The organism is Streptomyces sp. DSM 116795, from assembly GCF_055792905.1.
Genome location: NZ_CM147707.1, coordinates 342113 through 399783, shown reverse-complemented (window position 1 = coordinate 399783; position 57671 = coordinate 342113). Strand labels below are relative to the sequence as shown.

General features: G+C 67.4%; 42 protein-coding genes, 1 tRNA gene and 10 pseudogenes (2 of these 53 running past the window's edge). 25 read left to right on the top strand and 28 right to left on the bottom strand.

Going from position 1 to position 57671, the window contains the following annotated elements:
- The 4 genes from ACSMXX_RS01725 to ACSMXX_RS01710 form a co-directional block, all read right to left on the bottom strand.
- A protein-coding gene (locus tag ACSMXX_RS01725) for an SGNH/GDSL hydrolase family protein (protein WP_473182232.1) crosses the window boundary here: on the bottom strand, positions 1-747 show its 5' portion. The gene continues 75 nt to the left of window position 1, outside the view; the window shows 747 of its 822 coding nt (coding positions 1-747); the start codon lies at positions 745-747; the stop codon falls past the left edge of the window.
- Between the two features lie 1180 nt (positions 748-1927).
- On the bottom strand, positions 1928-3442 hold the full coding sequence (locus ACSMXX_RS01720; protein WP_473182231.1) for a beta-propeller fold lactonase family protein: 1515 nt from the start codon (positions 3440-3442) through the stop codon (positions 1928-1930).
- Positions 3443-4777: 1335 nt separating this feature from the next.
- Entirely contained in the window at positions 4778-5566 is a 789-nt protein-coding gene (locus tag ACSMXX_RS01715; RefSeq protein ID WP_473182230.1) for a hypothetical protein, read from the bottom strand.
- Between the two features lie 5 nt (positions 5567-5571).
- A complete protein-coding gene (locus ACSMXX_RS01710) occupies positions 5572-6495 on the bottom strand; it encodes an ABC transporter ATP-binding protein (RefSeq protein WP_473182229.1) in 924 nt (307 codons plus the stop codon).
- A 973-nt stretch (positions 6496-7468) separates the two neighbouring features.
- On the opposite strand from ACSMXX_RS01710, the gene ACSMXX_RS01705 reads away from it, so the two are divergent.
- Positions 7469-8728, top strand: coding sequence for a sensor histidine kinase (locus ACSMXX_RS01705; protein ID WP_473182228.1), 1260 nt, complete (start codon positions 7469-7471; stop codon positions 8726-8728).
- Between the two features lie 491 nt (positions 8729-9219).
- Positions 9220-9600, top strand: a complete 381-nt coding sequence (locus ACSMXX_RS01700; RefSeq protein ID WP_473182227.1) for a DUF2637 domain-containing protein — start codon at positions 9220-9222, stop codon at positions 9598-9600.
- A gap of 310 nt (positions 9601-9910) precedes the next feature.
- Here ACSMXX_RS01700 and ACSMXX_RS01695 read toward each other — a convergent pair whose 3' ends face one another.
- Positions 9911-12622 carry a helix-turn-helix transcriptional regulator gene (locus tag ACSMXX_RS01695; protein WP_473182226.1) on the bottom strand — a complete coding sequence of 904 codons (2712 nt, stop codon included), beginning with the start codon at positions 12620-12622 and terminating at the stop codon, positions 9911-9913.
- Positions 12623-12950: 328 nt separating this feature from the next.
- On the opposite strand from ACSMXX_RS01695, the gene ACSMXX_RS01690 reads away from it, so the two are divergent.
- The 5 genes from ACSMXX_RS01690 to ACSMXX_RS01670 all read left to right on the top strand — a co-directional run bounded on the left by ACSMXX_RS01690 (position 12951) and on the right by ACSMXX_RS01670 (position 16168).
- A complete protein-coding gene (locus ACSMXX_RS01690) occupies positions 12951-13631 on the top strand; it encodes a hypothetical protein (protein ID WP_473182225.1) in 681 nt (226 codons plus the stop codon).
- A 35-nt stretch (positions 13632-13666) separates the two neighbouring features.
- The gene (locus ACSMXX_RS01685; protein WP_473182224.1) at positions 13667-14179 is read left to right on the top strand and encodes a hypothetical protein; all 513 of its coding nucleotides are present in this window, start codon (positions 13667-13669) and stop codon (positions 14177-14179) included.
- A 121-nt stretch (positions 14180-14300) separates the two neighbouring features.
- Positions 14301-14720, top strand: coding sequence for a hypothetical protein (locus tag ACSMXX_RS01680; protein ID WP_473182223.1), 420 nt, complete (start codon positions 14301-14303; stop codon positions 14718-14720).
- A gap of 236 nt (positions 14721-14956) precedes the next feature.
- Positions 14957-15472, top strand: a complete 516-nt coding sequence (locus ACSMXX_RS01675; protein ID WP_473182222.1) for a hypothetical protein — start codon at positions 14957-14959, stop codon at positions 15470-15472.
- 15 nt (positions 15473-15487) lie between these two features.
- On the top strand, positions 15488-16168 hold the full coding sequence (locus tag ACSMXX_RS01670) for a MauE/DoxX family redox-associated membrane protein (protein ID WP_473182221.1): 681 nt from the start codon (positions 15488-15490) through the stop codon (positions 16166-16168).
- Here ACSMXX_RS01670 and selD read toward each other — a convergent pair.
- Entirely contained in the window at positions 16076-17071 is a 996-nt protein-coding gene (gene selD / locus ACSMXX_RS01665) for a selenide, water dikinase SelD (RefSeq protein WP_473182220.1), read from the bottom strand. The genes ACSMXX_RS01670 and selD overlap by 93 nt on opposite strands.
- 54 nt (positions 17072-17125) lie before the next feature.
- Here selD and ACSMXX_RS01660 point away from each other — a divergent pair.
- The 5 genes from ACSMXX_RS01660 (at position 17126) to ACSMXX_RS01640 (ending at position 22115) form a co-directional block, all read left to right on the top strand.
- Positions 17126-17220: transfer RNA gene (locus ACSMXX_RS01660), tRNA-Sec, on the top strand.
- Between the two features lie 23 nt (positions 17221-17243).
- Positions 17244-18527: an L-seryl-tRNA(Sec) selenium transferase gene (selA, locus tag ACSMXX_RS01655; protein ID WP_473182219.1), complete on the top strand. Its 1284-nt coding sequence runs from the start codon at positions 17244-17246 to the stop codon at positions 18525-18527.
- Positions 18524-20314, top strand: coding sequence for a SelB domain-containing protein (locus tag ACSMXX_RS01650; RefSeq protein WP_473182218.1), 1791 nt, complete (start codon positions 18524-18526; stop codon positions 20312-20314). The genes selA and ACSMXX_RS01650 overlap by 4 nt, the downstream gene beginning before the upstream one ends.
- A gap of 266 nt (positions 20315-20580) precedes the next feature.
- On the top strand, positions 20581-20817 hold the full coding sequence (locus tag ACSMXX_RS01645; protein WP_473182217.1) for a hypothetical protein: 237 nt from the start codon (positions 20581-20583) through the stop codon (positions 20815-20817).
- A complete protein-coding gene (locus ACSMXX_RS01640) occupies positions 20814-22115 on the top strand; it encodes a VanZ family protein (RefSeq protein WP_473182216.1) in 1302 nt (433 codons plus the stop codon). The genes ACSMXX_RS01645 and ACSMXX_RS01640 overlap by 4 nt, the downstream gene beginning before the upstream one ends.
- A gap of 266 nt (positions 22116-22381) precedes the next feature.
- Here the strand turns inward: ACSMXX_RS01640 and ACSMXX_RS01635 are convergent, their stop codons facing one another.
- The 3 genes from ACSMXX_RS01635 to ACSMXX_RS01625 all read right to left on the bottom strand — a co-directional run bounded on the left by ACSMXX_RS01635 (position 22382) and on the right by ACSMXX_RS01625 (position 26042).
- Positions 22382-22639 (bottom strand): acyl carrier protein, encoded by a 258-nt coding sequence (locus ACSMXX_RS01635; protein ID WP_473182215.1) that lies wholly within the window; start codon positions 22637-22639, stop codon positions 22382-22384.
- Entirely contained in the window at positions 22636-24078 is a 1443-nt protein-coding gene (locus tag ACSMXX_RS01630) for a condensation domain-containing protein (RefSeq protein WP_473182214.1), read from the bottom strand. Before ACSMXX_RS01630 ends, ACSMXX_RS01635 begins: the two co-directional genes overlap by 4 nt.
- A gap of 833 nt (positions 24079-24911) precedes the next feature.
- Complete coding sequence (locus ACSMXX_RS01625) at positions 24912-26042, bottom strand: agmatinase family protein (RefSeq protein ID WP_473182213.1); 1131 nt, start codon at positions 26040-26042, stop codon at positions 24912-24914.
- Between the two features lie 980 nt (positions 26043-27022).
- On the opposite strand from ACSMXX_RS01625, the gene ACSMXX_RS01620 reads away from it, so the two are divergent.
- From ACSMXX_RS01620 to ACSMXX_RS01610, 3 genes and pseudogenes are all read left to right on the top strand, one after another.
- Positions 27023-27292, top strand: a complete 270-nt coding sequence (locus tag ACSMXX_RS01620; RefSeq protein ID WP_473182212.1) for a hypothetical protein — start codon at positions 27023-27025, stop codon at positions 27290-27292.
- Positions 27293-28162: 870 nt separating this feature from the next.
- A pseudogene (locus ACSMXX_RS01615) lies at positions 28163-29019 on the top strand (IS5 family transposase).
- Between the two features lie 189 nt (positions 29020-29208).
- Complete coding sequence (locus ACSMXX_RS01610; protein ID WP_473182211.1) at positions 29209-29445, top strand: hypothetical protein; 237 nt, start codon at positions 29209-29211, stop codon at positions 29443-29445.
- 144 nt (positions 29446-29589) lie between these two features.
- Here ACSMXX_RS01610 and ACSMXX_RS01605 read toward each other — a convergent pair whose 3' ends face one another.
- The 3 genes from ACSMXX_RS01605 to ACSMXX_RS01595 all read right to left on the bottom strand — a co-directional run bounded on the left by ACSMXX_RS01605 (position 29590) and on the right by ACSMXX_RS01595 (position 33091).
- Positions 29590-30696 carry an LCP family protein gene (locus ACSMXX_RS01605; RefSeq protein WP_473182210.1) on the bottom strand — a complete coding sequence of 369 codons (1107 nt, stop codon included), beginning with the start codon at positions 30694-30696 and terminating at the stop codon, positions 29590-29592.
- 251 nt (positions 30697-30947) lie between these two features.
- Positions 30948-32369 carry a sensor histidine kinase gene (locus tag ACSMXX_RS01600; RefSeq protein WP_473182209.1) on the bottom strand — a complete coding sequence of 474 codons (1422 nt, stop codon included), beginning with the start codon at positions 32367-32369 and terminating at the stop codon, positions 30948-30950.
- Positions 32366-33091: a response regulator transcription factor gene (locus ACSMXX_RS01595; RefSeq protein WP_473182208.1), complete on the bottom strand. Its 726-nt coding sequence runs from the start codon at positions 33089-33091 to the stop codon at positions 32366-32368. Before ACSMXX_RS01595 ends, ACSMXX_RS01600 begins: the two co-directional genes overlap by 4 nt.
- A gap of 62 nt (positions 33092-33153) precedes the next feature.
- Here ACSMXX_RS01595 and ACSMXX_RS01590 point away from each other — a divergent pair.
- From ACSMXX_RS01590 to ACSMXX_RS01580, 3 genes and pseudogenes are all read left to right on the top strand, one after another.
- A pseudogene (locus ACSMXX_RS01590) lies at positions 33154-34361 on the top strand (UDP-N-acetylglucosamine--N-acetylmuramyl-(pentapeptide) pyrophosphoryl-undecaprenol N-acetylglucosamine transferase).
- Positions 34358-35376: pseudogene (locus ACSMXX_RS01585) on the top strand (GDP-mannose 4,6-dehydratase). Before ACSMXX_RS01590 ends, ACSMXX_RS01585 begins: the two co-directional pseudogenes overlap by 4 nt.
- 36 nt (positions 35377-35412) lie before the next feature.
- A complete protein-coding gene (locus tag ACSMXX_RS01580) occupies positions 35413-35571 on the top strand; it encodes a transposase (protein ID WP_473182207.1) in 159 nt (52 codons plus the stop codon).
- Between the two features lie 404 nt (positions 35572-35975).
- Here ACSMXX_RS01580 and ACSMXX_RS01575 read toward each other — a convergent pair.
- Positions 35976-36382, bottom strand: a pseudogene (locus ACSMXX_RS01575) (helix-turn-helix domain-containing protein); the annotation flags it as partial.
- A gap of 445 nt (positions 36383-36827) precedes the next feature.
- Positions 36828-37571, bottom strand: coding sequence for a polysaccharide deacetylase family protein (locus ACSMXX_RS01570; protein WP_473182206.1), 744 nt, complete (start codon positions 37569-37571; stop codon positions 36828-36830).
- A gap of 714 nt (positions 37572-38285) precedes the next feature.
- Between ACSMXX_RS01570 and ACSMXX_RS01565 the strand changes: the two genes are divergently transcribed.
- Positions 38286-38411 (top strand): helix-turn-helix domain-containing protein, encoded by a 126-nt coding sequence (locus ACSMXX_RS01565; protein ID WP_473184591.1) that lies wholly within the window; start codon positions 38286-38288, stop codon positions 38409-38411.
- A gap of 550 nt (positions 38412-38961) precedes the next feature.
- On the opposite strand, the pseudogene ACSMXX_RS01560 reads toward ACSMXX_RS01565, so the two are convergent.
- Positions 38962-39918 (bottom strand): annotated as a pseudogene (locus ACSMXX_RS01560) (transposase).
- A gap of 79 nt (positions 39919-39997) precedes the next feature.
- Complete coding sequence (aac(6'), locus tag ACSMXX_RS01555) at positions 39998-40471, bottom strand: aminoglycoside 6'-N-acetyltransferase (RefSeq protein WP_473182205.1); 474 nt, start codon at positions 40469-40471, stop codon at positions 39998-40000.
- Between the two features lie 282 nt (positions 40472-40753).
- Between aac(6') and ACSMXX_RS01550 the strand changes: the two genes are divergently transcribed.
- Both ACSMXX_RS01550 and ACSMXX_RS01545 read left to right on the top strand, forming a co-directional pair.
- Complete coding sequence (locus tag ACSMXX_RS01550) at positions 40754-41203, top strand: SRPBCC family protein (protein WP_473182204.1); 450 nt, start codon at positions 40754-40756, stop codon at positions 41201-41203.
- A 413-nt stretch (positions 41204-41616) separates the two neighbouring features.
- Positions 41617-42033 (top strand): annotated as a pseudogene (locus tag ACSMXX_RS01545) (transposase); the annotation flags it as partial.
- A 166-nt stretch (positions 42034-42199) separates the two neighbouring features.
- On the opposite strand, the gene ACSMXX_RS01540 reads toward ACSMXX_RS01545, so the two are convergent.
- Positions 42200-42844 carry a LysE family translocator gene (locus ACSMXX_RS01540; RefSeq protein WP_473182203.1) on the bottom strand — a complete coding sequence of 215 codons (645 nt, stop codon included), beginning with the start codon at positions 42842-42844 and terminating at the stop codon, positions 42200-42202.
- A gap of 686 nt (positions 42845-43530) precedes the next feature.
- Between ACSMXX_RS01540 and ACSMXX_RS01535 the strand changes: the two genes are divergently transcribed.
- Positions 43531-44085 carry a TetR/AcrR family transcriptional regulator gene (locus ACSMXX_RS01535; protein WP_473182202.1) on the top strand — a complete coding sequence of 185 codons (555 nt, stop codon included), beginning with the start codon at positions 43531-43533 and terminating at the stop codon, positions 44083-44085.
- Positions 44086-44184: 99 nt separating this feature from the next.
- Positions 44185-45675, top strand: coding sequence for an MFS transporter (locus ACSMXX_RS01530; protein WP_473184590.1), 1491 nt, complete (start codon positions 44185-44187; stop codon positions 45673-45675).
- A 477-nt stretch (positions 45676-46152) separates the two neighbouring features.
- On the opposite strand, the pseudogene ACSMXX_RS01525 reads toward ACSMXX_RS01530, so the two are convergent.
- Together ACSMXX_RS01525 and ACSMXX_RS01520 are read right to left on the bottom strand one after the other, a co-directional pair.
- Positions 46153-46518, bottom strand: a pseudogene (locus tag ACSMXX_RS01525) (helix-turn-helix domain-containing protein); the annotation flags it as partial.
- Positions 46515-46724 (bottom strand): YkoF family thiamine-binding protein, encoded by a 210-nt coding sequence (locus ACSMXX_RS01520; RefSeq protein WP_473184589.1) that lies wholly within the window; start codon positions 46722-46724, stop codon positions 46515-46517. The gene ACSMXX_RS01520 and the pseudogene ACSMXX_RS01525, both read right to left, overlap by 4 nt.
- Before the next feature lie 907 nt (positions 46725-47631).
- Here ACSMXX_RS01520 and ACSMXX_RS01515 point away from each other — a divergent pair.
- On the top strand, positions 47632-47922 hold the full coding sequence (locus ACSMXX_RS01515; protein ID WP_473182201.1) for a hypothetical protein: 291 nt from the start codon (positions 47632-47634) through the stop codon (positions 47920-47922).
- A gap of 1893 nt (positions 47923-49815) precedes the next feature.
- Here ACSMXX_RS01515 and ACSMXX_RS01510 read toward each other — a convergent pair.
- The 9 genes and pseudogenes from ACSMXX_RS01510 to ACSMXX_RS01470 all read right to left on the bottom strand — a co-directional run bounded on the left by ACSMXX_RS01510 (position 49816) and on the right by ACSMXX_RS01470 (position 56271).
- A complete protein-coding gene (locus ACSMXX_RS01510) occupies positions 49816-50919 on the bottom strand; it encodes a hypothetical protein (protein WP_473182200.1) in 1104 nt (367 codons plus the stop codon).
- Positions 50920-51211: 292 nt separating this feature from the next.
- Positions 51212-51394 (bottom strand): annotated as a pseudogene (locus ACSMXX_RS01505) (integrase core domain-containing protein); the annotation flags it as partial.
- Positions 51394-51771: a DDE-type integrase/transposase/recombinase gene (locus ACSMXX_RS01500; RefSeq protein WP_473182199.1), complete on the bottom strand. Its 378-nt coding sequence runs from the start codon at positions 51769-51771 to the stop codon at positions 51394-51396. The gene ACSMXX_RS01500 and the pseudogene ACSMXX_RS01505, both read right to left, overlap by 1 nt.
- Positions 51772-52096: 325 nt before the next feature.
- Positions 52097-52520 (bottom strand): annotated as a pseudogene (locus ACSMXX_RS01495) (cation efflux transmembrane domain-containing protein); the annotation flags it as partial.
- A 3-nt stretch (positions 52521-52523) separates the two neighbouring features.
- Positions 52524-52730: pseudogene (locus tag ACSMXX_RS01490) on the bottom strand (helix-turn-helix domain-containing protein); the annotation flags it as partial.
- Between the two features lie 24 nt (positions 52731-52754).
- Positions 52755-53717 carry a hypothetical protein gene (locus ACSMXX_RS01485; RefSeq protein WP_473182198.1) on the bottom strand — a complete coding sequence of 321 codons (963 nt, stop codon included), beginning with the start codon at positions 53715-53717 and terminating at the stop codon, positions 52755-52757.
- On the bottom strand, positions 53714-54967 hold the full coding sequence (locus ACSMXX_RS01480) for a glycosyltransferase family 4 protein (RefSeq protein WP_473182197.1): 1254 nt from the start codon (positions 54965-54967) through the stop codon (positions 53714-53716). Before ACSMXX_RS01480 ends, ACSMXX_RS01485 begins: the two co-directional genes overlap by 4 nt.
- A gap of 237 nt (positions 54968-55204) precedes the next feature.
- Positions 55205-55627, bottom strand: coding sequence for a transposase (locus ACSMXX_RS01475; protein WP_473182196.1), 423 nt, complete (start codon positions 55625-55627; stop codon positions 55205-55207).
- A gap of 35 nt (positions 55628-55662) precedes the next feature.
- Complete coding sequence (locus tag ACSMXX_RS01470) at positions 55663-56271, bottom strand: IS110 family transposase (protein ID WP_473184588.1); 609 nt, start codon at positions 56269-56271, stop codon at positions 55663-55665.
- A 595-nt stretch (positions 56272-56866) separates the two neighbouring features.
- Here ACSMXX_RS01470 and ACSMXX_RS01465 point away from each other — a divergent pair.
- Positions 56867-57671, top strand: the 5' portion of a protein-coding gene (locus ACSMXX_RS01465) for an IS110 family RNA-guided transposase (protein WP_473182195.1). It continues 386 nt past the right edge of the window; 805 of the gene's 1191 nt are visible here — the first part of the coding sequence; its start codon is at positions 56867-56869; its stop codon lies beyond the right edge, outside the window.

Below are 57671 nucleotides of genomic sequence, written 5' to 3'. Positions count from 1 at the left end.
CGGCGTGAACCTCTCCTCCTTGCCGAGCTGTCGGATGAACCACGTGGCGAAGGCGGCTGCCCCCTGCTGGCAGTTGTGGATCCCGTCTAGGGCGCGCTGCGCCTTCCCCGCCGAGGCATCGGTGCCCCACACCTGTGAGGCGTCGAAGAACGCCGCCGTGCCACCGCTCTTCCCGGCGACTTCCGCGGCTACCTTGGGAGCGGTGCGCATCTGCGCCTCGTGCTGCTTGTAGAACCCGTCGATCTTGATGGGCGGGGAGGAAACGAACACCACCTTGACCCCGACGCTCTTGGCCGCGTCGACGACCCTCTCGTAGGCAGTCCGCTGCTTATCCCGGCTTCCCCAGTCGTACGTCGTGACTTGGTAGGCGACCACGGTAGGACGGAACGACTCGATGTCCTTGGCCAGTTGCTGCCACGTGTCGCCGGAGATCGTCCGCGCAATCTTCTCGCCGCTATTGACGATCGTCCCCCCACCATTCGATGAGGAGTCCTTGAACGCCACACCACTGGCCTTCAGGGCGGCGCCCAGGGCGGGAGCCTCAGCACCCGCGATGGAGTCGCCCAGCCACAGCACCTTCGTACCGGTGCTCGTCGGATTGCCCTTCCCCTCGTCCCTGATGTCGGAGCCCTTCTCGCCGCATCCGACCACGGTGAGGCCGAGCGCAGCGACTGCGGCGACCACGCTCAAGGCATAGCGGGCCGAGCGGTGAAGAGAACGGGAACGGGAGTTGTGTTTGCTGTTCATGCCCCCAGCACAACAGCCCCCAAGCGCCCAACCGCCCGCCGTCATCGTTTGCTTATGGTCCGCGCAAGGAGCGCGCATGAAGGCCGCCGCCCAAGGTTTGGATACGGAGCGACCTCTCAGGCCCGCCGCGTGCGAGCGGGAGAGCTTGGATCCGATGCGGCCGCGCACGCCCATGTCACTGTGCACATACGGGAGTTGGGCTCCCAGCCGAGTCGTCGCGGCGCCAACGTCGTGGCGGCGGTAGGCATCAAACGCCCTCGACGCCCGTCCCAGACGTGCCACACCGGGACCAAGGCCCCGCCGCCTGCTTGCGCGGACCAAGTACCAGCCACTTCTCCTTCAGTTCGACCACTAGTACCGCTGAACCCGCAGTCCTGCGCCCTCGTACGGCCGTCAGCCTGGAAGTAATTCCACGCAACTTCTAGCTCGTCGTGGCTCAGCTCCCACCCGAGATGGAGCAGAAGATGAAAGCGGGGAGGCCGATGGCGGTGGAGCCGGCGACATACACATCACCGTCGGAGTGCTCCCGATGAAGGTGAGGTCAACGTCAGGCGGAGGCAGCTCCAGAGGGCGAAGTACGTGGGGGCGAGAGCAGGTTGCAGCGCCAGGGCGGTCAGAGCCGCATGGACCTGCGGGCGGGCGCTGAAGGTGCGGTGCGGGTGCATGCCCGTGCTCGGGTCTTGTGCGGTGCGGGGTGGCGCCCGCCTCCCGCTGCCCGGACGCCGGCGTGTGGGCAGCGTTCGGCGCCTGTGGGGGTGTCAGCGGCGGCGGTTGCGGGATGCCTGGATTGGTTCGGTGCCAGGCGGTACTTGGCGAGGCCCGGAGTGGGAGCTCGTTGCGAATCTGGGGGGGGGGGAGCAGAACCCTTATCGCCGGCTTTCAACTCGTCAGCCCACGCAGGGGGACAAGCCCGCCGCCCAGCCGGTGGGGGACCTTCTCATGCGGGGATGTTCCAACGCTCCGCATGCGATATGAGATGGGCGAGGCTCCGCGGTTGTTGGGCCGGTGGTTGGTCACCGGCGCAAACGACCGAGGAGCCTCGCCGCCTCCAGTAGGGAGTCCCATCGGGGCAGCCCACTGGATCACAGTGCAGGACGGTCACGTGTTGGTGTGGCGGGGCCAGGCCCGTGGCGGATGAGGTGTGCCTCGGCCATGTCGGCCTCTCCCGGAACCACCCTGGTCAGGCGCTGATCGCCACCTCCAATGGGTTGGTGCCGACGGCAGGGGTGGCGATGACCGTGTCATCGCTGGTCTGGATTACCGACACCGAAGCACTGCCGGAGTTGGCGACGTAGACCTTGCTGCCATCCAGCGTGACCGCCACACCCTGCGGGCCGGTGCCGACGGTGGGTGTGGCGATGACCGTGTTGTCGCTGGTGCGGATGACCGATACCGAAGCGCTGCCGGAGTTGGTGACGTAGACCTTGCTGCCGTCCGGCGTGACCGCCACAGCGACGGGGCTGCTGCCGACGGCAGGGGTGGCGATGACCGTGTCATCGCTGGTGCGGATTACCGACACCGAACCGCTGCCAAGGTTGGCGACGTAGACCTTGCTGCCGTCCGGCGTGACCGCCACACCGAACGGTACGCTGCCGACGGCAGGGGTGGCGATGACCGTGTTGTCGCTGGTGCGGATGACCGATACCGAAGCGCTGCCGGAGTTGGTGACGTAGACCTTGCTGCCGTCCGGCGTGACCGCCAACATCCGCGGGCTTCCGCCGACGGCAGGGGTGGCGATGACCGTGTTGTCGCTGGTGCGGATCACCGATACCGAACCGCTGGTCTGGTTGGTGACGTAGACCTTGCTGCCGTCCGGCGTGACCGCCACATTCTGCGGGTTGGTTCCGACGGTGGGTGTGGCGATGACCGTGTCATCGCTGGTGCGGATTACCGACACCGAATCGCTGTTGAAGTTGGCGACGTAGGCCTTGCTGCCGTCCGGCGTGACCGCCACAGCGACGGGGCCGGTTCCGACGGCGGGTGTGGCGATGACCGTGTTGTCGCTGGTGCGGATGACCGATACCGAACCGCTGCCGGAGTTGGTGACGTAGGCTTTGCTGCCGTCCGGCGTGACCGCCACACCGACGGGGCTGCTGCCGACGGCAGGGGTGGCGATGACCGTGTCATCGCTGATGCGGATGACCGATACCGAAGCGCTGCCGTTGTTGGTGACGTAGGCCGCCGTCCCCGGCCCCACGCCGGTGTAGTCGTAGGCTATGCCGCAGCCTGGGCCGCTGGCGGTCACCACGGTGACCAGTACCGTGCCGGCGGTTCCCGGAGGAGCCACAGCGTTGATCGCCCGGTCACCGGTCACGCGGAAGCTGAGGGCGTCGGCGGTGCCGAACTTCACGGCGGTCGCGCCCGTGAAACCCGTCCCGGCGATGTTGACGGGGTTGCCGCCCGCAGTCGGCCCGGAGCCGGGGTAGATGGCCTGGATTTTCGCGCCCGGTGTGCCGGTGTAGCAGAAGGCCTTGCCGTTGCTGGTGCCTTCAGGGGTGACCACCGTGACCAGGAGCGAACCGGACCCTGGGGGGACGGTGGCGTTGATCATTCCGCTGTTGGCCACGGTGAAGGTGGCGTTGGTGGTGCCGAACTTCACGGCGGTCGCGCCCGTGAAATTGGTGCCGAGGATCCGGATCGAGGTGCCGGCCGACCCTGAGGTGGGCTGGATGAGACTGATGGTTGGCGCTGGCATGATGCTGCCTCCTGCGAACGAGGACGATCCCTGGCAGGGGCTCCACACGCGTGGACGCAGCCTCGTCAACACCCTTTCCGTGTCGGGGCGCACGGCAGAAGAAGGTTGTCCAGGCCCTTGATAACGTGAAACCCGCTACCTCTTGCCTCCATGGAAACCAGCAGGAGACACGCCCCGAAAGGCGCGAATCAGAGCAGAAGATGCAAAAGTGGTGAATAGGACAATCCCACAAGGCGTCAACTACACCAGTCCACGCCGGAGCACGCCCCCCGGGTTACCGAGCCACGCCGGCACCTCAAGCCGCGGCACGCACCGCAGCCCGTGAAAGGGGACGGCGCGAAGTTCCGTATCTGGACGGACTGGGTCTACGCGGTCTTTCGGCTTGGACGGGTAATCGCGTTGATCGTCGGATGCAGCTCCTCGCCACCCATCTGCGCACCGACCCCCTGGACGCCCTGGAGATAGCCCTGTGGCGGGACCAAGAAGGCCATGGACTGATTCGCCACAGTGGCGGCGGGGCGCGATCTGTCTCCATCCGCTACAGGGAACGGCCGTGGACGTCGGCGCCACTGCCTCGGTCGCCGACAGCTACGACAACGCCATGGCCGAAGCCCCCTCTACGGCTTCCTATAAGTCGAACTGATGGTACGCGGCTCTGTATTCGTGCCTCGGACACCAGGGAGCAAGCAACGCATCGGTAGCTTCCGAGCGGCACATAGCTGTCGATTCCATGTGCCGGGGGCCTCGTTGGGCCGACGCGTGAACGCATGAAGGTTCGACGAAGGGGCAGGTGTCCTCACCGAGGGTGGCGCACGTGCGACACCCGCACACACCCGGCAAGGGGGCTCCCTGCTGCTGGCCAACATCGTCTGGAAGGGCTGGACGAGTACGTCGCCAACCGGCTGGACGAGCCGATCACCACAGAGGCATGACGAGTGGGACGACAGACGCAAGCACCGCCGGGCTCACTGGAGGGAACTCCGCCGGCGCTACTACGACGGCCGGTGATGGCGCGCTGTTCAGCGTGAAGTGGTCGACGACCTCGTCCAGGCCCGGATCCCGCGCCATCCCGGGTGCCTACCCCTTCACCGCCAGCCCAGCGAGGACTAACTGAACTGAACGACCTGCTCCGCGACGATGGTGCACAGGTCACGGGTACGACGGGAGTTACCGGTCGGCGGGAAGCGGTGGCCGTGTGCCGGGAGCCGAGCGTACGGGCTCGGACAGCGAGCGGCCCGGCCGCTGCCCAACGGGGGAAGGTGCGGCGGCCGGGGCCGATTTTTCTCTAGGCCCAGGAGGTAGCGTGTCCAGCGCCCACCGGACGGTGGGGCGTGATCACACGTCCCGCTGTTTGGCCAATGCGGCTGCGCCGGCGAAGCACGTGAGAGCCACGGCGACAAAGTACAGCAGCCCCGTGAGCGGGCTGAGTTCGTCCGGGACGCCGGTGAAGTCCAGGATGTTCTGCCCTGCCTCGGTCGGCCACCACTTGTTAAGCGTCTCGGAGATCTTGCGGGCGGGGAAGATCGCCGGGAGGACGAATACCACGGTGATAGCCGCGGTGATTCCTCCTGCGGAGGCGCGCAGCGCCAGGCCGAGGGCCAGTGCGAACACCCCGAGGACGCCGAGGTAGATGCCGCCGCCAAGGATCACCCGCAGCATCGATCCGTCGCTGAGGGAGGGGTAGGTGGCGCTGGCCGGCAACATGGCCGTACCCGCGAGGTACGTCGTGAAGGAGATGACGGTTCCGGCGGTCAGGCACAGGGCGAAGACAACCAGCGCCTTGGCGCTCAGCAGCCGGATGCGATCGGGGACGGCCCCGAAGGTGGTGCGTATCGTGCCAGTGCCGTACTCCGCGGTGGCGGCGAGCACGCCCAGGACACACATGGCCACCGAGCCGAGCGGGAAGGCACCATAGACGGTTTGCACTGTGCGTGCCAGCTCCTGTTTCCCTTCTGCCATGGACGCGTTGAGCATGCCGAGGCCGATGGTCAGGGCCGCGCAGGCGGCGAGTGTCCACCAGGTGGAGCGCAGCGACTTGATCTTTATCCATTCAAAGGCCATGGCGTGGGCGAAGCCGGGGCGGCGTGTGGCGGTGCGCACGGGCGCGGTCAGGGTGGTGCTCATCGGATTCACGCGGCCTTTCCGGACTGCTGTACTCGGTACTCGACCGCGTCGGCGGTCAGCTCCATATAGGCGTCTTCCAGGGAGACGCGCTGCGGTGCCAGTTCGTAGAGCCACAGCCCGTTCTCTCCTGCGAGCTCGCCGATCCGTTTCGGCTCAAGGCCTCGGACGGTCAGCGCACCGTCCGCCGCCTCGGCAGCGACAGTGCCACCCTCTTCCGCCAGGAGCGGAGCGAGCGCCTCGGCGTGGGGGCTGCGGACGCGTACAGCGTTGAGGGAACTGCGGGCGAGGAAGGTATCGATCGGACAGTCGCCGACCAGGCGCCCCCGGCCGATGACGATCAGGTGGTCGGCGGTGTCCTGCATTTCGCTCATCAGATGGGAGGAGAGGAAGACCGTACGGCCTTCGGCAGCCAGAGAGCGCAGCAACTCCCTTACCCAGTGGATGCCTTCGGGATCCAGACCGTTGACCGGCTCGTCGAGGATGATCACCTCCGGGTTGCCGAGCAGTGTGGCCGCGATCCCGAGCCGTTGGCCCATACCGAGCGAGAATCCCCCCGCACGGCGGTTGGCGACAGCCGTCAGGCCCACCATCTCCAGGACCTCATCAACGCGCTTGCGGGGCAGGCCGTTGGAGGCGGCCAGTCCGCGAAGGTGCTCGTAGGCGGAGCGGCCGTTGTGGATGCCTTTGGCGTCCAGCAGTGCGCCAACTGTACGCAGGGGCGCGTCCAGCTCCGCGTACGGGTGCCCGCACACGGTGACTGCTCCGGACGTCGGCCGGTCAAGGCCGAGGATCATCCGCATGGTGGTGGATTTCCCGGCACCGTTCGGTCCGAGGAAGCCGGTGACCTGCCCTGGCCGGGCCGTGAAGGTGAGACCGTCCACGGCGGTCTTGTCACCGTATTGTTTTGTAAGGCCCTTGGCCTCGATCATGATGCCTCAATTTCCGTATATGCGTTTCGGTACGACCTAACGCTACGAGGCGTTGATGACCGAAACCGTGGTCCTGGACGGCAGAAATGTGCGCTCGCCATGGGCCTGCGGGGGGAGCCGGGTATCCGTCTCGAGTGGTATCTGCGGAGGGGCATGTGATCCATGAGACGGACGCTCGTGAAGCTGGCGGCCCTGTTGGTGGCGGGCTGTCTGCACTTCGTTGTGGCCACTACTGCTTGCGTCTCCGCATGGGAGGAACGGGTTTGTGAGTCCTCGATGTCCCTTGCTACGCAAGGCCGCATGGACCAGCGGTTGCCCGGATTGATGTGCTCACAGCCGAGCCGTCTGGGGGGCAGCCACCCGGGTAGTGAGCCTCACTTCGTGCCGCACGACGCGCTCGCTTCGGTCGGTGAGCGTGTCGGAGACGGCGGCCATAGCAGAATTGTGCGCGTCCCGTCATCGCTTGGTGAAGTGGTGTCCGGCTTCGGTGCAGTACGATCGATTTTCTGGGGGGGGGGGATTCCATAGTCCCGGGTTGAAGGCTCGTCAGGATCAATCCAAGTTTCCTTTTCACGAGCATCCCGGGGAGGTTCACCTGCGGGCGAGGGGGATGCCCAAGGAAGGCCACATGATCAACAAGAAGAGTGGGCCAATGTGAAGATTCGCTCTGCAGGACGACCGTAGCGGAGGGCATCCCAGCCCTTCGAGAGGGAAAGACGTGCTCGACGCAGGCGCGTGGACAATGCTGGGAGCCCTTGCGGAGCCCTTACCAAGGCAGGGCGCTACGGTCAGTCGCAAGCAGTCATCAGAGAGTGGCTGGGTCGAATCCGTCAGCAGACCCTCCAGCAGCGTCGTTCCATGTCGTAAGGGTCTCCTCACTCCCTGCATTTCCATGGAATACGCCCAACGCCGCCCTCATTCCGTCCTTCGGCTCGCGAGTTCTCCCTCGACCGCTTTGTATCCGGGATTTTGAATGGAATACTTCTACAATTTTGGACGACGGCACAGGATGGCAGTTGATGCCTTCTTGGCGCTGCTCCTATTGCTGCTGTCATGGTGGACGACCGTGGGGAGTGGCCTGAGACCTGGCCAACTCGTCGCCGCGGGCGTGATCATAACAATTCTGACCCTTGGAGTGGCTCTTCGACGACGTTTCCCTCAGGGGGCGCTGCTCCTGGCTATTGCCGTCGGCGTGTTCCAAGTCATCGTTGACTTCAGATTCCTGGCTGCGAACATAGCGTTCTTGGTCATCGCGTATACGGTCGCTGCTATTGGGGAGGCTTGGGCCTCCCGGCTTGCACTGGTGATGGCACCTATCGCGGGAGTCCTGGCGACGCTTCGCTGGAGCAATGCCGATTGGGGCGACCCTAGAGACCTCGCAATCGAGTCGCTGCTTTCGACCATCCTCCTCGTGCTCCCTTGGGCTATAGGCAGCTTGGTGCGTACCCGCCGTGCCTACTGGCGACAGCTTGAGGAACGTGCCGCTCACTTGGAGAAGGAACAGGAGATACAGGCGAAGATTGCAGTCGCCGCAGAGCGTACACGCATAGCGCGCGAACTCCACGACCTGGTGGCCCACAACATGTCGGTGATGATCGTGCAGGCAGACGGTGCCACGTGTGCCATCGACACAGCGCCCCGTCAAGCCAGGCAGGCGCTCGAGGCCATCGCCCTCATGGGGCGTCGTGCGCTCGTTGAAATGCGCCAGGTTCTCGGCCTGCTTCAGAACGGGGCAGGGGCCGACGAAGGGTCCGTCCTCGAGGTGGGGATGGACGAGCTTGAAAGCGTGGTCCGACACTCTCGCAGCGTGGGATTGCTGGTCGACTTCCAGGTCGAGGGATCACAGCGGGCGCTTCCCGCGGAGGTGGGGCTGACCACCTACCGACTCGTGCAAGAGGCCCTCACCAACACCAGGAAGCACGCTGGCCCCGCCGCCCGGGCGACCGTCCGTCTGGCCTGCTTCGATCACGACATCGAGATCCTGGTCGAGGACGACGGGGGCGGAGAATCGCACTCGTGGAGAGAAAGGCGGGGAAGGGAGGGGCTGGGCCACGGCCTCCTCGGCATGCGAGAGCGCGTCGCCCTGGTCGGGGGCCGCATCGAGCAGGGGCCTCGGCCCGGTAGCGGTTTTCGAATCTGGGCGAGGCTGCCCCTTTCGGCGGTCGGCCACCAGACTCGGGCGGCTGGCTCGCGCGCTCTGACTGGTGACGTCACATCAGATTCAGGTCGCTGAACCGCAAGGATTGCGGCAAGCAGGCCGACAGTGCTTGGTCCAGGATGAGTTCTTTAGCCCTGACGAAGCGCGGAGACAGCCGCAGCCCCGAGACCTACGGCAGCAGCGAACCAGCTGGGCGGGCAGGCGCAGACCGCGACCCCGCAGTCCCCACAACTCCCGCAGCCTTTGCGGACTTTGCAGCCTCGCGGAATCCAGGGGCGGCACGGCCGGCCTGCAGCACCTGCAGCCGTACGCAGCCGTACGTGGGCTCCTGTTCCCACTGCCCCCGGGTAGCGCCTTTGGCCCCGACAGTCTTCCCGAACGCGCTATCGGTTCGACCTTCGCGACAGGACACGCTGCCCGAGCGCCGTGAGCACCCTGTGGTCGCGGCAGAGCGCCCCGCGCACCTCGAACAGCATCTACAGGAATCTCGCCCGTCGTGATCTGGTCGTTTCCGCGACGATGGAGGTGCCGAAGCGGCGCTGCCGTCGTCGGGGCGGTGGTGCGCGGTGAGTCGCACGGAGGTGGAGGGTGCCCGTCCTGACCAAGTTGATGGCGGGACGGCTCTTGAGGTGTGGGCGCGGCGGAGCTGTGCGCTCGTCGTTGCTGCGGTGGCTGCCTACGCCACCTACGAGCATCAACGGGACTTTGCCCTCCATGGAGGTGCCGACCCAACGGGGGCGGCACTGTGGCCGCTGTCAGTTGATGGCTTGCTGGTGCTTGCCACGGTCGGCCTGCTGAAACCCGGCGGGCCATCCAACAGCCGTATGCGTTACATGATCCGGCTGGTACACCAAGCGGGATTCCTCGAATTGCTAGTCACTCGCTCCCTGGAAGTTCCTAAGCTAATTATGGGTAACGGTCGGGCCGGACTTTCCCTGGGGTCATGAGGTTCTTGCAGAAAACCCCGCCAGCTCGCCTGGTGGGGTTTTCTTGTTTCATACCGCACACCTCTCTTCTGGCGGCCCCAAGCAGCACCGGACCGGCACTCGGGCCGATCGCCCAGACGCACCGCAGCTACCCGAGACAGGGAGACCCGCCAGCTCTCCGGGGAGTGCTGGAGGCGCAGCGGCTGGGTGTGGTGCATGTCCAGGCTTCCTTCGACAAGGGCCAGTCTGCGGCGTCCTGTGAAGTCACGTTCAGCGGAGCGAGCGAATCGTCGGATGGCCACTCCGACCCATGCTCCGCGGGCCGGGCGGGCTACGTCTGGTCGCCCGGCAAACTCGCAGGCAGGTCCACGCGTCCGCGGACCCCGAGCTTGCGGTAGATGCTGCTCAAGTGCAGCTCCACGGTGCGTCGTACGACGAAGAGGTGCTCAGAGATCTCCCGGTTGCTCAGCCCTCGCGCCGCCAGGTGAGCCACCCGGCGCTCGGTCGGGGTGAGGGACTCGAGCCCGCAGTGAGCCTTGCGGCGGGGCCGGGCACCGGCCGCGATGAGCTCAGCGCTAGCGAGGCGAACCAGCGCGATCGCGCCGCACTGTTGTGCGGCGGTCGCCGCCTGACGCAGGTGGAGGCGGGCATCGGCGAGCTGGTTGGTCGTACGCAGCGCCGTGCCGAGGTCGGCAAGGGCCCGCGCATGCTCCAGCGACGCCTGGGAGTGGCTCAGTGCGGCGACCGCTTCGCGCAACAAAGCGACGCCTGCGCTTCCTTTCGCCGCCCTGCCTGCTGCCCGCATGGCCATGCCGACCGCTCGCGAGCTTCCCCACTGGTGCGCCAGGGCCAGTTCCTCCTCGATGAGTTCGCGGGCTGCCGAGCCCTTCCCTAGCGCCGCGTATCCGACTCCGGCCAGCGAACGCCAGGGAATGACGGCCGGATTGGTCACCTGCCGGGAGTCCAGCCGCCGGCCCGTCTCGAGCAGGTCTTCCACGCCCTGCCGGATCTCTCCCTTGGCCAGGTGCAGACGGCCCCGACTGGTGAGCAGCCAGGTGCCCAGCAGGTTCGCGGGCACGGTCTGTCCCGCCAGGACGTCCGCGATCACGTGCTCGGCCGCATCCAGGTCGCCGTTGTCCACCAGGGCGTCCGCCAGCCGTGCGGTCGCGGCCATGGCCAGGCCGTCCGCCCTGCGTGAGCCGAACTGGAGGAGCATGTCCCGGCAGGCCCGCGCGTCGCTCTGGCAGTCCCCCAGCCGTCCCAGCCGGTAATTCACCTCGCTGCGCACGGCGAGTGCCCGGGCGCTACCCAGCGCAGAGCGGGCATGGTGTGCTTGGTCGACCGCCTGGCCGGCGTGGTGAACGGCGAGTTCGAGTTCACCAGCCACCGTGAGGGTTAGCACGCTCATCGGGTGGAGGAGGGACGCCTCGTTCACTTGTGGGAGGACGCGATCCAGTGCCCGCGATGCCAGCTGCACCGCCTGCTGCCGCTGCAGACCGGACATCATCAAGCGGACCGACCACAGAATGCCCAGCGCGTCGTCCTCCGGATCCTCGGGGAGGTCCATGCGGCCAGCGAGCCGGGCCAGCTCCGCATCCGGCGAAGGCAGATAACACAGGCCCAGCAGAGCCTCCTCGACCTCCAGGCTCAACGCGACCTCGGGGGAGCTGTCCCGTGCCGACCCGGCCACGTTCCGGAGTACCCGCATGCTCTCTCCGTAGCGCTCACTCAGGCACAACAGTCCGGTCAGCCGCCGGGCAGCATCGGCCTTGACCGTGACGTCGGAGGTGACGTCCAGGGCTCGGCGCAGGTAGCCGACGGCAGAGCCGACGTCGGCCGGTGGCTGGGCGGATCCCATGTGCACCATCAGCTGCGACCGCCTCCGGGAGCTCATCGGCTCGCGGAGTGCAGACCGCAGGTGGTCCAGGGCGCGGTCGGGGTCGCCCTCAGCCGTGGCCTGCGCGGCCGCTGCGCACAGCACGTCGGCTGCCCACGGTTCACCGAGCGGGCCGGACCGCAACAGCTGTGCGGCGACATCGGCCGTCGGCGCTCCCCTGGAATGCAGCAGGCGCGCGGCCCTGGCACGCAGTACCCGGCCGGCGCCGGGCGCGAGGCCGGCTAGCACGGCCGCCTGAACTACAGGCGGCCGCAGGGATACCCGGTCGCGGCACCAGTACAGCAGTCGCGCTGCCACCAGCGCGTCGACCAGCGGTGCCACCCGGGCGGTTGCGATTTCCGCTGCGGCGGCGGCCAGGTCCAGTTCGACCGGTTCGCCGAATGCCGCGATCACCTCTACCAGTTCGCCAGCGCCGGAACCGCAGGCCGCCAGGGTTCGTCGCAGCCAGGTCATGACGACCGGCGGAGGGTTCTCCAGCACCTCGCTCAGAAGCGCGGGGCTCACTGGCCGTTTCGCTTCCTCCACCGCGTGCAGCACCGCGTGTAGGAGCCGCGGGTTGCCATCGGTGGCCTGATGGCAGGAGGCGCCGAACTCCTTCTCGACCGGCGTGCCCAGAATGTCTCCCGCGAGGTCGACGACGGCCCTGGTGCGTAGCCCGTCGAGGGCGATCACATGTTCGAAACGGCTTACGAGGTCGGCCTCGATGACGTTCGTCGGCAGGCTCGTGGTCGCCATGACGAGAACACGCCGACGGTGGCTCCTGCGCAGCAGATACGCGAGCCACCGTGCTGAGGCGTCGTCGACCCACCGGAGATCGTCCACCGCGATGACCACCGGCCGGTCCGCCGCCAGCTCCATGGCCTTGTCGCAGAGCTCGTTCAGGCCAACCAGGCCGGGCACGGGCCGGGATCCGTCGACGTCCTCGAACAACTGCTGGACAACGCCGAACGGACAGTCGGCCTCCAGCCGGTCCGCCCCCGCTGCGAGGACGAGTGCTCCCGCGCGCCGCGCCCGCTCGCACGCAGCGTGGAGCAGCGCCGTCCTGCCCATGCCTTCTGCGCCCCGAATCAGCACTGCCGTGCCGCGTCCGCCCCAGACCTCAGCGCGCAGCTCGTCGATCGAGCACAATTCCTCCTCGCGTCCCACGAGGTGCACGGATTCCCCAACTTGACGATTCAACGGGCCCCACCCTGACGGAATTTATCGTGATCCTTATTCAGGAGAGATGCGCCGAGCAAATGTTCCGTTGCCCTACAAGCTGTGATCCATCTCATGACGAACCCGGCAGCGTCCAGAAATTCCCGCGGCGCAACGACCAGCGGCAGAAAATCCTTCGGTACCCGCCGAGAGGCACCGAAGGCACGTTACGGGCACGCTGATTGAGCGGTCGCATTCCGCGCTTCCGCACGATGAATGATTGCCCGCTGCTTATGTTCTGGAGGTGGTCTTGGTGGCGGACTCGACTCTGCGCATCATGGCTCCGAATGGAGACAGACTCGCGTTGCGCCTTACCGATGAAGCGCCCGCACGAGCGGTGGCGACCAACGTACGGTTCGTCGGCGGCGCCTACAGTCGCGGGTTCCAGATCGGTTCTCGTGGCTATCACGACTTCGTTCGCAAGCACGTGATCAAGGCCGCCCCCATGGAACGGTTCGTCGTCGGGGGGCGGGAGACCGTCGTGGCCGCCACTGCGGACGGGAATACCACGATCGTCACCCTGCTGGAGCGGTACCACGAGCTGATGACCGTGTTTACCGGTCCCGCACCGAGTCGGAGGACGCTGATCGGACTGTTCAGCACGCTGGAGATCCAGGACCACCCCCACGGCATGCGGGTGCGCCCGACAAAGGGGGACACCGCGCTGCAGCAGACGGCGGTGACCGTGGCTGAGAGGGGCACGATTGTTGTTCCCGGACCGCGGCAGGCCCGGACGCTGGTTCCGAAGCACCGTGGCAAATCCACCCCGCACGGGGAGCTGTGGCGCGTGCCGTTGCCCGGACGCTCCGCCGACTCCGCAAGCGAGCACGACTACCTGTATGTCGTCGCCGGAGCGAAGGGCGCCGCCGAGATACGGATCGACCCGGGGTCCCGGCTCGACTCCCCTGCCCTGCTGAAGTGGGTGGCCGGGATCGACGCCGCCTGGACCACAGCCTAGGGCGCCGGGCACCTATGTCTCCCACCCTCGCCATCGTGATCGTCAGTTGGATCGCGATCGTCATTCTCTATCTCGCGCTCGCGGCGGTGCTGCGAGAAGTGCGGATGCTGCGCCGGCGGCTGGACGAGCGGGCCGCCACTGCGGCGCCCCCCGCAGAGCTGGTGCTGCCCCCGTCGTTCGTCGAACACATCGCGGAACCGGGTCGGGAGCGAACCGTGCTGGTCGCCGACGCCGGCTGTCCCCTGTGCCGGCACGCCGCCGCCGTCCTTGCGAAGATGGCGACCCCGGACTTCCGGCCAGTCCTGCTCACTTATGAGTCGCCGAAGCGGTGGTCGTCGCTGCCCCATGCGCTGGAGCTCATCCAGGACCGTGACGCATGGGCGTCGCTGGCCCACCTGAGTCCGCCCGTACTCCTGACCGTCGGCAGCGACGGCACCATCGGCTCGCTGCACCTCCCGAGCAGCGAGCGCGACATCGCCGGTGCACTCGCGGCCACGCCCTCAACCCCACCTATGGAAGGTCGTCGTGATGACGTCACAACTGGCTGAAATACCCTTGGTCAACCGGGATGATGACGGTGACCTGCAGCCCACAGCGGCGCTCCGCGGGATGAAGAAGCCCGCCTCACGCAGAAGTGTGTTGCGCGGAATTACCGCATCTGCGCTCACTGTGGGGGTTCTCTCGCTCACATGGGGCAACAGTGGGCGGGCTTTCGCCGAGGAGAGTCAGGGCGGCCTGACGGGCTGGGACCGCAACGACTGCAAGGACGCCTACCCCAGCGGCTATGACGAGGACGCGGACGAGGGCGGTCAGTTCAAGGACGCCAGAGGGGCATGCTTCGGCGGCCCGGTCTCCAGTGACTACTGCGACGCCAACGGCTGGTATCGCGCCGACGAAGTGAGGGAGGGCGACAAGGTCATCAACTACGCGCCGGTCTCCACGATGTGCGGCGAGAATGCGCAGAAGAACGCGTGGAAGTGGACGACTCCGGACGGCAAGGCGTATCGGTGCTCCGACGGAGAGATGACGGTGACTGCTGGCGGTGAGACCAACACCGTGTTCACCATCTGCCGGGCTCTGGTGTCATGAGGCTGACTCAACGCCTGACCTGGCATCCCGCGACTGCGGTAGCACTGATCACCGCCGCCGCGGTCGTCGGGGTGGCCGTTGCACTCCCACTGTCCACAGCTGGGACGGACGGGCTGTGGCCCTGGTTGGTGACCGGCGCGGCAGCGGGGTTCGCGACTAGCGGCTCCACTTGAAGCCGCAACTCAGCCTCTGTGCTGAGCTCGTCGGTCTGGCGAGGTCTGCCCCCTTATGCTTTCGTGCTCGGCCTGGTGCTGGGCGGAGTGATCAGTGGGCTCGGTGTGATGCTTGTCGGCTCCGTGCTGCGCGCGGTGCTGCCTGTGACCGCCGTGGCTGTGGCCACCGTCGTCGTGCTGGCGGTGCTGGTCGCCCGGGAGTTCGGGTGGCCGCGGTTCCCGCTGCCGCAGAACGCACGGCTGGTCCCGGAAACCGTGTTCCGGCACGGCCGGTTCTTCGGTCCGCTGCAGTTCGGGATCGAGATGGGCACCGGCATGCGCACCTATGTGCCGTCCGGACTGCCCTACGCGGCCCTGGTGTTGGTAGCGGGTCTCGCCGGGCCCCTTGCGGCGCTTGTAGCCGGTGCGGCGTTCGGTCTTGGCCGGGCGGCGATGACCATCGGCTCGCTGTACTACGGCGCCGATGGTGAGTGGGACCTGGCTTGGAGCGCCTGGGAGAAGTGGCTGAAGTTCACGCTCGTGCTTGCCTTCGGCGCGGGCCAGACCGTGCTCGTACTGCCACTGCTGGGTCAACCGTAAAGGAGACAGAGGAAGATGGGCTGGACGCTGCTCGGCGCCGTCGGCGCCACCGGCAGCGGGTTCGTCCTGCTGAACGCCGGGTGGTGGAAACTGTGCCGCCGCCCGGCGTTCGCGCTGGTGTTGAGTGAGCAGGGGCGGGTCGTGGCGGCCAATGTCGGTTGGCTGGCGTGGGCGCTACCGGTCGCCGAGCTCGCGCTGGGCCTGGGGGCGATGACGGTCGTATTGCCGCCATCGACCCGCGCGGTCCTGGTGCTCCCACCGACGTGGCTGCCGATGCTCGGCATGGTCGTGCTGGGCGGGATCTTCGCCTGTTACGCCGGTGTCCAACTCAGGCGCGGGGTGCGCCCGCGCTGCGGCTGTCTGGACAGCCAGGACCGGTTTGGAGTGCACACCGTGCTGCGCGCGCTGGCGATCAGCCTTGGCGGACTCGCCGGCTGGCTCACCAGTGCCGGTGGCACCGGCCCGTTGCCACCGCACGCGTGGTCGCTGACCGTCGTCGCCGGGGGCCTGATGGTGGCGGTGGTCCTCTTGGTGGGGCTGCCGCTGATCGCGAATCCCGGGGGATCAGCAGTCGTGCATCCCAGGGGGCCAGCGGCTGGTATCTCAGCGGACGGTGATCGACGCCTGCCCCGCGGGCACCAACTCGCCGATCACTGGCGCACCCGGCACCTCACCGGCGACCAGCAACCCCCCTGAGGTCTGTGTGTCGGCAAGCAGCAGCCGTTCGATCTCACCGATAGTCCCGAAGTCGACATGGGGCTCCACCCACGCGAGGTTGCGCCGGGTACCGCCGCTGACGAAGCCGTCCTTCGCCGCTTCCCTCGCACTATCCAGATAACCGACCGCGTCGGCGTCCAGCATCGCCGAGACCCCACTCGCCCGGACCAGCTTGTAGAGATGACCCAGCAGACCAAATCCCGTGACATCAGTGGCACATCGCACCCCCGCCGAAACGGCGGCCGCGCTGGCGCGGCCGTTGAGCTCCGTCATCGCCGCTATCGCCTGCGGAAAGACCTCTCCCGTGGCCTTGTGCCGGGTGTTGAGCACCCCGATGCCGAGCGGTTTGGTCAGCGAGAGCGGCAGGCCGGGGTGGCCGGAGTCGTTGCGCAGCATGCGGTCGAGATCGACGACGCCGGTCACCGCCATGCCGTACTTGGGTTCCCCGTCGTCCACACTGTGACCGCCACCGACAGGACAGCCCGCAACTCGCGCGGTGTCCGCGCCGCCGCGCAGCACTTCGCCTGCCAGCTCCATGGGCAGAGTTTCCCGGGGCCAGCACAACAGGTTGACCGCCACGACCGGTCGGCCACCCATCGCGTACACATCGGACAGCGCGTTGGCCGCGGCGATACGGCCCCACGTGTAGGGATCGTCCACGACGGGCGTGAAGAAGTCGGTGGTCGCCACCACGCCGCGCGAGGAGTCGACGGCGACCACGGCAGCGTCGTCGCCGTGCTCCGCGCCGACCACCAGGTGCTCCGAAGGCTGGATGAGGCCGGCGAGCACCTCCTCCAGTTCCCCCGGTGGGATCTTGCACGCGCAGCCACCGCCCCGCGTGTACTGCGTGAGGCGGACCTGGGTGCCGTCGGTCGAGTCCATAACGCCAGCCAATCACACGTTCTTCACACTTCCCACTCGAGATGTCCTCAACCTGGAGGCGTCCGGCGCCTGGTGGCGCCCGCGGTCTTCAAAACCGACGTGGCCGGAACCCCCGGCCAGGCGGGTTCGATTCCCGTCCGCCTCCGCCAACTTCCACCACGGGACTCATGTGATGACTAAGCCGAGCCACGATGTCCCCCGCACCGACGTGCTGCTCGCTGCACCGGAACTGCACACCGCCATCGCCAGCTTGGGACGGACCGCGGTCAAGGGCGCAGTCCAGGCGGCCCAAGAGCGCGTCAGACGGGGCGAGATCGCCCCCGACGAGGTGCTCGCCGAGATCGGGCGGACCTTGCCGCACACAGCGAGCAGCCTGCGGGCAGTGATCAACGCGACCGGCATCGTCGTGCACACCAACCTCGGCCGCGCCCCGCTGTCGGCCGCGGCCGTCGAGGCCGTCGTCACGGCGGCCGGGTACACCAACGTGGAGTTCGACCTGAACTCCGGCAGCCGCGCACGCCGCGGCCACGGGCTGCGCGAGGCGCTGTTGTCGGCCGTGCCCGAGGCGGGTGACGTGCACGTGGTGAACAACAACGCCGCTGCACTGGCGCTTGCCGCCGTCGACTTGGCCGGGGGGCGCGAGATCGTGGTCAGCAGGGGCGAACTGGTCGCGATCGGCGATGGATTCCGGCTGCCCGAGCTGATAGAGAGCACCGGCGCCCGGCTGCGCGAGGTCGGGACGACGAACCGGACCACTCTGGATGACTACGGCTCAGCGATCCATCAGGACACCGCATTCGTGTTGAAGGTGCATCCGTCCAATTTCGTGGTGACCGGTTTCGTGCAGTCCGTCGGCATCGCCGCTCTGTCCGCACTGGACGTTCCGGTGGTGGCCGACGTCGGATCCGGACTGCTGCGACGCGACTTCGCGCTGCCCGAGGAACCCGATGTGCAGAGTGCTTTGCGGGCCGGCGCTGCGCTAGTGACCGCGAGTGGGGACAAACTGCTGGGCGGTCCACAAGCCGGCCTGATCTTCGGCGATGCCGATCTGGTCCGGCGGTTGGCCCGGCATCCACTGGCCCGTGCGCTGCGGACGGACAAACTGACGCTGGCCTCTCTGGAAGCGACCGTTCGCGGACCGCGCCCACCGGTCGTGCAGGCGCTGCACGCCGAACCGGCCGAACTACTGAAGCGCGCCCGGCGGATGGCGGCTCAGTTGTCCGGCGTGGACGCGCGCATCGTGGCCTCGACGGCCATGGTGGGTGGTGGTGGTGCGCCGGAGGTCGTGCTGCCCAGTGTGGCGCTCAGCCTGCCCGAGCGGCACGGCCCGGCGCTGCGCGCCGCGACGCCGCCGGTCGTGGGCCGGGTGAGGGACGGTCGTTGCCTGCTCGATCTGCGCACGATCGGTCCACGGCAGGACAGCCAGGTCGTCGAAGCCGTGCGTGCCATATCATGATCGTCGTAGCCACGGCCGGGCACGTCGACCACGGCAAGAGCGCCCTGGTCCGCGCACTCACTGGACGTGATCCGGACCGGCTCGCCGAGGAGCGCCGCCGTGGGCTCACGCTGGACCTCGGGTTCGCGTGGTGCGACCTGCCGAGCGGGCGGCGGGCCGCCTTCGTCGATGTGCCGGGCCACGAGCGGTACCTGCACACCATGCTGGCAGGACTCGGCCCGGTCCGGGCCGCACTGCTGGCCGTGGCCGCGGACGAAGGCTGGGCAGCACAGACCGCCGAGCACGCCGACGCGCTGGCTGCCTTCGCCGTACCGCAGTTGATTCTCGTGATCACCCGCTGCGACCTGGCCGATCCCGAACCCGCAGCGGCCGTGGCCCATCGTGAGCTGCTCGCGCGCGGCCTCCCGGCCCCGGCCCCGCTGGCGACGAGCGCGCACACGGGTCTGGGTCTCGATGCGCTGCGCACCGCACTCGACCAGCCCTCTCCGGTGTCCCCGGCCAGTCCGGGACCGGTACGGCTCTGGGTGGACCGGGCCTTCACCGTCTCCGGCGCGGGCACCGTGGTGACCGGCACCCTGCTCGGCGGAACGCTCCGCGTCGGAGACCGGGGCGAGCTGTGCCCATCCGGTGAGGAGGCCCCCATCGCGACCGTCCGGGGACTTCAGGTGTGCGAGCGATCCGTCGCGGAGGTTTCGGGGCCCACCCGCATTGCGGTCAACCTCCGGCGCGTTCCGCTCGACGCTGTGCCCCGAGGCAGCGCCCTGTTCACCCCGGACGCATGGGTCCTCAGCACGCTGGTCGACGTCCGGCTGCACGCCCCCGGCGCCTGTGCGAATCCACCGGCGCTGCCCGCCGAGGTGATGTGCCACCTCGGCACCGCCCGTCGGCCGGCCCGGCTGCGCCGGTTCGCTGACGACCTCGGCCGACTCCAGCTGACCGCTCCGCTGCCGCTGCACGTGGGGGACCGGCTGGCGGTACGCGACCCCGCCGCTCGTACGGTGCTGGGCGCGACCGTGCTCGATCCGATGCCCGCGCGCATCGCCGGTCAGGGTCCGGTGGGGCGGCGGAGGGCCGCACTGGAAACCGCGACCGGAAGACCGCTACTCGCCGACGAACTCAGCCACCGCGGCCTGGTCCGCAGCACCGACCTGCGCCGTCTCGGCATCCCGTTGCCCGCCCACCCACCTCAGCAGGGATGGCTGATCGATCCCGAACACCGCCGGCAGCTCGCAGACCGCCTGCTCACCCTGGTATCAACCCACCACGACGAGCGATCCGCCACCGCACCGGAACTGACCAGGGAACAGATACGGGACGCGCTGGGACTCCCCGACACCCGGATCATCGACCTCATCCTTTCACCCCAGCTCAGGGAAGACCACGGGCGCATCGGCCTGGCCAACACCGCCCTGCCGGCCACCTTGCGCAGAGTCGCCGAGACCGCCCGGCGGGAACTCACCACAGCGGGCCTGCGAGCGCCAACCGCGGGGCGATGGCGCGAACTCGGGGTCAGCGCAGCCGAACTCCGTGCTCTGACACGTCACGGCGTGCTCGTACGGCTGGCACCAGACGTCTACCTCACGCGGGACGCGATAGAACGAGCCATCGCCGTCCTCCAACGGCTGCCTGCGCCCTTCCGCGTGAGCAACGCACGCACCGCCCTGGACGCACCACGACGCGTCGTTGTCCCGCTGCTGGAACACCTCGATCGCCAGGGAATCACCGAAAAGGTCACCGACGACGGCCACCGACGACTGCGCCGACCGGCGCACCACGCGACGACCTGACCAGGGTGGTGCCGTGCTGACCAGGCGGGGAGCAGAGTCGGGTAAGTCCGCGGAGTAGGAGCCCGCTGCCCTGACATGCCCCTGGCGGTCGCTGGACGGACGGGTGTCCGCCCAGAGGATGACGCCGCGCCCGGTGACGGTACTTCCGGCGGGCCCGGGTTCGGTCCCTGTGGGTGAGGGCTCGGCTGACCTGCGCATTCGAGAATGGTGTCGAATCGTCCGCCGAGGCGACTACTAGGAGCTGCCGCCCTGAGGGGCGTGCCGCGTTGAAGGGGTTCACGGCCGTCTGGCTGCACTTCCTTGACGCCATCGACCACTTCCTCGCCAACTGGCCGGAGACTGCTGTGAAAACCACTACCGAGTACCCTCTGATGAAGAGCTATCTGTCCGTCGTGGCGCGTGAGACGGTGACCGCGTTCGGCGAGGGGCCTCCTGTCGCGCCGGTCGACCGCGGCCGCACGCTCGCCCCCGTAGGGTTGCCGATCGCGGCACGGTCGGCATGACGGACGCATACCTGCTGCCGATCCATACGGCCGCGCTGCTCTTTCCCGTGCTGGCTCTCCTGATGTTCGTGCCGACGGCGATCGTCCTCTACCGGCGGCACGGCGTGATGACCCGCTGGCGGGTGCTTTCGCTGTACGGCGGTGTGTACTACGCGCTGACCGCCTTCTGCATGACGATCGTGCCGCTGCCGAAGCCGTCAGTGGACGTCTGCAAGGCGTTTCCAACCTTCGCCGAACCGCAGCTGACACCCGGTGTCGCCTTCTCCGACATCTGGAAGGAGGCACACCACCGCGTCACCCTCGACGCGTTGATCCTGCACAACTCGGCCTTCTGGCAGACCGTGTTCAATCTGATCCTGCTGCTGCCGCTCGGGGTGCTTGTACGGATCCACTTCCGCCGCGGCGTCATCGCGGCCACGGCGGCAGGGTTTGCGGGATCGCTATTCTTCGAACTAACCCAGTACAGCGGGTTGTGGGGCCTCTACGAGTGCCCCTACCGCCTCTTCGCCGTCGACGATCTCATCGCCAATACGGCGGGTGCCGCCTTGGGGTGGGCGGTCGCCGGGCCTCTGGCACGGGTGCTGCCTGCCCTGGATGCCCTGGACGACCGCGCATTGGCCGTCGGCAGGGTGCCCATCGGCCGTGGCTTGGTCGCGCTGCTGGTGGATGTGACAGGCGTCGAGCTGCTGATCGCCGTTGTCGCCGGAATCGCAGCTGTTGTGCCCGGTGCGGGGTCGGCGCTATGGGTGCCGCCGGTCGTCTTCGCACTGTGGTTTGTCGTCATCCCGTGGTGGACCGGCGCGACGCCGGGCAAGCACCTGCTGCTGCTGCGGCTGGCCACGGCGGAGGGCGGACGCCCGAGCCTCGCCCAACTCGCACTTCGCGCCGCCGTGCTCAGTCCACTGGTAGTCGTCGGGGGAGCGGCCCTTCCTGCTGCGGTCAAGGGACTCACCGTCGGCCCGGCCCTTCTCGACCGCTCCGGCTCATCTGCCGACACCTCCGCGCTGCTCGAGATGACGGGCGTGATGGGCTATCGGGTGGTGTCTTACGTCCTGACGACCGGCACGGGGATCGTCCTGCTGCTCTTCCTGGCCGGCCGCCTGACCCTGATCGGTGCCTATGTGAGGGCCGTCCGCCGTCACCCTTCGGGGCTGGGGCCGCACGAGACTCTCTCCGGTGTTCAGAACCACGCCCGTGCCCACACGCGGGCACGGACCCGACCGGACACGCCTGGCCCGCCCGACGCACGCGACTCGGCCCCGCTGGCTGCAGCGGGGGACGCCCACACAAGCAGGTGACCCTCTCCCGCCTTTGCCCGTACGCCTCCGATGTGAGTGTCTCTTCGTGCTGCATCTACCGCGCCGCTGACGGGCGGCCTTCAGGCGCCCTAACCGTCGAGCAACTCAATGACGTATTCGAGCGCCATCGGAGGCAACGTTTCCGCAGGTCAACGCGAACTCAACATCCGATGGCGTCCGTTCGGTCACGCCCCGCCAGGTGTCCTGGGTGCCGACCCCGGCCGGCGTGACCGTGCCGATCCCCGTCACGGCGATCTCGGGGCGGGTCACCGGTCCTCTCCGGGGGACTGCTGCTCCAGCTTCCTCTCCAGCATGGCCACCAGTTCCTGGAGTGTCTGCCGCGGCGTCACCTCGTCCTCGGCGATTCTCACCCCCAGTTCCTGCTCCAGGGCGAAGAGAAGTTCGACCACGGCCAGGGAGTCCATGTCCAAGGACGCCAAGGCCGTCTCGGGTTGCAACTCCTGGGGATCCATCCTGAACTTGCCGGTCAGGACGGCCGCCACCGTCTCACGCACCGATGTCACGCCGCCCCTCCCGCCGTCGTCGGCCGCCCGGCGAGAAGGTAGTCACCGGTCTTCGCCACGCCTTCGAGCACGTCCCGGATGCGGTTGGCGTAGCGGGCGACGGCGGCGTCGGCGGTCTCCGTACCGGGATAGCGCGCAGTCGCCCACGCTCCCTCGTGGGTGCGGTGGATCCACGTGTTCACTCTGTTTCCGCGGGTCTTCATCCGGACCAGGGGGCGGGCGTTCCGTTCGCTCCACCGTTGCGTTCCGGGGATCACTCTCATGTCGGTGAAGGAGACGAAGGGGAACACCTCGGGCATCCGTCGCTCCAATTCGCCCTCGATTCCGAGCAGTTCGGCGATCCTCACGATCGGCGTGCGGCTCAGGTGCAGTGCCGTCGCCGCGGACCGGTGCGCGCCCCGCACCACGTCGCGGAAGCTCTCTGCCTCGCTGAGATCGATCTCGACCGGGCCGACTCCGACGTACCAGCCCATGGAGCGCAGCCACTCGGGCCGGGAACGGGTGTGCCACGGCATGACCGTCCGGTAGACCGGGTCGCCCGTGATCTGGTGGGTCACGATGGCGAAGGCCGCGAGCAGTCCGGCGAGGAAGCCGCCGCCCGCGCCGTGGCAGGCCTCCTCGACCGCCTCGGCATCGGATGCGTCCAGCAGGCGCACGTCGAGTTTGGTGTGCGGGAGGAGTTCCCCCTCCGCGACCCCGAGGTCGAGCGGAAACTTCAGGAGCCGTTCGCCGCCGGCCGCGAGGAACCGGGCCCAGCACCCGACGGCCGGATGGTCGGCGCCGATCCGCTCGGCGGCCGCGCGTTCCGCCACCCCGAAGTCCACGTAGCTGCCCACGTGTTGGTGCTCCACCGTCCGGCCGCCGGAGACTGCCGCGTACAGGTCCTGCCACTCCTGAACGGCTGTCATGACGGAGAAACCGTCGGTGTGTGCGTGATCCAGCGCCACGATGATCGTGGTGGAGTCCGCGCGCTCCACGGTCTCCACCACATGGCTGGGCCGACGGAACGCACCCGTCGCGTCGTCGATGCGCTCCTGAAGCCAGGCGGACATCTCGTCGCCGCTGACGAAGTCGGCCACGACCTCGTCGTTCACGCGCAGCCGCTCGGGGGCGACCGTGAAACGCTCCGTCTTCCCATCGCGCACGCGGAACGCGCTGCGCAGCGTCTCGTGGCGCTCGGCACACACCCGCAACGTCTCGCGGAACATCTCGGCCTTCAGCGGCCCGGGGATCTCGAACGCGAACCCCATCCACATCGGTATCCCGATGCCCTGCTCTGCGAGCCTGGCCACGTACTTGAGGTGCCATTCCTGGTTGTACGAGGGAGGCGTGACCGTGTCTTCCGCTTCCGCCGCCTCGTGGAAAGAGGCGGCGTCCAGCTTCCACTCCCTCAGCAGCCCCGGACGCACCTGGTACTCGGCCAGCGTCGTCATCAGCATGCACGGCCCCCGCTTTTTCCTGTGCGCATCCGGTCACGCTGGTGCTACCCACAGCGACGATCCGCCAAATTGGCAGCTCAGCTCGCAGCCATTTTCGACACTTACCTCCGCCGAGCCGCAGGCCTCCGAACTCAACCACGGAAAGGCAACCCAGAAAGCCCCCGGGATCCACCAACTGCCGCTTTGTCAAGGCGAGTTGTCGGACGCAGGCGTATCTGGCGGCTTCCCAGGTGACCTAGAGCTTGGTCGGTGCCGTGTCCGGCGCCTCCTTCAGCCGGGTCCCTTGACCACATCAAAGGAGCTAACGAGACGGTTGGCGACAGGCGTGGCACCTACGGCACACGGGCACGAAAAGGAGACCACGATGCCCATTCGCGGCAATTCGGCCTCGGCTGCGGACGGTTGGGCGGAATACGCGGCATACGTCGATTGGGTTCGGTTCGCTGGGGAGCTTGCTGCCCGGCGCGTACTCGCCGGTGGCGATGCTGTCGGCGATGCGGCCGGCAAGCCGGTGGTAGCATGGCGCCCCGGCGTTGCAGCTTCTGAGGCATCCGGGTCAACTGTCCGACCACCGCGTGCACATCGACTTGCTTCCTTGCCTCCCGCCTGTGCGTCCGTCTTAGCGGCTTTCGAGGCAGCGCAAACCCCTCTCCGGTTAGTCGCCCGAAGAGGGGCCAATTACTTGCGCAGCTTCGCGGGTCCGACAGTACGTGACCGCACTCGAGAACCGGCGCCTTAAGGGGGGTACTGCTGCGTGTCCCTGGCGGTCTGAGAACGGCAGCCGATCAGACTGTCTCGGCTTTCTATTAGTCCTCTGGCCTTTCCCGCACCTTCTAGGGTCCGTCTCCAAACGGATTACGCCCAGGCGGCGGGCCGGAGACTTCCGGGTCCACGTAAGCGGAACCAGGCAGGCCCTTGCGTCGCATCGCAATCCCGGTCAGCGCCTCGAAGATGGCCCAGCGTGCGTTCATCGTCGTGGTGTAGCCGGGATCGAGGTGAGGCGCGACCTCGACGATATCCATGCCCACGACCGGCGTCTCGTGACAGATCCGGCGGATGGCCGGCAGCAGTTCGCGGTTGGTCAGACCGGGCGGCTCCGGTGTGCCGGTGCCGGGCGCGAAGGCAGGGTCCAGCACGTCGATGTCCAGCGACAGGAACAGGTATTCCGGCCCGTCCAGCGCCTCTTCGATGGCGTGTTGAAGGACTACGTCGAATCCGCGGCGATCGATCTCGGCCATGAAGTGTGTGTGCAGCCCGTGGTCACGCATCCAGCCGAACAGTTCGGCGTCGGGTGCGATTGCACTGCGCAGGCCGATCTGGATGAAGTTACGTCCGGGAATGTGTTCGTCCTCGATCAACCGGCGGATCGGTGTCGCGTGCGAGGCGAGATGGCCTAGCAGGTCGTGGGAGCAATCCGGATGGGCATCGAAATGGATGACCCCGACCTTGCCTGCCCCATGGACGTCCGCCATGGCCGCAGCATCCGGCCACAGGATCGAGTGGTCCCCGCCGAGCACGATAGGGATTGCGCCGGTTCCGGCGATCTCGCGGACGAGAGCACGGATCGGTTCCATGGAATTGTCGATGCTGAAGGGGTCGACTGCGGCATCGCCGTAGTCGACCACCATCAATTCCTCGAACGGCTTAATCCGCGTGCTGGGATTGACCAGCATCTGTGGTGTGTGGGGCAGGATCCGCTCGTCACAGCGGATGGCGCGCGGCCCGTAAGACGCCCCCCGGTGTCCGGTGGACATGTCCACCGGCGCTCCCAGGACCGCCACATCGACGTGACCGGCACGCAGATCGTCCGGGTTGAGGCACAGCGGCAGCCCGAAGAGCGTGGCGATCCCGGCGTAGGCCGGTACGAATGCGTATCTCTGCAGATTGATCGGTCCGGGCTCGCGCCTCGGGTCGGACGTACGGTCGGCTTCCCACTTCCAGGCGTCCGGCGGTACACCTTCCACATTCAGCTCCTCTCGGCTCACCCGGATAGTCGCCCGGTGGAGCAGGCGCCCCGCTGGCGCTTGCAGCCATCGCTCAATCCGACCGACCGTCATGACGATGGGTATGCCGACGCAACAGGCGGCAGCAGTCAGCCATTCGGACCGGTGATCACGACACGCGAAGCCGGGGTGCAGGGGCTTGTGAAAACGATGGCCGAACTGAGCGCATAGAGCACCCCACCGACTCCTCGCGCCGGGGCCAGGGACCGCCTTCAGGCAGGTCTTGCTCAGAGCAGGCACGACACGAGCTTGACCGCCGCTTCGTACGAGGAGGCAGTCTTCTCGTACCTGGCGGCGATGCCGCGAAAGCCTTTGAGGCGGTTGAAAGAGCGTTCAACCGTGTTGCGCCGGCGGGGTGCGTGACACGGTTGAACTGGGGTGGTCTTCTGCCGCGTCGGCCGCGGTTCGGTGCCGTTGCTGATCGGCCTTCTCCGAGATGGTGTGGGTGATGCCACGCTTGCCGAAGTAGGCGCGGAATATGCCGGAGCTGTAGGCCCTGTCCGCGATGATCTGGTCGGGTCTGCACCGCGGCCGCGCGGACGATGGTGGAGTCGATCTGCACCAGCCAGTCAATGTCACCGGCCGCATCCCCGCGGGTCTGGATTTGCTGCAGAGAGCGGGTGAACACGCGGGGCCGCCTCGTTGCAGGGCGCGATATCAGCGGAGCAAGCAACTCCCACTCCGGGTCGGTGAGTTCATGGCGGCGGATCACCCCACCATGATCCATCCCCCTGTGATCTTTGAAGACGGACCCTAGCGCAACCCAGCACACGACGGCGTGTTGACGATCAAGAATGGAAATATAGTGCATACGCTTTCTCAGCGTCGTGAACGGTGATTGATCGTTGTCGGCAATCATGTACTGGGTCGTTCCTCATCGAAATGGAGATGAAATGCGCAAGCTTCGGGGAGCTGCTGTCGTAACCACCATGGTCGGCAGCGTGAGTATGCTCGGTGCCGGCGTCGCAGCCGCCTGTGGTGAGAAGGAGCCACCGCCTTCTGTGAGCATCGACTGCGAACAGAGCCTTGGGAGCGACTCCGAGACCACCCAGACGGGCACCACCGTCAACGTCGCTGACGCCCTGAACGGCGGCGACGCCGACGCCAGCGCCAACCAACAGCTCTGCAGCCTCGACAACGAGGACGCCGAGAACACCGCTGGCACCGCCACCGGAGGCGACGGAGGAGCTCTGGCCAGTCTCACCGCCTGATCACCGCCATCAGTCCGTAAGCGCCTTCAGGGACCGAGCAAACAAGCCCGGTCCCTGAAGCCGCGTCGGCGCAGGGGCCGGGGACATCCCTGACTGAGAAGCCGATCGTTCACGGCGGGTGGACGACGAAGGGCGCAGCCATTGCCCAGGATGCGGCCGTAAGGGACAGCCTGCATCCCTGGCACGACAGAGGGCCCCTGCCGGGTAGCGGGGGTCTTCTCGCTGTGCCGAGTGTCACCACAGGAGGGCACCCAGTATGTGCGAGCGGTCGGCTGTCCTCGCGAAGTGTCAGGCGCCCGCTCTCGGCGCCGACAGGCAGCGGTCCAGCATCATCAAGAGTGCCCTGGAGTCCTGACACTCTGGGAGCACTTTGCGTCAGTCCGCCTGTCCCTTCAGCGTCGCGACTTCCCGCGCCCGCTCGGTCAGTTCGCATACGGCTCGAACTCTGCGGAACTGGCGGACACCGCGCCGCATCGTGTCGAAGTACTCGTCTCCGCGGCCGTGCTCAACTGCACGTAATCGTCCAAGAATGCGTTCCACGCTGCGCAGGCGGCATCTACGTGACCAAGCTCGAACTGCCGTTGTGCGACAAGGGCGTTGGAGTGCACGCCCCCTGCCGTTCCTGGCGAGGCTGGACGCGCAAGCACTCCTGCACGGCCGCGATCGATCCCGCGAGATCCCTGACCTCGTATAGGACGTGGGAGACGTGGAACTGGTATGCGCTCGCGTCGCATCCGCCGATGGCCTCGCGCCTGCTGTCCGCCTTGAGTGGACGTTAAGTCCGGTCTTCCTTGGTTCGTGATCGCTCGATGGTGGTACTGATCGCCGTCCGGGGCCGCCTGATGGGCATGTCCATGTTGAGATGCGGGCATGGAGCGAGAGCCGTATCCGAGTGACTTAGCGGACGAGCAGTGGGCGTTGATCGAGCCGGTGATCACGGCCTGGAAGCAGGACAGAGTGGCACGGTCGGCGGCCGGGGACCCGGGTCCTGCGACCTGAGGGAGGTCGTGAACGCGATCTTCTATCAGAACCGGACGGGCTGTCAGTGGCGTTATCTGCCCCACGACTTACCCGCCTGGTCGGCGGTGCTCTACTACTTCGGCCTGTGGCACGAGGACGGGCTGGACCAGCGGATCCAGGAACTCCTTGCGTTGCCAGGTGCGGGAGAAGGCCCGGGCGATTAGAGGACCCGTCCCTCGTGATCATCGACACCCAGTCCGTCCGCGCGGCCGCGGGTGTCCCGAAGACCACGACGGGGCTGGACGCCAACAAGAAGGTGTCAGGCCGCAAGCGGGGACTGGCCGTCGACGTTCTGGGCGGCTGATTATCGGCGTTGTCGTGCTGGCCGCCTCCGCCCACGACAACGCCGCCGGCACCGCCTTGCTCGACCAGGCCGACGAGCGATGCGGCAACCGCCTGGAGAAGGCCCTGGTGGAGAGGGCTTCAAGGACCAGGTCCTCATCCACGGCGCGTTGATGGACTTCGACGTCGAGGTCGTCCGCCGCAACCCGGAAGACCAGGGCAAAGGCTTCGTTCCACGGCCGAAGCGGTGGATCGTGGAGCAGGTCAGCGGCACGTTGATGTTGCACCGCCGCCTGGCCCGCGAGTACGACCACCGGCCCGACACCTCCACCTCGCGCATCTACTGGGCCTCCATCGCGAACATGGCCCGCCGCCTGCCCACTCCCGCCCCCAGCTGGCGCGACACCCTCGGGCTGGCCGCATGAACATCATCGAGCTCCTGACAGACCTCCAAGCCCAGTACGACGAGACCACAGCCCGGGCCGGTGAACTACGCAACCAGATCGAGCACTTGACCGCTACCCAGGCCGCGACCGAAGCACGACTCGCGGACCTGGCCACCACCCGGAAAGTAATCGCCGAACTCGCACCGGCTGGAGGCCTACCAGGCAATCGTGAACACCTTCAACCGGCACCCCGACCAAGAGTTCCGAGCCCGTGAGCTACACGAACTCCTCGGCATGCCCACCGACGAGGCATCCGTCAACATCACCCGCAGCCGCCTCGGACGCCTCACTCGCCAAGGCTTCCTCACCCAACCCGGACGAGGCCGCTACCAGAAACAGACCTATCATTCATTCAAGACCTGGCCACTCCTGCGCAAGCTCCCGTTCGACCACGCGGATCACTGACCTCGTTCGGGCTGTCTCTGCCTGAACCTCACCTGCTCAAACTGAGGATGGAGAACACTCAGTGGCTGCGGCCACCACATCGCCAGTGATCGGAATGGAGAAGGCACGCGATGATGCCCGTGGGCAGAGATATCGTCAGTGGGTTCAGGGCGCCGAATCCGGGATGTGCGGGGAGCGTGCGTATGCCTCCGTGGGTGTCATGCCCCGGCCGTTCAACGCTACGGTGTCGAGGACGCTCACCTTCGCGCATCGGCCTGACGAGGACGGCGCGGGTGAGCGGTGTTTCTGAGCGCGCTGGGGCCGGGAGGTGTGTTTGACGCTGATTGGTGTGCGGTCGTCGGTTAGCGCGGCGAACAGCGACCGCGCGCCGGGGGCGGGGATGACGCGTTGGTTGTTGGCGGGGTCGGGACGGGTGGGCATGGTGGTGAAGGTGACCTTGCCGTTGGGAACCGAGCCGAATGCACGGGCGAGTGAGGTCAGGCGGCGCAGGCTACCAAGACCTGCATCGACGGTGAGTGCCCGAGTCGCCGTGTCGGCGAGCCGGTAGGCCGACGGCAGGTCGGTGAGGGTTCTGACGTTCTTCAGTTTGCGCACCATGGCGTCGAGGTACAGATGCTGGGCACGTGTGCGTCCTAGGTCACTGCCGTCTCCAAAGCCGTGCCGAGTGCGCAGCCACTTCAGCGCGGCGACGCCCTTGAGCGTGTGGCGGCCGGCCGAGAGCTTCAAGTGGGAGTCCGGGTCGTAGACGTCCTTGTCGACGCACACGCCGACCCCGCCGGTTGCGTCGGCCATGCGAACCGCCCCCGAGAAACCGATCCCCGCGACGTGGTCGATCGGTACTCCGGTGAGCTTGCGAACTGCGGCCACTTGGCAGGCGGCACCGTGCTGGAGGGCGCTGTCGATCGGGCCTTTGGCGGGAGCGCCCCGGCAGACCGGCATGCGGGTCACGGTGTCGCGGGGGATGCTCACCACGGTGGCGCGGGAGCGGTCAGCGGACAAGTGCACGAGCATCTCGACGTCCGCGTTGCGCCCCGGCCCGCAGTCGCCGCCGAGTCGGCAATCGGCGGCGGATTTCCGTCCGTCGGAACCGATCAGCAGAAGGTTGATCGGGGAGCGGCCCTTGGCGTCGGACCGTTCATTGCCGCCCAGCCCGGCGATGGACACTGAGCGGATGTTGCTGTTCAGGTAGTGATAGACGGCGGTGCCCAACCCCGCTGCCAGCAGCGAGAGGACACACACCCCGACAGCCACGGCTCTGTGTGTGGGACGCCTCCTGCGGCGGCGGCGCCGGCCTGTTCCGCCCATCGCCCGACGGAACCGGCCGACTGGCGGGGGCTCCTGTATGTGTCCTGGGCTTCTCATCTGCGCCTCCGTCCGCTCTGCCTGTGTCCGTGGGCCATCAGCGAGTTCCGGGCCAATCCGCAGGCACGCGCGGAGTTTACGGACGGCGGGATAAGAGAGTTCTAATACCGTCGGCGAGGGCTGGGTCGGTCCCGGTGCTCTCAGCGCGAACGATCGGGTTCCGGGTGAAGGGGGATCCGCAGACGGAAAAGGGCGCCGCCGCCGGGCGCTTGTTCGGCGCTGAGGTGCGCGCCGTGAGATTGGGCGACCTGGCGTGCCATGGCCAGCCCCAGCCCCGAACCGGGTAGGGCTCGAGCGTTGCTCGCCCGGTAGAAGCGGTCGAAGACGTGCGGGAGGTCCTCCGTGTCGATGCCTGGCCCGTGGTCGCGGATCGTAAGGTGCAACTCGTCGCCGTGGAGCTGTGCTTCGGCCTCCACCGGTCCGCCGGGCGGGGAGAACTTGGCCGCGTTGTCCAGAAGGTTGGTCAGCAGACGGACCAGGCGAGCGGGCACGCCGGGGACGTCGACGTCCGCCGCCCCCTTGTGTCCGTCGGTGTGCAGGGTGAAGCGGACCGCCGGCCAGTGGCCACGCGCGGCCTGAAGTGCGTACTCCATGAGCTCGACCGGCCGCACCTGTTCCATGAGCGGAAGCGGTTCCTCGGCTCGGGCGAGTTCGACGAGGTCGTTCACCATCGTCGTCACCTCGCGCAGTTGCCGACTCAGGGCGCTCGCGGCTCGGGCGCGCTGCTCCGGGGTCAACCGCTCCTGTTTGGCCAGCAGTTCGGCATTGGTACGCAGGGCCGTGAGCGGGGTGCGCAGTTCGTGCGAGGCATCGGCGACCAGGCGGCGCTGGGCCGTGACGGACTGTTCCAGCTCGCCCAGCATGGTGTTGAAGCTGCCCGCAAGGCGGGTGATCTCATCGGTACGCGACGCCGGCCCCGCGGGCAGGTCGATGCGGTGCCGGGCGTCCCGAGTGGCGGCGATCCGCTCGGCGGTGGCGGTGAGTCTGGACACCGGCGCCAGCCCGGTACGGGAGACCGCATACCCGAGCGCGCCCGCCAGCAGCACGCCCGTTGCGCTGACCCCGACGAGACTCCAGGCGGCCTGCCGCACACCCCGGTCAACGGCGTCACTGCGCAAAGCGACCTGAAGGGCGTACCCCTTGCGCAACTGCTGAGTGAGCACCCGCACCGGCTCACCCGCGACGCGGGTCGTGGTGAAATACGGGCCCCGTCTCCCGGCCGCCACCTGCCGCGTGGCCGCGCTGACAGGCAGCAGGTAAGGCGCCGCGGCGTCACGGGAGGCGGCGGCGGGCACGATCTGCTCGCACGCAGTACCCAGAAAGCGGCACTCGCCGTTCATCACCCCCGGGTCCCAGGTTCGCTTCTCCCGGATCGTTTGTGACGCCGACTGGGTCAGGCTCAGTTCCAGCTGGCGCACCAGCTGGTATCGGACGATGTAGAAGGCCGCAGCGCTGACGCCGAGGACCACCAGGGCGACCGCGGCAGCGGTTGTTGCCGCCAGACGCATGCGCAACCGCCGACGCCGTCGCCATGGGGGCCCGAGCCCGCGCCTGCCGGTCACCCGAGCCTCGGGCGGTCGAACCGATAGCCCACGCCGTGCACGGTGTGCACCAAACGCGGCTCGCCCCCGGATTCCAGCTTGCGGCGCAGGTAACCGACGTACACCGCGAGGGAGTTCGAGTCAGGACCGAAATCGTGTCCCCAGACCCGCTCCAGGATCAGCTCCCGCGGCAGTGCTTGACCGGGGTGGATCATGAACAGCTCCAGCAAGGCCCATTCGGTGCGAGTGAACTCCAATCGCCGATCGCCCCGGTGACCGCTGCGGGTGGCGCGATCCACCACGAGGTCGTCGAAGACGAAGGTGGAGTCGTCGGTGGGCGACGGCTGTACGCGGCGCAGCAGCGCCCGCAGCCGTGCCAGCAGCTCGTCCAGGGCGAACGGTTTGACGAGGTAGTCGTCGGCACCCGCGTCCAGACCGTCCACTCGCTCGCTCACGGAGTCCAGGGCAGTGAGCACCAGGACGGGGGTGCGGTCACCGACATCGCGCAGGCGACGGCAGACGGCCAGCCCATCCAGCGCCGGCATCATCACGTCCAGCACGATGGCCTCAGGTTCCCACTGCGCCACTGCGCTCAACGCGTCCAATCCATCGGCTGCCACGCGCACACGGTAGCCCTCCACCGCCAGCCCATCCTCCACTGCGGCCCGCACCTCCGGCTCGTCGTCGACGACCAGTACCTTCGGGCCGGCGCCCTGGGTCGGTGCAGGCGGGGTGGTGTGCATGTTCTCCCCCTGCCAAATGCGGTCTTAGAAGCTTCTTAAGCCGTCCCCCCAGGGTGGCTGCCATGCGTACGCGACCCTTCGTCCCGCCGCTATCCGTCGTGATCGGCGCGGGCGGTACAGGCGGCCACATCTACCCGGGTCTCGCCTTGGCTGACGCGCTGCGGCGAGCCGAACCCGAAGCGCTGGTCTCTTTCGTCGGCACCGAACTCGGCCTGGAGACGACCCTGATCCCGCGAGCCGGCTACCGGCTGCACACCGTTGACATGATCCCTTCGACCCGGCACTCGGCGCGAAGCGCTATCTGCTCCCGGCTGCGCTGCTCCGCTCCGGGCGGCAGTGCCGGGCAATCCTGCGTGAACAGCATGCGCAGGTGGCGGTCGGCATGGGCGGCTATCCCAGCGCTCCGGTCATCGTCGGGGCACGCATGGCCGGTCTGCCCAGCATTATCCACGAGTCCAACGCGGTACCCGGACGAGCCAACCGTTTCGCGGCACGCCTCACCCCGCACATCGCGCTCGCCTTCGATAACACCAGAGCGCACCTGGCCGGAGCCGAGAACGCCCGCACCGTCGGCATGCCGCTGACCGGGCCGCTGGCTACCCTGGACCGTGCCGCAATCCGGGCCACCGCACGCGCCGCCCTCCGTGTTCCCGAGAGTGCCTCCTTGGTACTGGTCAACGGCGGCAGTCTCGGTGCGGCCAGGCTCACAGAGGCTGCAGTCGATCTCGCCGCCCGCCAGCGCGACCGACGTAACCTGCGGCTGCTGATCAAGACCGGGCCAGCCGCGCTGATACAGGCTCGGGCCCGCCTTGCGCAGACAGGTGGCGAAGCCATTGCAGAGGCCGTGCCCTACCTGGATCGGATGGACCTGGCCTACGCCGCAGCCGACCTCGTGGTGTGCCGCGCCGGGTCGGCGACCATAGCGGAACTGGCCACCATCGGCCTGCCGGCGGTTCTGGTGCCGTACCCCCACGCCCCCGGCGACCACCAGACCCACAACGCCCGTGTCCTGGCCGACGCGGGCGCCGGCGTCCTGCTCCCGGACGCGCAAACGGACGCGGCGTCCCTTGAGGCGATCGTCCTGCCGCTACTAGCCGATCCCGGACGGCTGGCGGCGATGAGCGACGCCGCCGCCCCCGGCACGCACTCCGAGGCGGCCGACCTACTGGCAGCGCAGGTCATCGAGCTTGCCGGGGGCACCGCCCCCACCACCTCCCCCTGTCCGACGCACCCGCCCCACCCCGCACACCCCAACGAGGAGGCAGCATGAACAACAGCACCGAGGACACCCGCTGGCACGGCCGCAAGGTCCTGGTCACAGGAGCCGAGGGATTCATCGGCTCAACCCTCGTCGACATGCTGGTCGAGGCGGGAGCGGACGTAAGGGCCTTCGTCCACTACAAGCCGTACGCCGAAAAAGGCCACCTGGCACACCACCTTCGGGCCGCGCCCGGGGCCACCCGGTCGAGATGGTGGCCGGAGACGTCCGTGACCCCGGCCGGGTGATGAACGCCGTCGCCGGCTGCGACACCGTGTTCCACCTGGCCGCCCTGATCGGCATCCCCTACAGCTACGACTCGCCGGGCGCCTACGTGCAGACCAACGTCGTGGGGACCGAGAACGTCGCCGAGGCCTGCCGCCACCACGCAGTACGCAGACTGATCCACACCTCCACCAGCGAGGTATACGGGACAGCCCTGACCACACCGATCGGCGAGGACCACTCCCTGCAGCCACAGTCGCCGTACTCCGCCTCAAAAATCGGGGCGGACATGATGGCACTGTCACACCGGCACGCGTTCGACCTCCCGGTGACGGTGGTGCGCCCCTTCAACACCTACGGCCCACGACAGTCGGCCCGCGCGATCGTCCCCGCCATCCTCGCCCAACTACACTCCGGCGCAGAGGAGATCAAACTCGGCTCACTCACCCCGACCCGGGACTTCACCTACGTAACAGACACTGCTGCCGGCTTCCTCGCGATGGCCGACTGCGACCGCGCACTGGGCCACGTCATCAACCTCGGTACCGGCCAGGAGATCAGCATCGGCGACCTGGCCCACGAACTGATCGCTGCGTCGGGGCGCCAAGCCGAAATAGTCACCGACCCTGCCCGGCTGCGGCCCGCCGGAAGCGAGGTGCAGCGCCTTCTGTCGGACAACGCCAGAGCCCACACCTGGTCCGGCTGGGAGCCGAGGACGTCACTGCAGGAGGGACTACGGCAGACTTCCGAATGGGTCGCCGACAACCTCCACCTCCTCGCCTCCGACCGCTACCAGGTCTAGGCCCATTCGTTTGGATCATCCGATCGATGGTCGGTTGTGCCGTTAACTGATGTTCAACGGGCGCGGATTGACCCCTTGCTGCCAGACCGGACGCCGAAACGAGGCGGTCGATGGCGCGATCACCGTGAGGTGATCGATGCGATCGCCTACAAGTTCCAGACCGGATGTCAGTGGGTGCACCTGCCGGAGAGGTAAGGCAACTGGCGGGGCGTCTACAACAGGCTGCGGATGTGGGCCATTGACGGCACATGGGAGTGGGTGTTCACGGCGCTGATGGCTCAGGTCGACGCGGAGGAAGACCTGGGCTGGGCCGTCTCGGTGGACTCCACCATCGTGTGCGCTCATCAGGACGCGGCCGGGGCCCGCAAGAAGGGGCCCAGGCGGGCGAACCAACAGACCGTGCCGTCGGCCGGTCCCGCGGCGGATCGACCACGAAGGTCCATCTTGCTGCCGAGGACCGCTGGCAGCCGTTGACCTTCCACCTCACCGCCGGGCAGGCCGGTGACGCGCCTGCTTTCGTGGACGTGATGGCACGTGTGCGGGTCCCCGCCCGCGTGGACGGCCCCGCACCAGGCCGGATGTGGTCCTGGTCGACAAGGCGTATTCCTCACGGGCGATCCGTGAACACCTGCGCAAGCGGAGCAACGCACGCCGACCACCGGCCGACGCGCCTGGATCTCGGTGGCGTCCAGCCGCAGCTGGATACCTTCGGCCTGGGCGTAGGCGAACACAACCGTCAGCGTCCGCAGCCGCAGACCGGGTCGTTCGGGGACCGCGCATCCGCGCTCAGCCAGGAGTGTGGGTATCTCACGGATGGCGCGGGTGACGGTAGAGCGGTCCACTCCGAACAGCAGCCCCAGCACGGCGTGCGGGAGATCGTGCCGGAGATGAATCAACGTGGCCACCAGCCGATCGAGAAGACGAGTCGATGCCGGGCGCCGACTCCCGCGGCCGTCGCCTCAGCTTCCCGCAATCGGGCCATGGCACGCTGACGGCTGGCCGTCATCGACTCGGCATGCGCCTGTTGCCCGGCGAGGAACGCTTTCAGCCGCGGTCCCGCCTTCGGTGACACGTCGGCTGCCGAATCCGCAAGCGCCAGCGCCTTCGTGCCGTACCCGCAGCCCGCGGCACGCACCGCAGCACGTGAAAGGGGCCGGCGAGCAGTGCATGCGTCTGCCCATCACGGAGCATGCGCTGACACCGAGCAGTCGGCCTCCGGACAAGCCGAACCCAGGACTTGGGCATGAGCCCAGCGTCGGTTGACCCGCCGCCGAGCAGTGCGGATTCGGCAACCACCCGCACAGCCGTGGAAGCAACCTCGGACGAACTACCGCGCAACCAAGATCAGTACTTCGGAGGGGGACCTGCATTGCAGAGACAGATGACACTTCGCAGCGCTTGTTGGATAGCCCGAAGCCGTGTGAGACAGCCCCGGACGGGCAGTCAGGGTGCTACTTCCGGGGGAAGCTGAACTCGTATCCCTGCTTCTTGAGCCACGGCAGGGCCTGCTCCAGCGCCGCGATCGTCTCGCTGCGGTCGCCGCCCCCGTCGTGGAGGAGGATGGTCGGGCCGTTGACCAGCTCATTCTTGAGGTTGCCGAGGATTGCCGCCTTCCCCGGGAGTTCGAAGTCCTTGGTGTCGACGTTCCAGCCGAGCGGGCGCATGCCAAGCTCGGCGGCTATTCGCCGGCTGTCCGGGGTGAAGGCGCCGCCGGGAGCGCGGTAGTAGTCGACCTTCGCTCCGCCGGCCGCCTCCTCAATCCCCTGCTGGCCGCCGAGAATTTCCCTCTTCTGGTAGCGGACGGACTTGTGATCCATCGCTTTATCATGGCTTACGGAGTGGTCGCAAAGGCGGTGCCCCTCGGCGACGGCCTTTCGGACTAGGTCGGGGTGGGCGGTGGCCTGCGGGCCGATCATGCAGAAGGTCGCCTTAACGCCGTAGCGCTCAAGCACGTCTAGGACCTGCGGTGTCCATCTCGGATCCGGCCCGTCATCGATGGTGATGTTGATTGCCCTGCCCCCGCTCTCCGTGGCGTGGCTGATCTCCTCTGACACCCTCCCCGGTGCGTCCAGCTTCTTCCCCTGGGGGCTCAGCGTCGGAGACGGCGGAGCGGCCGGACCGCTCGTGCCGCCGGTCCGGGACACCAGCGCACACGCGCCCGTCGTGACGGCAACCAAGGCCATCGCAGAGACCATGGCCACTGCGAAACGGCGACCGCGTGCGGTCGGTTGAGCTAGGAGACGCACCATGGTCATCGCGGAGCGGCGTGCATGTGCGGTCGGTCGAGCCATGGAACATCCATTCTCAGCCCTTCGGGAGGCTGACGTGCTGCGTACTCGGACAAGGGGTGCAGATCAGCGCCCTATATAACAAAGACGGGACTAGGAGACGAAGGGTTCTCCTTGCCCGGAGTGGAATGGATCACTCCGAATCCACCAGAGTCATCAAGATCACGGACGTACACGACTTATCTGACAGGCCCTATTGCCGGTTCCCCTGTGATGATCACTCGGATCAGGGGTTACTCGTGCAGTGGCGTGACGGTCTCCGCCTGGACACGGGTCGCAGCTTCAAGCGCATGGTATTCACGCTTCATCGCTGCGGATCAGTCCCGCCAGACGCGAGTCCGCAAGCCCGTCCGCGGTCCCGAACACGCGGAGATGGCCGAACAACTCGCCGCCGAAGCCGAGCCAGCCTGCTTGCCGGCACCCTGCTGATCACGCTCGTGCGGCTGGCCAAACTCCGCGGGCGCAGCAGGCGACTTGAGTCGGAGATTCATCGCTGGTCGGGTGTAAGTCGTCCTGGACCGAAGCTTGCGCCGTTGTTCGTAACTGATGCCCAGCGGGCTGCACTTGAAGGATGGGTGCGTCGATGCTGCGACAGCGCAGGCGCCGGCTTTGTGATCAAGGATTGTCCTGGAGTGTCCCGAGGGGTATTCGGCTGCGGAGGCCTCTCGTCGTCTCGGGGTTGTTCCCGATACGGTCCGCACCTGGCGTCTGCGCTTCTTGGAGTGCAGGTCTGGACGGCCTGTGTGATGAGCCGCGGCCCGGTGTTCCGAGGAAGATCACTGACACCGATGTCGAGCATGATCGTCAAGACGCTGGTAGAGAAGTCGAAGAACGGGACGCACTGGTCGACGCGGCCGATGGCTGAGGCGACCGGGAGTCGCAGTCGGCGATCTCTCCGACGGCGGGCCTTCGCCCTAGCCCCGCACCGGCGCAGACGTTCAAGCTGTCGACCGATCCGCTGTTCACCGACCAGGTCCGCGACGTCGTCGGCCCCTACCTCGACCCGCCAAAGAAGCCCCTGATTCTCTGCGTGGACGAGAAGTCGCAGATCCAGGCGCTGAACCGGTCCCAGCCGGTGCTTCCCATGGTGCCCGGAGTGCCATAGCGCCGCAGCCACGACTACGTCCGCGCCGACGGAGCGGTGGATGCCGCACTTGAGCTTCTTCGCGGTCAGTTCGGCGAACCACCGCTCCACCAGGTTGATCCAGGACGACCGGGTCGGTGCGTGGTGATCGTAACGGCGTTGTCGGCTATTGATGACGGGGCGTGCTGGGCTGGGGTTCGGCTGATGGGTGATTCAGCAGGTCATGGAGCTGACGGGCACGAGTGCGGTGCTCGGTTTGCGGCGGGTGGTCCGCTGGGCGGCGCGGTCGGAGACCAGGCCGGCGACGGCTCGGTGCGTGGCCGCGTAGTGCTCGCGGCGTCCGAGGAACCGTTGCAGCGGGCGCCACTGCTTGTGCTCGGCGTTGGCGTGCTCGACGCAGATCCGCTCCGAGGACTAGCGGCGGCGCGTCTCGCGCCAGGCGTACCGCTCGCCGAGCGGGGCCTCCTCCTTCGGTTTCTTCGGCGGCGCGCTGATCTGGTCGGGGAACTCGTTGGCAGGCCGCGGTAGCCCTCGTCCACCTCGGCTTTCACGTCCGGGTGGAGCCGGAGCTGTTCGGCGATGCCCTCGGTGCGGACTGCGGTCTGGTCGTGCATGTGGCCGGGCCGGTCGGCTCCGGACCACAGAGTGCGGCCCTGGCTGTCGCTGATCGTGGTGGTCTTGCAGGTGTTCTGCTTTTTCTTTCCGGAGACGAACACGCAGCGTCCGGGCCGGTGGGCCTTCGGGCGGCGGACCTGGGTCTCGGTGCCGTCGATCCGCAGCTTCACGCCTTCGGCGGCAGCGTAGGCGAACACGTCCGCCAGGGTCCGCAGCCGCACGCCAGGGTGGTCGGGGACGGCGAAGCCGCGGTTCGCGAGCAGCGGACGAATCTCGCCGATGGCCTCGGTGACGGTGGAGCGGCCCGCGCCGTACAGCTCGGCGAGGGCCGCGTGCGGGAGCTGGGTGCGCAGGTGGACCAGGGTGACCAACACCCGGTCGGTGAACGCCAGCTCGTGCTTGCGTCCCCCCGGCCGCACGCAGACGCTCCCCGCCCCGGCGCTGGCGCGGCGCGGACTCGTGTCGCGCCTGCCATGGGGCAGCCAACTCCTCGATCAAACCGCCGAGATGTACACGGGAGCTGCCCGTGAAGGCAGGAATGGGACGAGGCTGCACGGGCCCACTTCGTCTTCACACCCGAAGAACCCGTGCGGCCCGCATCCCGTCACGCCCGATGCACTTGTCGGCCGACCGGTCAGGTCAGCTCCTCGGCGAGCAGATCCATGAGCAGCCCGTCCTGCCACAGGCCCGTCCGGTGGTCGCGCCCGTACGCCCGCATGATCCCCACGGGCTTGAATCCGACCTTGCAGTAACTGCGGATTGCCGAAGTGTTGGCTGCAGCGGGATCAATGGTCAGCCGGTGATGACCGCGTTCGTGCACCAGCCACCGGGCCAGCGTGCGCACCGCGTCGGTACCGAGTCCCTTCCCGTGATGCCGCGCCGTCAGGAAGATGTCGATGCTGGCACGATGGAACTCGGGGTCGGTCTCTTCCTCGAACTGGACCGCCCCGATGACCTCACCCTCGAAGACGATCGCGAGCATGCCCTCGAAGTCCTCCGGGGGCGACCACCACGCCGCGACTTCCGGCTCCCGCACGATTCTGCCGAGAACCTCCCCATCGCCGCCTGACGCTGGCCGCAGCACAACCTTGTCCCCGCGCATCTCCATGCCCTCCATTGTCCCTGGAAGTCGGAGGCACCCACGGCAACAGGACGCGCTCAATAGCCGACCACGCCGTAAGCGCGCTCCGGCTCCCCGCTTCGACCTCGGCCAGCACACCGCACATGTCAGGCTCCGCGCCTACCCGTCCCTCGCTAGAGCCCCAACAAGCCCCTGCTCGCCGCCAGTCCGCCACCTCGCGCGACCCTGGAGAAGCGCCGCCGAGCTGAAATGAGACCCGCATCCTGCCCGGGCCAAGGGCCCGGAATACCCTGCCTCTAGACTGAGCTTGTGCAGCACTTCGAGGTCGTGACAGCCATCGCCGCACCCCCGGACGAGGTGTTCGCGATATGCCTGGACGTGGAGGCCCATACCAGCTCGATGGCCGCTTCGTCGGAGCGAGCGGTTGATGGCAAAACCCAGGGCGAGTTGTCGCTCGGTGACACGGTGACCTTCCATGCACACCATCTCGGCCTCACCTGGCGACTCACCGCACGCATCACTTCCTACGAGCGCCCCCGATGCTTCGTGGACGAGCAGGAGTCCGGCCCCTTCAAGCGATGGCGTCACGCCCACCACTTCGAGCCGGACGGCGCCGAAGGCACCATCATGAGAGACGTCATCGACTTCGCTTCACCGCTGGGGCCTGTTGGGCGCATCGTCGACAGAATCCTCCTGAGCCGCTACATGCCTCGCCTCATCAGAATCCGCAACGCCTACCTGGCCAGCACTTTCGACTGAGTGGGTTGGGGCAGCCTTTCCTGCTCCACTTCAAACGGCCCGCACCGCCGGCGGGTCGGAACGGACGCGATGCGCCTTTGCCCAGCAAAGCAACCCTGACGGGACTATCCGCCAGCTGCCTCCCGATCCGATGGACAAGCGATGCTGGAAGTGGATGAAGCCACTTCCAGAACGGGGTGCGTACGGTTGCGAGGGAGAGCGAAGCGCTGCGCCTGCGCATCGCTGCATCCGCGTGGGGGGACGCGCCGTCCGGCGGAATCGCTCCGCGCCTGGAGCCACACGGCGAAGTCTGCTCAGCCGGTGCACGTGACCCCGAGGGCGCTCCCGCGGCGGCGAAGAAGGATTGGGAACGCGTCGAACTAGGCAGTGTCCGATAGGTCTCGTGACTAGGCCGCTGTGTCGTTGCGTCCCGCGTGGGGCGAGGCGATCTCTCAGACCTGGAGTGGGCTCGAATGGAGCCGCACCTACCGAGAATATGGGGCGGGGCGGGCGCTGGAAGTGTCACCGCAGGGTGATCAACGGCATTCTCTTCCGACAGCGGTCCGGTATACCGTGACGGGACGTGCCGACACGGTTCGGGAAGTGGAAACAGTGTATGACCGGCATCGTCGCTAGTCCGCGGATCACACGTGGGAGAGGATCCTGCGTGCCGTCGAGGCCGATGCCGAGGTGGAGGGCCGCATCGACTAGACCATGGTGGGCGTGAACTCGACGTCTTGCCGGGCCGATCAGCACGCTTCAGGGGCCCGTACCCGGGTGCCTCGCATTTCCGGGGCGACGTGGCCCGACCCATTGAACACCGCTGTTATGAGGCCCTGGGTCGCTCGCGAAGTCGACCGCGCGATGTACAGGCGCCGCAACGATGGCGAGTGAACGAGCAATGCCTTCAAGGGCTTCCAGGCCGTGGCCACACGCTTCGACAAGCGAGCATGGGTCTTCCATGGCACTGTGACCGTTGCCGCCGTACGCAGCCGCTCATAGCTCGCCGTACGGTCTCTAGTCGGCGCGGCCTGTCGCCGCCACAGTTACGCCCAGGCCGATCATCCCGAAGCCGCCCGCCCCGCCGACCATCGACAGGCGACGGTCCGAGCGGGCGAACCAGGAACGGGCCGCCGAGGCGCCAAGGCCCCACAGTGTGTCCGTGATCATGCCGATGGTGACCGGAACCAGGCCCAACACCATCATTTGGAGGGGGACATGGCGCGCCGAGTGGTCCACGAACTGCGGCAGCACCGCCGCGAAGAAGACGATGGCCTTCGGGTTGGTGACGCCCACGAAAATCCCGTCCAGGATCGTGCGTAGATCGCCACGGTGCTCACCCACCGGGGCCTCCATGTCCGCCGCGCGTATCTCTCTGCGGTGCCGGAACGCCTGCACGCCCAGGTAGACGAGATACGTTGCTCCGGCAAGCTTCACGCCCAGGAACACTGCCGCCGAGCTCTCCACCAGCGCGCCGAGGCCCCACGCCACAGAGATCACCACGACGTACGAGCCAAGCATGTTGCCGAGGACTGTCGCGAGCGCCGCGCGGCGGCCGTGTGCAAGGGATCTACCGATCACGAACAGCACACTTGGCCCCGGAATCACGATCACCAGTAGCGACATCGCCGCGAACGCGAGAATGCTCTCCCTGGACACCATGGTCCGTCACCTCCTGTACTGCGTTCCAGGGGCCAATAGAAGCAGATGGCGGACCTTCCACCCCAGGCTCATCCACATGCCGATATCACCGGCACCGATGTACGCTCCCCACACTCAGAAGAGCCTGCGCGCATGATCAGCCGCCCATCACGGCACCATCACACAGCCGCGATCCGACTCGGTCTCCACCAACGATCCGCCAGACAGGCTCAAGCGCGGCCGTCGGAGCCCCGGGAGGCGCTGTCGGGTCAGGCCCTGATCAGGCTCTCCGGGGAGTGCTTCCGCTGGTTTCTCCGCGACCAGTACTGCGTGCTGGACGCGTTCGGCCGCGCGCTGGTCACGCGTCGTGTCGCCGAGGTGTACACAGCGCGTACGGAGCTGGACGCAGTAGGACGCCAGGCTCGTAGTGCTGTCGCCCCTGGAGCTCGACTCCCAAGTGCCCGGTGGGGACCGCGACCTTGCGCTGGGCCGGTACGCCCGCCGGCCCGAGCGCTCTCGATGGAAGAGGTCGTAGACGAGGTCCCGAGGCGCGTCTGGTGCGAATCTCTGCCAGGGTGCCGCGGCGCCGGGGCAAAGGTGGCGGCTACGGGCTCACCGGCGATCGGCTGCAGGCGTAGAGTTCGCTCGCGAGACACGATCATGGCCCAGCTGAGACACTTCTGTCTCACGAGATGTACTCTTGCGTCATGAATGTTGATCGTGACGAGGTACTCAGAAGGGCAGCAGCCTTTCTCAGCCGCCAGGCCGGCGCCACCCAGGACGAGATCGCCGCTGCGGCCGGCATCTCTCGCGCCACCCTCAACCGGCATTTCCCCGGCCGCGCCACATTGGTGCGTGCCCTGGAACAGGTGGGCCTGCGCGATCTGAGGGACGCAGTGGAGGAGGCACGGCCAGAAGAGGGACCCGCCGGCGAAGCGTTGCGGCGCGTGATCACCTGCGCCTCCCCGCACGCCGGATTCCTGTCCTTCCTGACCGCCCAGGAACAGCTGCTGAACAGTCCCGCCCAGGCGGAGTGGGAGCGCATCGCCGACCGGATCGCGGCGTTGTTCCAGCGCGGCCAGGAAGTGGGGGAATTCCGTGTCGACATGCCCGCGAACTGGCTCGCCGAGGCTTGCATCGGACTGGTCGTCAGCGCTGGCTGGGCGGTTCACGACGGCCGTGCCGCGGCCCGGGACTTCCCACACATGATCATCGAGCTTCTGCTCGGCGGCGTCACCCGATCCCCGGCCGAGACGGTCTGAACGAAGAGAAACGCAGAGAAAGGCATCACCTTGTCGGAACAGACAGCCACTGCGACATGCCCCGGCGCGGCCGAGGCAGAGGGCGGGAGGGCACGCTGGATTGCCTTCAGCGTGCTGGTCCTGGCGGTGCTCCTACTCGCTGTCGACGGCACTGTGCTGGGCCTGGCCACTCCGTTCATCAGTGAGGACCTTGCTACCTCCGGCAGCCAGATGCTGTGGATCGGCGACGTGTACTCCTTCGCGCTTGCCGGACTCTTGGTCACCATGGGCGGTCTCGGAGATCGCATCGGCCGTAAGAGGCTCTTGATGAGCGGATCCGTCGGCTTCGGTGTCGCCTCCGCTCTCAGCGCCTATGCCACCAGCCCGGAAATGCTCATCTCGGCCCGTGCCTTGCTCGGCGTCGCAGGTGCCACCCTGATGCCCTCCACGCTCGCCTTGATTCGCACCCTCTTCCCCGAGCCGCGTGAGCGGAGCCTGGCTATCGGCATCTGGACCGGTGCCGCTTCGGCGGGTGCTGCGCTAGGCCCAGTAGTCGGCGGAATGCTGTTGGAGCACTTCTGGTGGGGCTCCGTCTTCCTGATCAACCTGCCTGTCATGGCCGTGCTCCTTGCCGTCGGCTTCAAGTGTCTGCCCGAGTCGAAGAACCCTGCCCCCGGACCCATGGATCTTCCCAGCGTGCTGCTGTGCACGGCCGGGCTGATCGGCGTCGTGTACGCCATCAAGGAAGGTGCATCTGGCGGCCTGAGCAACGGTGTCCTGGCTGCGACCCTCATCGGCATCACCGGACTCGCCGTGTTCGCCCAGCGCCAACTCGCTCTCGAAACCCCGCTGATCAACATCCGGCTGTTCCGAGCCAGAACCTTCACCACCGTCATCGTGGCCAGCCTGCTGTCTGTGCTGGGCATGTCCGGGACCATCTACTTCCTCTCCCAGTACTTCCAGCTCGTCCAGCACATGAGTCCCCTGCAGGCGGGCCTTGCCGACCTGCCCGCCATGGTTGGCTCCATGGCGCTGGGAACCGCAGCCGGCTGGGCCTCGCGCCGTTTCTCCGTCCGCACCGTCATCAGCGGGGGCATGGCCATGATCGGTATTGCGCTCGCTCTGTTGGCCACCGTCAAGCCAGACACCGCGTACCCGCTCATCGGCTTCGCGCTGTTCCTCCTCGGCGGGGGCCTCGGCTTCGGCTACGCGGTCGTCAATGACGTCATCCTCTCCAGCACACCGAAGGGAAACGCGGGCGCTGCTTCCGCGCTTTCCGAGACCGCGTACGAGCTCGGGGTCGCATTCGGCATCGCCGTACTCGGGTCCATCGTCACCGCCACCTACCAGCACTTCGCTATACCCGCCGGAATCCCGCCCGCCGTAGCTTCAGTGTCCCGGGAATCTCTCGGCGGAGCCGCCGATGCCGCCATCTCCCTGCCAGGCGATCAGGCCAAAGCACTCATGACCGCAGCAGGCGACGCCTTCGCCCAGGGCCTGACCAACGCCGCGCTTGTCGGCGCCCTTCTGCTTCTCTTCGGCGCCGTCGCCTCCTGGTTTCTACTCAAGGGAACCGTCCTCGCAGACCACGACCACTCGGGCACCCGGTAGGCGTCCGGAACGGCGGTCGCCGCAGGCGATCGACCGAGCCGCAACTGCTTGCCCGGATCCGTGAGGACTCTCGCACCGCGCGGTGGCTGGCGGTCTCCGAATCTGCGCCGCATCAACGACCTCGCCGCCGATACTCACGCGATTGGCATGCCCGCGGCCTGCTGCGGCCGCGACTGCTTCACCTGTGGCGGCGGGCGACGAGTCGGACGGTTCAGCAAAGTCACCACCGCATGCAGTGGCGGGCGCCACTGCGGCCCGCATCCCCATGTGATCACCCCTCTTCATCAGAGCCGTCACGCCGGTCGACGACTACGAGAGAGCCCTAACCGTCTCCCAACCGCCGCACCGTACGACGTCGTCCGCCCGAGGCTTCGGCTTCACCTTCGGACCCCTGCCGCCCCTCTCATGACCGCGCGCCTGGAACACCCAGGTCGGCCTCACCCACCCACCACGGCGCCGCTTCGCCCGCTTCTCCCCCTGGGAGTTGATGTAGTTGTAGACGGTGAAACGGCTGATGCCCAGCGCGCTCGCGACGGTCTCGACGCCGTGCCGGACGGAGAAGGCGCCGCGCGTCTCCAGGATGCGGACGACCGACTGCTTCGTCTTGCGGTCGAGTTCGGAGAGCGGCATGCCGTGGCGGCGCTCCAGCTCCACGAGGATGTGGTCGAGGGAGTCGGAGAGGTGGGGCAGCCGTACGGCCACGACGTCCCGGCCCTCCCAGGCAAGGACCACGTCGTCGCCCTGCGCCTCCTCAGGTGCGATCATCTCGCCGCCCATGGCGTCGACGAGCGGCTTGACGGCGTCCGCGAAACGGCTGCCGTCGCCACCTCCGGGGCCGGTCATGCCCCGCTCCCAGCGGCGTCCGAGGCGGAATCCGTACCCGCGTCCGGGAGGACGTTGAGCTGCAGCGAGACACGGGTCGCCCCGGCGTCGAGGGAATCGCGCAGCAGGGTCTGGACGGCGCCGAGCACCTCTTCGGCCGGGCCCTCCGCCGTATTGCCGAACGGGCCCACGTCGACGGAGTCCAGCGGAGCGCAGCACTGGCACAGTCAGGAAGAGCCCGGCGCCCCGGGCCTCCTCGTCCATGCCGCGCACGTCGTGCTGACCCTCCGCCGCGGGCAGAACGAACGTCACATAGAGCTACCCCTCGCTCAAGGTGCCCACTGAGCGAGGGGCCCTGTGCAGCACCTCAGGAACGCACGTTATCTATTCAATATTCACCGTCTCGTATTCGTGGCCGCAGCGCGCCCAGTGCGTCACTCCTCTGACGCAAACCCGTGGCGCCAGCGTGTCGGCCCGAGGTTCCCGCCAACCGGCGCCCAGTGGCAACCCTCTCGCTTGTTGAGTGGTTGAGGTTGCCTCATGGGAGGTGATCGAATGGAGGAGACCCGTCCCCCATCCACTGTCCCGCATGCCAGGGATAGTGATGACGGCGACTCGGATTGCGAGGGCGACAGGTCCACCGTTGTCGCCAGCGCAGCCTTTGAAGGCTCTTGCAAGGCGTGACGGTCACGCCGGGAGCGAACGGCCGGACAGTGCAACTCTTCCTGCTCCTGGCTTGGGTGGGCGTCAGCCATTTTCCAGCAACATCACTCGGCCGGATTGACAATGCTGGTTACTGTTCGCCGGGCTCGGGGGTGCGACAGAAGTCCCGCACAGCCCGCCCGGGGCGGTCAGGGGAATCCTGGAGCCTGATGCGTTGCGGGGAGTGCTGGCCGGGCTGCCCCGGGGGACGGAAACAGCCGAGCCAGAACTGTCGCTTAGCACGGGTTGCGCTGCCCGCGAAGGAATCGGGCATGAATATCGCCTTTCGGGCGATCAGTCTGTACTGATTGCAGCATATGGTGCATGCTGAGGCATGCGGAAGGGTCACTGGGAATGAGTCCACCAGTGACTTGGAAAGGGCTCTCTCCGGATTGAGTGGCTGGTGAGGGCCCTTTCCGTGCACCTACGGTCATGGGCGAACAAGACGGCGCATCAAGCAAGAATGAAGACCGACGTGCACGCCGCGAAGGTGCATCGCAGGAGTTTCAAGCGCAAGTCTCCGCGTGGCAAGAACTTCAGCGTGTCGTGGAAGAACAGGAAAAACACAACCCTTCCTCAACAAGCACTGTAGCCGGGGAAAACCTCGATGTGTCGATTGAGGGACCAGGGGAGAGGGGGAATATTCTTCCAGAACGGTTGGTACACCCAGGTGATGTCCTCGAGTTTCTAATCGACTTGCTCGCAGGGAATTACCGCATCTAATCTCGGCTAGCGGTCGGCGGAATCCTCCTGGGGATGTGAGTGTACGCAGAGAAACATCCCTGCCCAGCACAAGGAGGGTTTTCCTCCAATCCGACAGGACACACCCTTGACGCACCGTTTCTGTGCTGTGCGTGCGACGGTGCAAACCTCTTCGAGGAGCGCGCCGGCCGCATCCTGTCGATCTCGTAGATCCAGATCACGTCGACGGCTGCGTTCCACACTGGGATCGGCACGTCGTCCAGAGGCGGCGAACCATCGGCAGTCGACTCATGACGCGCCCAGCCTCGACCGGAACGAACATGTCGTCGTCAGGGACGCAGTGCCGCCTCGGTAGCCAGAGCTGACACACAGCGCAGGCGAAGCCAACCTACGGCACCCGTGGAGACCGCTTCCCTGTGCTAGACAGGGCAAAGCTCCCGGAGGCTGTCTGGCGCCCAGCCATCCGGACAAAGGCGCGCGGTTCCCGCTTCCTGGCCACCGTCATCACCACACTCGACTCTGGACGATGGGCTCCCCGGTCTTGCACCCCAGTGTCAGTTTCCGGGACCACCGAAGTGCGGTTAGAAACCGTGGACCCAGCCTGTGCCGTCTCATCTTCCCCCGGGATCGCGGCGGCCCTCCGGCTGCAGACATCGTGGGTGAACTGGGAGCCGACGCCGACCGTAATGCGGGCAGCCGACCGTGATGCGTATCCACCAGCGGAGGTAGAAGCCGGACAGCACGAGCTGTGTGGGCGTTCCGGCAAGGTACAAGCGGATGGCGGTGTGGGCGGTCTGCCAACGCAGGCCGTGTAGGCCCAGAAGAGCGGCCGCGCGGGTCACCTGCCTCGTCGTTTTTCCCAAGCGCTCCGAGGCAGGAGTGATTCTGCTCAGTGACGAATGGCGTAGGACTCACCGAGGAGTTGGATCACTATGCGGTCGTCTTGCGGGCGGACTCGGATGATGTCGAGGGGGTGTTGAGAGAGACCGCCCATCTCGCAGCGGGGACAGCGGGAACAAACATGATGCTCCGGTAGCCACTCGAATACGTGAACTTAGTCAACATGTCAATCCATGCCTCGGCATGTAGGGAACATGGGAGATGCCGGGGAGGACGGCGTCCCCGGCGGCGGCTCCGGAGGAGGTCCCCGGGATTTCTCCCGTCTTCGCGCAGTGGGACGGCAGTCCCGGACCGGGCGTCGGGAACGCGCGCTGATGTGCCTCCTGTGACTTTGGTTGGAGCGGCTCCCTGGAGTCTCAGGAGGCAGCCGCCAACACGAAATCGCCCATTCCTCCGAGGTGCTGCGCTGCGCCTATCGGGTGACCATCGGTGTGGCGTGCACCACGTATGTCCACCAAACCGGGCTGGCGGGTAGCGTCTGCGGCGTGCACACGTGTGAAGCCTGTCGCCGCGTGCAGGAGGGGGGTCCCTCGCTTGGTTGACGCCCGGAGCGAGGGGCCCTCTCTCAGGGCGTCATTGGACTGGTCTCTGGCCTTGTCATGCGAGACGTCAATTCCCTTGTGAAGACCGTGTTTTCGTGATTGTCGGCGGTCGTTGAGGTTGTGGCGGATGAGGGTGAGGTAGTCCGCCTGCCGGCGCGAACCCGGCAGGAGGGGGCCTCCCGATGTGCGGGACGCCGACCGCGAGAGTGAACGTCTTCCACGGACATACGGTGGCTGCAGGGCGGCAGCGGGCGGTGGCAAGCGTGGTCCGTCCCCGGCGCCTGGCGCGTCGGCTGGCGGAAAGCGACTCACCCCTGCCAAGGTACGCCCGTTCCCCTTGGCCGACGGCAAAGGGCGTCACCGCAGTGGGGTGTACACCGACTTCCCGCACTCGGGCCATCTCGACTGCCGCGCGGTCACCTCGACGGCTACGAACGCCCGGGGCTGCCACTTATGATCCCCGGGCTGCCACCTACGAGGAGGAACCGTTCTGGCCGTCGGAGTCGCTCTGCCGGCGACTCCCCGTGCCGGAGTCGGGATTATCGCCCCCGTTGCTCGGTCCGCCACTGTTGCTGTCGCCGTCGTCCGTGCCGCTCCCGCCTTCGGTCGACGATTCGGACCCGGACGGAGTTGGGTCGCTGGTGGGCGCTGTCGGGCCGTCGGAGCCGGAGCCTTCTTCGGGCTTCGATGGTGTGTCCGGAGCCTGGTCGCCGCTTTGCGAGGATTCGGGGTCCGGGGAGCGGCCGTGATTCTTCCCCTCGCCGGAGCCGTGACCGGACGGGGCGTCGCCGGACGGGGCGTCGGGACGGGGCTGCTGCTGTTCGGGTTCGTTGTCGTCGTCGTTGTCATCGTCGTGGCCCACGATGCGGCCGAGCGTCGTGCCGCCTCCGCCGCTTGCAGTTGAGCCGGTCAGGAGTTCGCCCATGGTGAGCGTGCCCATGGCCAGGGCGAAGGCGGCCAATGCCGCGAGTAGCGGGCGCTTCCAGCCGCGCAGCCTGGTGCCGCCCGTGTACGCCGCGGGAACGCCCTCCGCCGGACTGTCGCGGCGGGGCATCATCTCGGCTGGCTGCCACACACGGGCCGGATCGTGGGCCCGGTGCAGTATCCGGGTGGCGTCGGTGGGCGGGGGAGGCCGTGTTATGTCCGCGGGCCTCAGCATCTGGGTCACCTCGACCTGCTGCAGCAGCTGCGTGCGGTCCTCGTCCGTTTCCTCGCCGAGCGGTGTCCTGTCCGCCAGATGCGTCCCGACCTGGGGGAGGACAATCGTGAGGTCGGCGCCGGGGTCGCTGGGGTGGCCGGAGTCATGAATGGGGATCTGGCGCCCCTTGGGCCTGGCCTGTTCGGTCACATCACGGATCTGCTCACCGGTGCGTTTGAAGAAGTGCTGGAAGACCGTGTCGCCCGTGGTCGCTACCACGCTGACGACACCTGCTCCCAAGATCGTGCCGTACACCCCCAACTTGCCTGCGAGCAGCGCAGCCACGACAGCCGCGATGGCGCTGCCAGCGACCTGCGCGATGCTTAGGTCGAGACGGCTTCTCTTTTCTCCGGCCTCGGTATCGGCCCTGAATTCCATGGTCAGCCTCAGGTCCTTCTTTCGTTTGTCCCTCAGTGATGGGAGACCCTGCGGAGGGAGAAAGGTTCCTGATGCGGACATTGTGTGAATCTTGCCACCCAAGACATGCCATGGCGGGACCGTGTCGGTTCGCCCCTGGGCTGTTCCCGGACAGTCGTAAGCCCGGCGATACCGTGAACCGTTCCGGGTTCGGTGGAGGCTCTATGGGTTGGCTCCAACGCCGGTTGGGGCTGGTGGTGAGCGTAGTAGCCGGCTTCGTGTTCGGCGGGTGGGATGTCTCCGATCGGGTGTGGATGCGGTGATAGTTGAACCAGTCGACCCATTCCGCGGTGGAGACTTCTACTTCGGCCAGGGTTCTCCAGGGTGTGCGGGGTTTGATCAGCTCGGTCTTGTAGAGGCCGATCTGGGATTCTATGAGTGCGTTGTCCAGGGCGTCGCCGACGCTTCCGATGGACGCGTCGATGCCGGCATCCATCAGGTGAGCGGTGAAGGCGAAGCTGGTGTATTGGCTGCTGGCGTCGGAGTGATGTATGAGCCCCGGGCGGCGGGATTGCCGGTCCGGTCGCGCCGCCACAGGGCCATGTCGAGGGCGTCGAGCACGGGTTTGGTTCGTTTGCTGGTGGCTGCTGACCAGCCCACGATGGCCCGGGAGTAGACATCGACCACGAAGGCGACGTAGACGACGCCGTTCCAGGTGCGCACGTGCGTGAAGTCCGCGGCCCACCGCTGGTTTCGGCCGGTGCCGTTGAAATCGCGGTTGAGCAGGTCAGCGGCCCGCTCGTGGCCCTCGTCGCGCCCGGTGGTGCGAAGCTTCCTGCCGCGTCGGACTCCTTGCAGGCCAAGCTCGCCCATCAGCCGAACCATAGTGCAGCGGGCCACCTTGCTGCCCTCGCGGTGCAGTTACCGCCAGACCTTCCGGACCCCGTAGACGCTGTAGTTGTCCGCGTGAATGCGGCTGATCTGCTTGTTCAGGTCAGCATCACGCACGGACCGGGTGCTGGGCGGGCGGCTCTTCGCCGGGTAGTACCAATTCCAAGCCCTCGCCCACCACGACCTCACCCGCGAGAACCCCGAGCTTCGCCAACAGCTCGAAGAGGCCTCACCGAAGGTGAGCTCATCCATCCACGCTGAATGCATGCGCCCGTTCAGACTTCGCGGCCTGTCTCCGCGTGGTCGCTCACTCGCAGCAGTCACAGCCGGGCTGGCAGCCACACGCCTCGGCCTCGGAGTCAGCGGCCCGGGATCGCCGCGGCGGCCGGGTTCGCGCAGCAGTCCTTGCCTAGCCAGGCGTCGCGACCTTCCTTGACAGCGATAGCCGCAATGCCGAGCGCGGCAACCGGGTCGGCCCACGACAAGCCGACGGTGGCGTTGAGGACCAGGCCGACCAAGAGCACGGCGGAGAGGTAGGTGCACAACAGGGTCTGCTTGGAATCGGCGACCGCCGAAGCAGAGCCCAGTTCACGACCCGCGCGGCGCTGGGCAGCCGAGAGGAACGGCATGACTGCGACCGAGGGCGCCGCGAGCACGATGCCGGTGATGGAACGCTCAGCCTCGCTGCTGCCAACCAGAGCGCGGACGGCGTCGACGGCCACATATCCCGACCATCAGCAGCACCCCTTCTCGTCGGCCTCGACACACGTGCGGTCGGCCTCGACGGCCACGACGGCGGAACGCAGATCGTCGAGAGCGTGACCCAGCCGTTCGTCAGCGAGCTCATAGCGAGTGCGACGGCCATCGGGCACGGTGACGACCAGACCGCAGTCGCGCAGGCAGGCCAGGTGGTTCGACAGCCGGGTGCGGGAGATGCCAAGCACGCCGCCCCTCATCCAGCGGCGTCAGCAGGCTGGATCAGGGCAACTCACCCGTACCGACAAGTCATTGTCGCGGGTGTAGTAGGGCCTCACAGTGCGCACCGCACTGTCGGGACCCGTCATGCGGTGCAGCGGATAGCTGAAGATCTGGTGCTTATCCGGGACGTCGTCGAGTATCCGCGCGAGCCGGGCCGGGTCCCCGTCAGCGGACGGACGCAGCCACAGGTTCCACACCCCTTGCCCGGGCGGCAGGGAGTCCAGAGGCAGCCGGGCGGTGAAGCCTCGCGCCGGTTGCCGCGCGGCGGTGCCGTTGCCGCCGTGGCTGTCATACCCCACGCCAGGTCCGGCGGCGGGTGCGGATTCCCGGCTCTTGCACTCCTCGTCGTCCAGGCGCACCGGCACGCGCACGGGCGCTGCCGCTGCGTCCGGGGGTCGCACGCCCGGGGGTTGCGCCTCGAGACACGCGGTGGCCGAGAGCTGCGCACCGTGGAGCGTGCCCCGCAGGACCATGGCGCCGTCCGCGACGTGCAGCGGTCCTGCCTCCGCGTGTGGACGGCGCAGCCATGAACGGACCGTGAGATTGCCGTACTTGGTGGCGTAGGGAATGCGGACGGCCAGCCATGGGTGCTCCTCGCAGGGCTCACGGCCGGTGAGGGAGCGCAGGTCGTGCACCCCGGGCAGCAACCGCCGCGGCTCCTCGTCGGCGAGCGCGACGTAGGCGTCCCAGCGCCCCTCCCGCAGCCACAGGGTGCTGGGCAGCACCGCGCGCAGCGTGCCCTCCGCCTCCGCCGTGTGGAGCGGCAACCGGACGGAGGCCTCCGGGCCCTGGCCTCGGCGCAGCCGCAGGAGCATGGCCGCCTCGCCCTGCGACTCGGGCATCCCGAATTCCTCGGACTCCCCGTCCGCCGGCCGCAGATAGAAGGTGAGCCCGCCGGCGCTGTCGGCCGTGCAGTCGGCGCGCGGGTGGTCGGCACTGCGACGGGTCATGTTTGTGCTCCCTTCGGGGCGTGGCCCGTTCCCAGCCGTACCGCTTCCTTGGTCGCGTACGCCCCACCGAGAAGAGTGCCCCTCGCCCGGTGAAGCGTGCCGCCGCGGCGGTTCATCAGCGCGGTCAGCAGGTCCTCGTACCGGGAGGCCACCTGCGCGGGGTCGAAGCGTGCCGATGCGCTGAGCGCGGCCCTGCCCATCCGCCGCCGCAGCTCCTCGTCGTCGATAAGGCGCAGCAGCGCTCCGGAGATCGCACGGACGTCGCCCGTCGGGACGAGGAGTCCGTCGACGCCGTCGCGGATGATCTCACCCGGCCCGTGCGGGCAGTCGGTGGCCACCACCGGCAGCCCGCACCGCATCGCCTCGACGATGGTCATGCCGAAGGACTCCAGGCTCGAAGTGACGGCGCAGATCGCCCCCTTGACCCACTCGGCCTCGATCGGGTTCGCGGGGCCCATCAGGAACACGTGGTTGTAGAGGCCGAGTTCCTCGATGAGCGCGCGCAGCCTGTCGCGCTGGCGACCGTGGCCGTAGATGCGCAGGCCCCAGTCCGGCTGCTCGGCGACGACCTCGCCGAAGGCGCGTATCAGCACGTCGTAACGCTTGGCGGGAGCGAGCCGCCCCGCGGCGACGACCCACTTGCCCGTGCCGTCCGAGGGCCTGACCTCCGGTGCTGGCACGCTGTTGGGGACGGCCTGTACGCGCACTCCGGGCAGCCGCATGATCCGGCGGTAGTCACGGGCGTCCGCCTCGGTGACCGTGGTGACCGCGTCCAGCCGCGGATAGGTTCGGCGCAGCATGAGCTTCAGCCGCGCGGAGTGCGTGGCGAGCGTGAGGTGCTCCTGCCCCAGACGCGCGGGGCCACGGCGCGTCTGCCGGGCTATGTGCACGTTCAGCCCGGGGCGGGTGCCCACGACGACGTCCGCCTCGGTTCCGTCGAGGTATTCGCCGATCCTGCGGTCGGTCAGCGCGCTGTACCGCGGATAGGGGCCGTCGGCGATGGGGAAGACCCGGGCGGGAAGGGCGTGTTCGGGATCGCCGCCGTCATAGGTGGGGCTGTTCCGGCGCATGTCGACCAGCGCTCTCAGCCGTACGCCCGCGCCCGGGTCGAAGAACGTCCTATCCCGGGCGCGGAAGACCGATACGACTTCCACGTCGTGCTGCTCCGCGAGCGTCCGCGCCAGATTGAACGTGGTGCGGATCGTTCCCCCCATGCCGTACGCACTATTGATCAGAAACGAAATATGCATTTTCCCCCTCATCCCCCTCATCCCTCTATGTTTCAGTCATGTCCAGTCCCCAACTGAACACCTCTTGTCAGCAGGACAAAGCCGTGTCATACATCGATTACACCCTTATCACCACTTTGTTCCAGAACAATTCCATACTGTGGCTCGCCGACGGGAACTAGAGCACCCGCTGAACCGTTTTCGGCAGCTCGCGGTCGCGCCGTCGCCGTCGGCTGCCCCCGAGGCTGCTATGTCGCGTCAAGCAGCTCGCTCGAGTTGCTGGGTGTCCAGCTGGCTCCTTCGTTCGAGGATCTTGAAGAGCTGGCGGCAGATAACGCGCTTGAGGCAGCGCTGTGCGTCTCGAGAGCTCTTGCCTTCGCTGGTGCGGCGGGCGACGTAGGTCTTCGTGGCCGGGTCGAGCCGCATCATGATCAGCATGATCGTGTGGAGGGCGCGGTTGAGCTGGCGATCGCCGCTGCGGTTGAGCCGGTGCTTGTTGGTGAGTCCGGACGAGGCCGGTATGGGGGCCACGCCCGCGAAGGAGGCGAACGCGGTCTCGGACCGGAACCGTCCAGGGTGGGACCAGCTGACGAGGATCTGCGCTGCGGTGATGGGCCCGACACCGACGAGGTCGAGGAGTTCAGGGGCTTCCTGCTGAATGTCGGAGGATCTCGCGCTCAAGCTGCTTGGCTTCGTCCTGGAGGTTCCTGATGCGCTCAGCAGTGGAGCGCAGGACCCGGACCGTCATGCGGTGCTCGATCTCCTGGGCAGGCCGGTCGCGCAAGCTGGCGCATCGGGTGACCTGCGCAGGCCGGGTGAGTTTGCGCAGTTCGGCACGGAGGTCTTCCGGTGCTGAGACGATCAGAGCCTTGAGCTGGTTGATCGCAGCGGTGGAGGCCAGAACGGCGCCCTTGGCGGGTGGCCAACAGGACCCGCAGTGCTTCGCGTTCGCCGCGAACGCGGGGCTGGATGACGTGTTCGGTGGCCAGGGCCTCGCGAGCGGCGCGGATCGCGTCGAGCATGTCGGTCTTGCGCCCTCCGCGGATTGCGGGCCGCTTGGGGCGGCAGACCTCGACGACGCGTTCACCGGCGCTTTCAAGGAAGGCAGCCAGGCCGGCGCCGTAGCTGCCGGCTCCTTCCAGCGCCCAGCACCGTCGGCCGGGGACGTGCTGGTGGGCGAAGTCCAACAGGCGCTGGTAGCCGCGTCCGTGGGCTGGTGCGTCGGTGGTCTGCAGGACGCCACCGATGGGGGTGACGGCGGCTGCGGCGAGGGTGTCGCGGTGGGTGTCGACTCCGATGACGCCGTCGACCTGTTCTGCGAGCATGGTCACGCGGTTGTTCTCCTCCAAGGCGGGACGACCGTGGCCGGGGTCGGCCTGGGTGGAGTCACCGCGTGGCGGAACTGTGATGAGTCACGCCGCAAGGCGGACAAGCTGCTGATCAAGCCAACGGGTGGGCCAGGCCGACGCCGGCGTCCGGCAGACATCTCGGGGGCACGACAGTCCCTGACGGGGCGCCAGTTATCTTGCGAGTCATGCCGGAACATCGGCGTCGAGCCTGGCAGCAGCCCATCCCGGGCCGCACGAGAACTCTCACAGTTATCTTCTTCGCGGTCCTGCAAGAGGGCCGCTGGCCTCCGGTCCCGGCATGACTGTTCCCCCTGTCGAAGCGATGACCTGGGGGGTGGTCCTACGTTGTTGGCGGGTCGGATTGGTTGTCGTACGGTCCGGAAGATCCAGTGGCCTCGGGTATGGCTTGGGGGTGGTTGCCTTCCATGGTTCCTGTGACACCTGGCCGCCCGGGGCCGCACGACGACTCGACCACTGATGAGGAGCTGCGGGCCCGCGGGTATCGCTGAGTAGGACCACGCTGGCGAGGTCGTCCGGATGCACTCTGCACGGCGAACGACCGGAGGAGCTCGTGGCCCGGAACTGGGCGGGAACCGACATCGGCAAGGCTCACCACCACACCGTTGTACTGGACAGTGAGGGACAGGTGCTCCTCTCGCGGAGAGTGGCCAACGACGAGCCTGAGCTGCTGAAACTCATCAGCGACGTCCTGGAAACGGGCAAGGACGTGGCGTGGGCAGTGGACGTCGCAGACGGTATGGCCACCCTGCTCGTCAATCTCCTGCTCAACCACGGGCAGACAATCGTCTACCTGCCCGGGCTGGCGGTGAACCGGGTCTCGGCCGGCTACCGCGGCCTCGGCATAACTGACGCGAAAGACGCCCGCGTCATCGTGGACCAGGCCCGTATGCGCCGTGACCTGCAACTTCTGACCCCTGACAGCGAGCTGGCCATCGAGCTGCGGGTCGTGACCGATCGCCGGGCTGACCTGGTCCAGGAGCGCACGCGGAAGACCAACCGCCTCCATGCGCAGGTGCTGAGCATCTTTCCGGCCCTGGAACTCGCCCTGGATCTGGCGAACATGGGGCCGCTGGTGCTGGTGTCTGGCTATCAGACTCCGGCAGCACTGCGCCGGCTGGGCCGCAAACGGCTGACGGCGTGGCTACGGCACCGCAAGGTCCGCAGCGCCGAAGCACTGGCTGACGCCGCGATCGGCGCGGCGGAACGCCAGCACACGCGCCTGCCTGGCGAGAGCGCGATCGCACACGTGGCCCGCGACCTGGCGCTGGAGGTGATCGCCCTCAACGAGAAGATCCGCGAGTTGGACAAACTCATTGAGGCCCGGTTTCACGAGCACGAACTGGCCCCAGTGATCT

Coding starts and splice junctions, on each gene's coding strand:
- ACSMXX_RS01470 (WP_473184588.1), bottom strand. CDS start 56,271: ATGCTCGCAGAACAGGTCGACGGCGTCATCGGAGTCGACACCCACCGC.
- ACSMXX_RS01640 (WP_473182216.1), top strand. CDS start 20,814: ATGACGGACGCATACCTGCTGCCGATCCATACGGCCGCGCTGCTCTTT.
- ACSMXX_RS01650 (WP_473182218.1), top strand. CDS start 18,524: ATGATCGTCGTAGCCACGGCCGGGCACGTCGACCACGGCAAGAGCGCC.
- selD (WP_473182220.1), bottom strand. CDS start 17,071: ATGGACTCGACCGACGGCACCCAGGTCCGCCTCACGCAGTACACGCGG.
- ACSMXX_RS01710 (WP_473182229.1), bottom strand. CDS start 6,495: ATGATCGAGGCCAAGGGCCTTACAAAACAATACGGTGACAAGACCGCC.
- ACSMXX_RS01535 (WP_473182202.1), top strand. CDS start 43,531: ATGAATGTTGATCGTGACGAGGTACTCAGAAGGGCAGCAGCCTTTCTC.
- ACSMXX_RS01570 (WP_473182206.1), bottom strand. CDS start 37,571: ATGGTCTCTGCGATGGCCTTGGTTGCCGTCACGACGGGCGCGTGTGCG.
- ACSMXX_RS01715 (WP_473182230.1), bottom strand. CDS start 5,566: ATGAGCACCACCCTGACCGCGCCCGTGCGCACCGCCACACGCCGCCCC.
- ACSMXX_RS01720 (WP_473182231.1), bottom strand. CDS start 3,442: ATGCCAGCGCCAACCATCAGTCTCATCCAGCCCACCTCAGGGTCGGCC.
- ACSMXX_RS01540 (WP_473182203.1), bottom strand. CDS start 42,844: ATGGTGTCCAGGGAGAGCATTCTCGCGTTCGCGGCGATGTCGCTACTG.
- ACSMXX_RS01670 (WP_473182221.1), top strand. CDS start 15,488: ATGGGCTGGACGCTGCTCGGCGCCGTCGGCGCCACCGGCAGCGGGTTC.
- ACSMXX_RS01630 (WP_473182214.1), bottom strand. CDS start 24,078: ATGCTGATGACGACGCTGGCCGAGTACCAGGTGCGTCCGGGGCTGCTG.
- ACSMXX_RS01480 (WP_473182197.1), bottom strand. CDS start 54,967: ATGCATATTTCGTTTCTGATCAATAGTGCGTACGGCATGGGGGGAACG.
- ACSMXX_RS01500 (WP_473182199.1), bottom strand. CDS start 51,771: ATGGGCGAGCTTGGCCTGCAAGGAGTCCGACGCGGCAGGAAGCTTCGC.
- selA (WP_473182219.1), top strand. CDS start 17,244: ATGACTAAGCCGAGCCACGATGTCCCCCGCACCGACGTGCTGCTCGCT.
- ACSMXX_RS01510 (WP_473182200.1), bottom strand. CDS start 50,919: ATGGAATTCAGGGCCGATACCGAGGCCGGAGAAAAGAGAAGCCGTCTC.
- ACSMXX_RS01705 (WP_473182228.1), top strand. CDS start 7,469: ATGGAATACTTCTACAATTTTGGACGACGGCACAGGATGGCAGTTGAT.
- ACSMXX_RS01690 (WP_473182225.1), top strand. CDS start 12,951: ATGGCTCCGAATGGAGACAGACTCGCGTTGCGCCTTACCGATGAAGCG.
- ACSMXX_RS01485 (WP_473182198.1), bottom strand. CDS start 53,717: ATGACCCGTCGCAGTGCCGACCACCCGCGCGCCGACTGCACGGCCGAC.
- ACSMXX_RS01595 (WP_473182208.1), bottom strand. CDS start 33,091: ATGCACACCACCCCGCCTGCACCGACCCAGGGCGCCGGCCCGAAGGTA.
- ACSMXX_RS01515 (WP_473182201.1), top strand. CDS start 47,632: ATGGGCGAACAAGACGGCGCATCAAGCAAGAATGAAGACCGACGTGCA.